Origin of the sequence: Vibrio sp. RM-41-2B (assembly GCF_024744415.1) — a bacterium.
GTDB lineage: Bacteria > Pseudomonadota > Gammaproteobacteria > Enterobacterales > Vibrionaceae > Vibrio > Vibrio diabolicus.
In genome coordinates, this window is the sequence record NZ_JAMQWD010000041.1 from 1 (window position 1) to 49,087 (window position 49,087).

Genomic DNA, 49,087 nt, shown 5'->3' on the forward strand with positions numbered 1-49,087 from the left:
TATATAGCCCTCATCGTGCTTAACGGTGACGAAATGCGACACTAGCTCAGTTGGTAGAGCGCAACCTTGCCAAGGTTGAGGTCACGAGTTCGAACCTCGTGTGTCGCTCCAATATATAGCCTTCATCGTGCTTAACGGTGACAAAAGCGACACTAGCTCAGTTGGTAGAGCGCAACCTTGCCAAGGTTGAGGTCACGAGTTCGAACCTCGTGTGTCGCTCCAGTTTCTTTTTTATAAATGAAAGCAAAGCCTTCATCATCAACAACGATGAAGCACTCGGACGCGGGGTGGAGCAGCTTGGTAGCTCGTCGGGCTCATAACCCGAAGGTCGTCGGTTCAAATCCGGCCCCCGCAACCAAATACAAGACGATAGATTGAATGTTTATTTATTAGCACAATCCTAAGTCGTCGACGGATGCGCCGCTTGATTCAATTCCTGCTTCTCGCAACCAATCACATCGCTCTTTTCATAATGCTGCGAAGCATGAATCCCCAAAAACTAAATTTTATCCGCATCATATGATGTCGGACGATTTCGTTTGTGTTTAAAACACGATATGAATCGGCTGGCGTACAAGCATGATGAGGTTCTGCATGTTTTATCTACTTTAATTAACAGAGTTATCCACATACGTCGTTCTGTGGATAAGTTAGTTGATAAAGTGTTTTTAGCTTGACTTTTTGCGATGGAGAAGAAAGATCTTTTCGCTGAAGGAAAGTCGAAATAATAACGAAATATTGATTAAGTCTTTGTTAAACAAGAGAAAAATAAGTTTTTTGTCGGATCGGATACGTTAAAATACGATCATTAACTGGTATTTTTTTGATCCTAGTCATTTCTCCAAGCTGTGTTTAACTTTTTTCTGCTAGCTTGTTTTTCTTGAATCTCAAATTTTTTTCCACATTACAAAATTGAGAACAAGGTCATGAATTGAACATGTAAAAGTGCTTTCAATCTCTTGCATATAGACTACGCACTATGCGTCTCTTGGTAGCCCCTTCTCGACTATTCTTATTAAGCGCTGCTTTTTCGTCTCTGTAGATGCTTTATTCTCAATGGGGAGTTGATTAAGTTGCTCGGCCAAAGCCCATTTGATGTGTTCATCAAGTAATTTATTTTCACCTTGTCGACTTTCTAACGCATCAATGACTCGTTGACTGTATTCTGCATTACCAAGTGCGACAGCAATATTACGCAGCCACTGTATATGACCAATGCGACGAATAGCGGAGCCTTCCATATTTTTTAGAAAAGTCGCTTCATCCCAGTTAAACATGTCTACGAGATCCGGGTTTTTGAAACTATCGCGACGATGGAAATCACTCTGCTCCGTTATGTCGGCGTAGCGATTCCATGGGCAAACCAATTGGCAGTCATCACAGCCATAAATGCGGTTACCCATTGGCTTGCGAAACTCTTCAGGGATCACGCCATCGAACTCGATGGTGAGGTAAGAGATGCAGCGTCTAGCATCAACAACTTTGTCTTCAACGATGGCTTGTGTTGGGCATGAGGTAATGCATGCTTTGCATTTACCGCACTGATCAACGCTTGGCTCGTCAACGGGAAGTGGCAAGTCGATAAGTAACTCGCCTAAAAAGAACCACGAGCCACAGTCTTGATCTAAAATCAGGGAATGTTTCCCTGTCCAGCCTAAGCCCGCTTTTTGGGCGAGTGGTCGCTCCAATATTGGTGCGGAGTCGACGAAAGGTCGGTAACCATACTGACCAACTTCTTGTTCAATAAGTTTGCCAAGTTTATTCAGTTGTTTTCTGACGAGCTTGTGATAATCACGCCCTAATGCATAGCGACTAATATAGGCATGATTTTTATTCGCTAGGTTTGAAGCGAATTGTGCTTCTGGTGGTAGGTAGTCCATCCGAACGCTGATCACACGAACGGTTCCCGGGAGTAGCTCATTGGGTCTAGCTCGCATCATACCGTGACGAGCCATCCAGTCCATTGAGCCGTGATAACCTGCATCGAGCCATTTTTGCAGTGCGGCTTCATGCTCACTCAGATCAACGTCGCAGATCCCAACTTTTTGGAAGCCGAGCTCTTTTCCCCAAATTTTGATTTGTTGTGCGAGTTGTTCGTAGTTCATGCTAACCACCGGAATAAAAGGGGGGCGGATCTTAACGGATCTCTGGCTTTGGTGCTACCCAGTTAGGGACGTTTTTGATGCTGTGAATACTACTTATTGAAGTCATTTGCATATATTCTAAATCTAGGTCGATACTAAGGTGATTAAGATACCGTTCCTTGGATACTTTTTTCGCACATATGACATTTGAAAGCTTGTCTCTCAAAACCAACACGGTTTACTATTCCTGTTCTTTTGATTTTTATATAGTCAACGATCATTAGTTAGAGAAGCATCAATGAGCACGAAACAATTCAATTTAAAAGATGAGCACGAAACGGTTGCACTAGGTACCGCTCTGGCTCACCTTTGTTCGCAACAAACCACAATTTATCTGCATGGTGATTTGGGTGCAGGTAAAACAACCTTTAGTCGTGGTTTTGTCCGTGCTCTTGGCCATCAAGGTAACGTGAAAAGCCCAACTTATACTCTAGTCGAACCGTATCAGTTGGATCAGTGGCAAGTGTACCATTTCGATCTTTATCGTCTTGCGGATCCTGAAGAGCTTGAGTTCATGGGGATTCGAGATTACTTCACAGATGATGCAATTTGCTTGGTTGAATGGCCTGAAAAAGGGCATGGTTTGTTGCCACAACCGGATCTTGATGTGAACATTCGCTACCAAGGTGAGCAACGTGTAGCCGAACTAACAGCTAATAATGATTATGGTGTGCAGTTACTCAGTCGATTGGAGCTATGTTGAGTTTTTCAAATTTTAGAGTAGTGGCGACGTTTGTCGCCACTTTTCTCCTTCTCATCCCCAATTTAGCATTTGCTAACGTCGTTAAGAGTTTTCGAGTTTGGCCTTCTCCTGATGAAACGCGTGTTGTCATCGATTTAGGCTCGGAAGCTGACTATTCCTATTTCTCTTTATCCGGACCGGATCGTCTTGTCGTGGATTTAAAAAGCACGACCATGCAGGCCAAACTGCCTGTTACTGTTACGGACAGCCCGGTTTTAAAGCTAGTTCGAAAAAGCTCTCCGCCAGAGAAGGGCACCTATCGTTTGGTGTTTGAACTGAAAAAGAGCGTTCAAGCAGAATTGTTTAAATTAAGCCCAACACCTGGCGGGCAATATGGTCACCGTTTGGTGATTGACCTGCCGCACGGTAAGAAAGCATCGACTTCAGCTTCTAAACCGAGCAAGCCAGCGGCGACCAGTAAAGACATGAGTTCAGTACAAAGAGCTCAAGAAGTCTTGATCGTTATCGACCCTGGTCACGGTGGTGAAGATCCTGGCTCTATTGGCCCTTCACGCCGTAAGTACGAGAAAGACGCGGTATTGAGTATCTCAAGAAAAATTGCTGCTCAGCTCGATGCTACGCCTGGGATTAAAACGCGTATGACACGTACCGGAGATTACTTTGTGAATCTAAACCGTCGTGTAGCCATTGCCCGTGAAAATGATGCTCACTTACTGATTTCCATTCACGCTGATGCGTTTACCTCACCGAAGCCTCGCGGAGGTTCGGTTTTCGTGCTGAATACCCGTCGTGCAAATACTGAAATTGCTCGCTGGGTTGAGAACCATGAGAAACAATCTGAAATATTAGGTGGTTCGGGTAATGCGTTCTTCACTAAGACCAAAGATCGTAACGTGAACCAAACTTTGTTGGACTTGCAGTTTAGTCATTCACAAAAAGAAGGGTATAAGCTGGCAACAGAAATCCTTGGTGAGATGGGACGTGTTGCGCACCTGCATAACACCAAACCGATTAATACTAGCCTTGCTGTTTTACGCTCTCCGCAGATTCCGTCTGTATTAGTGGAAACGGGCTTTATTTCTAACCCAACAGAAGAGCGGTTGCTGTTTCAACGAGCGCACCAAGATAAGTTAGCTCAGGCGATCACCAAGGCGGTCGTTAAGTACTTAAAAGATAATCCACCAGAGGGTACGGTATTCTCGCCTTCAGCGAAGCCAATAGTGCATACCGTAAAACGTGGCGAGTCGTTATCGGTGATTGCGAATAAATATGGGCTTAGCTCTAAAGCGCTGATGTCGGCAAACAACTTGAAGTCGACTGGGTTGGCAATTGGTCAGAAGCTCAAAATCCCTTCTGCTGGCACGATTAAAGTGCCAAGTAAACCGATTACTGTTGAGACAGAAACCATTATTCACAAGGTTAAGTCAGGTGAGTTCTTAGGTAAGATCGCGAGTCACTATAAAGTGAAGGTTTCAGATATCCGCCGTGAGAACAACTTGAAGTCAGATACCTTGTGGGTAGGACAAAAGTTGAAGATAACCGTCGCTGTCAAAGATAAGCCGATCCGTAAGCACAAAGTTTCTCGAGGTGAATACCTTGGTAAAATAGCGTCCAAATACGGAGTCAGCGTTTCGAGCATTCGTAAAGCGAACAACTTACGCTCTGATCAGCTGGCGGTTGGGCAAGTTCTTATCATTCCAAACAAGTAGGTGAGCTTTTAACTCATTATGACGATTAAAATTTTGCCAGCTAGACTTGCAAACCAAATCGCAGCAGGGGAAGTGGTCGAAAGACCCGCCTCTGTGATTAAAGAACTGGTTGAAAATAGTCTTGATTCTGGCGCAACTCGAATCGATATTGATATCGAGAAAGGAGGCGCAAAGCTGATTCGTGTTCGTGATAACGGCAAAGGTATCGCGAAAGATGAACTCGGCTTGGCGCTCAGTCGTCATGCTACATCTAAGATACATACCTTGGATGATCTTGAAGCCATCATGAGTCTAGGTTTTCGCGGTGAAGCGTTAGCCAGTATTAGCTCAGTCTCGCGTTTGACGCTCACATCGCGTCCTGCGGCACAAGAAGAAGCCTGGAGTGCCTACTCCGAAGGGCGTGATATGCAGGTGAAGCTTAAGCCTGCAGCGCACCCGATTGGTACGACTGTTGAGGTGTTGGATTTATTTTTTAATACTCCAGCGCGTCGCAAATTTCTTCGTACGGAGAAAACCGAATTTGCTCATATTGATGAGTTATTGAAACGCATTGCGTTAAGTCGCTTTGATGTCACCATCAATGTGCGTCATAACGGCAAGATCATCCGTCAATATCGCGCGGCGAAAAATCAGCTTCAAACCGAAAAACGTATTGCAGCTGTCTGCGGTAATGCGTTTGTGCGGCATATGCTCAGAATCGAGCTTGAGCATCAAGGGTTAAAGCTACATGGTTGGATTACCATTCCAGAGGGAGCAAGGCAGCAAAGCGATTTACAGTATTGCTATGTGAATGGCCGAATGATGCGTGACAAATTAATCAATCACGCGATTCGTCAAAGCTATGAAATGAGCTTAAAGCCAGATCAGTTCGCTGCCTATGTGCTCTTTATTGAGTTAGACCCGCACCAGGTAGATGTGAATGTTCACCCCGCTAAGCATGAAGTGCGCTTTCACCAAGCTCGCTTAGTGCATGATTTCATCTATCAAGCTTTGGCGGATGCACTTGCGCAAAGCGCCGTGATTGATAAACCACAGGTTAATGAATCGGCATTTCATCGTGTGGAACCGAATGAGTCCGAAGAGGTTGAGCATTCGCCTGCGCCTGAAACAGTGCAAAGACCGACCTCTTCACCAGTTCCAGAGCGTGTTTATCAAGCGATAGAAAGTGCACCGGCTTATCCTGGACGCAGTGATTATGAAGTCAAACCTCGCGATCGCAGTCCTAGGGATACATCCGTGCGAGAGGCGCGCGTAGTTGAGTCATTCAAACGTAATGATTGGGTGGAATCCAAACCCGCACCAAAGCCGAATCACAGTAAAGAGCGCTACGTAGAGCCAACGCCAACTAAACAAGAAGTACGCGCTTATCACGAGTTGTTGAAAACGCCCGAGTTTGAGTCTCAACCCGTAACGCCGATAGAGCCCCAAAAGGCAACTTCGAATGCATCACTTCCATCGATTAATGCATTAGGCAAAGCGCTAGTGATGGTCGATGAGCAATTTGTTTTGATGAGCAGTGACAGTGGGGCGGCGTTAGTCTCGTTACCTAGAGCGGAATTTTATCGTGTAAAAGGGCAGCTCACTCCAAGCGATGGCGCGCTTAAAGCACAGCCTCTACTCGTTCCTCTATCTATTAAGTTAGAGGCCGAGTTAGTGAAGCTGGCTCAAGATTATCAACAAGATTTGGCGTTACTTGGCATTCAATTGAAAGCGAGAAATGAGCAAGCCTTAATGGTGATGGGCGTTCCCGCGCCGCTACGTCAACAAAACTTACAAAATCTAGTTCCAGATCTGTTATCTTACGCGCAATCTTGTGTGAAGGAAGGTATAGCAACGGCTCAGATGCTGTCTGAGTTGATAGATTGGCTCGCATTGCAGGTCACGACAGTGAAGAGTCATTATACTTTTTCTGAAGCAATTCAAATTATTGCGGAACTTGAACAGCTAAGAGATGGTCAATTGCCATTAGAAGATACAAAATTTGTATCCGCTGTTGATTTCTCTGCCACGATAGCCAAATTAAAACCATGACAGATAAACTACCTTTGGCGCTATTTTTAATGGGGCCAACAGCATCAGGCAAAACTGAGTTGGCGATTCGTCTTCGTCAAAAGTTCCCGGTTGAGATCATCAGTGTTGATTCTGCTTTGATCTATAAAGGGATGGATATCGGTACGGCGAAACCGGATGGAAAAGAGTTAAGTTTAGCGCCTCATCGCTTGATTGATATTTTGGATCCGAGCGAATCTTACTCTGTAGCCGACTTTCGTCGTGATGCATTGAAAGCGATGGATGATATTGTTGCAGAAGGAAAAATTCCACTCTTAGTGGGTGGGACAATGCTGTATTATAAGGCGCTACTTGAAGGTTTATCCCCACTTCCTGCTGCAAATCCTGAAATTCGTCAGCAAATTGAACAAGAAGCATTGACTAAAGGTTGGTCAGTGTTGCACGATGAACTCAAAGAGGTTGATCCTGTGTCAACAGCGAGAATCCATCCCAATGATCCCCAACGTTTATCTCGGGCATTGGAAGTTTTTCGTATTTCAGGTAAAACTTTGACTGAATTGACTCAAACGAAAGGTGAAAGCCTGCCATACCGAGTCAAGCAGTTTGCAATAGCTCCCAAGGATAGGGCAGAACTTCACCGTCGAATTGAACTTCGTTTCGAAAAGATGATGGAAGCGGGCTTTGAAGAAGAAATGAAAGCGCTACATTCGCGAAAAGATCTTCACCCCGATCTTCCTTCCATACGATGCGTCGGTTACCGACAGATGTGGGAGTATTTAGATGGGGAGTGTACACGTGACGAAGCAGTATTTCGTGGCGTATGCGCGACTCGTCAATTGGCCAAGCGTCAAATCACCTGGTTACGCAGCTGGGATGACTTAACTTGGTTGGATAGCGAGAACATTGAACAGGCATTAGAAACGATGTCGGAAGCAATAGCATCTGATTGACATAGCTGTGTATAATGTGATCGTTTTTGCGTGAACGCACTCTCAAAGGATCTGTTGTTGGCGGTTTTTATACTATGCTGCTAATTACTTAGAGTGCATTTTTGATTCGTTTAGCTCAGATGCAAAAGCAGTATCTTTTGCATTGCACCACTAGCTAAATAATTACAACTACAAATTAAATAAGGAAAATAAAATGGCTAAGGGGCAATCTCTACAAGACCCATTTCTAAACGCGCTACGTCGTGAGCGTATCCCGGTATCTATCTACCTTGTGAATGGTATTAAACTACAAGGTCAGATCGAATCGTTCGATCAATTTGTGATCCTGCTGAAGAATACTGTTAACCAAATGGTGTACAAGCACGCGATCTCAACAGTTGTGCCGGCTCGTCCAGTGAGCCATCACAGCGGTGAACGTCCACAAGGTGAGCGTCCACAAGAGAAATCAGAAGATTAATTCTTCATCGAGTATTTTTAAAATAAGGAGTTGATTGCTTGTTTGACCGTTATGAATCCGGTGAGCGAGCCGTACTTGTTCATATCAACTTCACGCAAGAAGGTGAATGGGAAGATCTGGCTGAGTTCGAAATGCTGGTTTCTTCTGCTGGGGTAGAGGCGCTACAAGTGGTAACTGGTAGTCGTCAATCCCCACACCCGAAATACTATGTCGGAGAGGGTAAGGCCCAAGAGATTGCTACTGCGGTACAGTCGACAGGTGCCGAAATTGTGATTTTTAATCACGCCCTCTCTCCTGCCCAAGAACGTAACCTCGAAGCACTGTGCCAATGTCGAGTTCTCGACCGCACTGGTCTTATTCTCGATATCTTTGCTCAACGAGCTCGAACACACGAAGGTAAGCTACAGGTAGAGCTGGCTCAACTTCGTCATATCTCTACTCGTTTGATTCGTGGTTGGACGCACCTTGAAAGGCAGAAAGGGGGTATCGGTTTACGTGGCCCGGGTGAAACCCAGCTGGAAACCGACCGTCGCTTATTGCGTGACAGAATCAAAGCCATCCTGCGACGCTTAGACAAAGTAGCGAAGCAGCGTGAACAAGGGCGCCGCGCCCGAAATCGAGCTGAAATCCCAACGGTTTCACTTGTGGGTTACACCAACGCGGGTAAGTCGACACTCTTCAACCGTATTACAGAAGCTGGCGTGTATGCCGCTGATCAACTATTTGCTACTTTGGACCCGACTTTACGTAAGATAGAGTTAGCAGATGTTGGGCCTGCCATTTTGGCAGACACGGTTGGTTTTATTCGACATTTGCCTCACGACTTGGTTGCGGCCTTCAAGGCAACCTTGCAGGAAACGCAAGAAGCTGACATTTTGTTACATGTTGTTGATGCCAGTGATGAGCGTTTTCGTGAGAATATTCAAGCTGTTCATGAAGTACTAGAAGAGATCGACGCACATGAAGTGCCGACTCTGGTTGTCATGAACAAAATCGACAATCTAGATTCGCAGAAACCACGTATAGAACGAGACGAGGAAGGCGTACCTCGCGCAGTTTGGGTTTCAGCAATGGATGGGTTGGGCATTGATGTCCTGTTTGAGGCACTGACGGAACGTCTGGCGTCACAAATGGTCGAGCATCAGTTGCGAATTCCTCCACAGTATCAAGGACGATTCCGTAGTACCTTCTTCCAAATGAAGTGTATTCAACGTGAGGAATATGACCAGGATGGTAACTTGTTGATCGATATTCGAATGCAGCAAGTAGATTGGTCTAGACTTGAAAAAAGAGAAGGGGCAGTTTTGACTGGCTTTATAGTCACTTAAAGGACTGCTACAGTATAACGTCATATCAAATGATGGAGCTTTCTAATGGCGTGGAATGAGCCTGGAAATAACAACGGCAACAATGGCCGCGATAATGACCCTTGGGGTAATAATAATCGTGGTGGCCAGCGTCCTGGTGGCCGAGATCAAGGTCCGCCAGATTTAGATGAAGTGTTCAATAAACTGAGTCAAAAACTGGGTGGCAAGTTTGGTAAAAAAGGCGGCGGTGGTTCTCCAATCGGCGGCGGTGGTGGTAGTGCAATTGGCTTTGGCGTGATTGCTCTTATTGCTGTTGCAGTTTGGTTCTTCGCTGGTTTTTACACCATCGGTGAAGCAGAGCGTGGTGTTGTGCTGCGTTTAGGTAAATACGATCGTATCGTAGACCCAGGCCTTAACTGGCGCCCTCGTTTTATTGATGAATACGAAGCGGTAAACGTACAAGCGATTCGTTCACTACGTGCATCTGGTCTAATGCTGACTAAAGATGAAAACGTCGTAACAGTCGCGATGGATGTTCAGTACCGAGTGACTGACCCGTACAAATACTTGTACCGTGTAACCAATGCGGACGATAGCTTGCGTCAAGCAACGGATTCTGCACTACGTGCAGTAATTGGTGATTCATTGATGGATAGCATTCTAACCAGTGGTCGTCAGCAAATTCGTCAAACTACGCAAGAAACACTGAACCAAATCATTGATAGCTATGATATGGGTCTGGTACTTGTTGACGTAAACTTCCAGTCTGCGCGTCCACCAGAGCAAGTGAAAGATGCGTTTGATGATGCAATCGCAGCTCGTGAGGATGAAGAGCGTTTCATCCGTGAAGCAGAAGCATACAAGAACGAAATCTTGCCGAAGGCAACGGGTCGTGCTGAACGTTTGAAGAAAGAAGCGCAAGGTTACAATGAACGTGTCACTAACGAGGCTCTTGGTCAGGTAGCACAGTTCGAAAAACTACTACCAGAATACCAAGCGGCACCAGGTGTAACGCGTGACCGTCTGTACATCGACGCAATGGAAGAAGTGTACTCAAGCACTTCGAAAGTGTTGATTGACTCGGAATCAAGCGGCAATCTTCTGTACCTTCCAATCGATAAGTTGGCGGGCCAAGAAGGTCAGGCAGACACAAAACGTAAATCGAAGTCATCTTCAACCTACGATCAAATTCAACTGGAGTCTGAGCGTACACAAGAAGACACTTCGAACACGCAGTCTCGTTCAACAGGTTCACGTCAAGGGAGATACTAAGAATGCGTAAGTTAATGATCCCTGTATTGGTAATCGCACTGGCATTAATGTTGATGTCTTTGTTTGTGATTCCTGAAGGTGAGCGCGGTATCGTGGTTCGATTTGGTCGTGTTCTTAAAGACAACAACGACATCACTCGAATTTACGAGCCTGGTTTGCATTTCAAGATGCCTCTGTTTGACCGTGTGAAACAACTTGATGCACGTATCCAAACGATGGATGGCCGTGCAGACCGTTTCGTAACGTCTGAGAAAAAAGACGTTATTATTGATACCTACGTGAAGTGGCGTATTGAAGACTTTGGTCGTTACTACCTAGCGACAGGCGGTGGTAATTCGCTAACGGCGGAGGCACTACTTGAGCGTAAAGTAACGGATGTGCTTCGTTCTGAAATCGGTGCTCGTGAAATCAAACAGATTGTATCTGGTCCACGTAACGATGATGTACTACCAGAAGATGCAAGTGCAGATGTTGTCGCAACTGAAGCGGCACGTGAAGCGCTTGAGATTGATGGTGAACGTGACCTAATTATGTCTGAAGTGTTGAAAGACACGCGTGAAAGCGCGATGAAAGACTTGGGTGTTCGTGTTGTTGATTTCCGCATGAAGAAAATCAACCTGCCTGATGAAATCAGTGAGTCTATCTACCGTCGTATGCGTGCAGAGCGTGAGTCTGTAGCTCGTAAGCACCGTTCTCAAGGTCGTGAGAAAGCGGAAGTTATTCGTGCTCAAGCTGAGCTAGAAGTGGCAACCATTCTAGCTGAAGCTGATAAGACTGCTCGTGTAACACGAGGTGAGGCGGATGCTGAAGCTGCGAAGATTTATGCTGAAGCATACAACAAAGACCCTGAGTTCTTTAGTTTCCTACGCTCGCTACGTGCGTATGAGAAGTCCTTCAGCTCTAAGAGCGATATCCTGGTACTTGATCCGAAGAGTGAGTTCTTCCAATACATGAACCAGTCGAAGGGCGGCATGGAGAAATAATCTCAGCGTCAAATGAAACAAAAGGCTCCTTAGGGAGCCTTTTTTGTATCTGATGCTAAGTGCTAGCTCATCATTATGGCGATTACGGCTCCAGCAACTACTAGGCAGCCACCGATGCGTCGTAGCTGATTGTTGGGCTGTTCACTTAATTGAGCCACCATATTCCGCCAACCGTTTGGAGCAATGAGTGGTCCAATGCCTTCCACGATCAAGACTAGCCCAATCGCCAACCATATGGATTCAGACATACCGCTTTCCAGTCGAATAAAGAAAACTAAATACTATCAGTGATATGCTGATTTCAAAATGAGCAAAGCAGCAAGATGACATTCTGGTAGCAACTCTGTGAACAAAAAATGACTGCAAGAAGCGTGATTCGGTGCTAGAATCCATTTTTAACTAGCAATCAGACTTGGAAAGATGGGAAATAACGTAGTCGTTCTAGGCACCCAATGGGGTGACGAAGGTAAAGGTAAAATCGTAGACCTTTTAACTGAAGATGCAAAATACGTGGTACGCTACCAAGGCGGTCACAACGCAGGTCATACTCTCGTAATTGACGGTGAAAAAACCGTTCTTCACTTAATTCCATCAGGTATCCTTCGCGATAACGTAAAATGTGTTATCGGTAACGGTGTTGTACTATCACCTGAAGCTCTACTTAAAGAAATGAAACCTCTTGAAGAGCGCGGTATTCCAGTACGCGAGCGTCTTTTCATTTCTGAAGCATGTCCGCTAATTCTTCCTTACCACGTTGCAATGGACCAAGCTCGCGAAATCGCTCGCGGTAAAAAAGCTATTGGTACAACAGGCCGTGGTATCGGTCCAGCATACGAAGATAAAGTTGCTCGTCGCGGTCTACGCGTTGGCGACCTATTCGATATGGAATCGTTCGCTGAGAAGCTAAAAGAAGTCATGGAGTTCCATAACTTCCAACTCGTTAACTTCTACAAAGCGGAACCAGTAAGCTACGAAGCTGTGCTTGAAGAAGCAAAAGGCTACGCAGAGCTACTTACTTCAATGGTTATCGACGTAACTGACGAACTAGACGCAGCACGTAAGCGCGGCGATAAGATCATGTTCGAAGGTGCACAAGGTACGCTACTTGATATCGACCACGGTACTTACCCATACGTAACGTCTTCTAACACGACTGCTGGTGGTGTTGCTGCAGGTTCTGGTTTTGGTCCTCGTCACATCGGTTACATCTTGGGTATCGCGAAAGCGTACTGTACTCGCGTTGGTGCAGGTCCATTCCCGACAGAACTATACGATGGTCTAGATAAGCAAGATCCAATTGGTAAGCACTTAGGTGAAGTTGGCCACGAGTTCGGTGCAACAACTGGTCGTCTACGTCGTACAGGTTGGTTCGATGCTGTTGCTATGCGTCGTGCGATCCAAATCAACTCTGTATCTGGTTTCTGTCTAACTAAACTAGACGTACTAGATGGTCTAGAAGAGCTAAAAATCTGTACTGGTTACAAGATGGAAGATGGCTCTGTGCTAGAAGTTTCTCCGATGGCTGCTGAAGCATTCGAAAAAGCAACGCCAATCTACGAAACAATGCCTGGTTGGTCTGAGAACACATTCGGTGCTAAAGCGCTAGAAGATCTACCACAAGCGGCTCTTAACTACATCAAGCGTATTGAAGAGCTAACAGGTGTGCCTGTAGATATCATTTCAACAGGTCCTGACCGCAACGAAACTATCATCAAGGTTCATCCATTCGAAGCTTAATTGATAGTCGTTAAAGATTGCAAAAGCCGACCTTCTGGTCGGCTTTTTTGTATCTGAACAAAAAACGGCAGTGATTCTCATATGGCAAATTTTTGCCGCTGAGTCTAAGTCAGAGGCAAAAATTGTCTAAAGCTTAGCTGGTTTTTGCCGATAAGGTTATCAAGCAGAGGAGATCCTTCATCGATCTTTGGTTTCTTAGATACCTTAAAGAGTACGTTTATGAAGTTACGAACAGTGGCTGCTTCACTGTTATTGACCTTGGTAGCTACCACAGCGAAAGCCAATGTTGCTGATGTGGGGGCGCCAGTTCCTATCTACACCGAAGCAGAGCTGATAAAGCTTATTGAGCAAAATAAGCACTTACAACGTGTGCGCGCTGATAACTGCCAGCTGGTGGAGGATATCGTTGCTCGTGCGACTCGAATTAACTTGCCCGCTTATGAATTTCTGTACGGCGACATGTTGGCGTGGGGTGTGTGTGTCGAGCAAGATGTCGAACTGGGCCTTTACTACATCGAAAATGCAGCACATCAGGGATTACCTGCCGCGCTAGAGCAGATTGGTCGATACTATTCGCGTGGCACTTTAGTGCAGCAAGATAAAGAGCGAGCGATTCCTTACTTGCGAGAAGCCGCCTCAATGGGAAACCTAAATGCGCGTATTCATTTAGCCGAATTACTCCTGCGTGATTACGGCAGCCCACTTGACTACGAAGATGCTTATCGTTGGCTATATAACTCTGTCACAGCAGATAAGCGGCAGCATAAGCGCATCACTGTATTGAGAAACGGCCTTGAACAGCGCATGCCACAAAACGTTATTGCTCGAGCTAAACGGCGAGACACCTTTTGGTAACGCTTCAATATTGTAAACAACTTCATACAACAAAGCCCACGTCACGTGGGCTTTGTTGTTTTCCCGATAGCTGATAGCGCTTAAACCACTTTGTGTGGACCGAAGCATTCGTAATGGAATTGCTCTTCTGGTACGCCAAGTTCTAATAGCTGTTTCGCTACGTGCTGCATAAATCCTACAGGACCACAGAAGTACACCTGCACTTTATCTTGCTTTAATGCAGCTTCAATTTCATACAGATTGACAAAGCCCGTGAAGTGGAAGTCTTCACCTAGCGTGTCTTCTGCCGTTGGTTGGTTATACCAAATGAGCGCGTTCATATTTTCTTTTTCTGCAACGAGTTGGTTTACGTGTTGCTTGAAAGCATGCTGTTGGCCATTTTCGGTTGCATGAACCCAAGTTACAGGTGCTTGATGTGCAGAGAGACTTTCCAGCATGGACAGCGTTGGCGTAAGTCCTACACCTGCAGAAATTAGAACAACGGGTGTTTGTGGTTCGGCATCCATAAAGAAATCACCGGCAGGGGCGGCAAGCTGCACTTTTTCGCCAATGTTCAGGCTATCGTGCAGGAAGTTCGATACTTTTCCTCCTTCTTCACGTTTTACCGAGATACGGTAAGTGTTCTCTTGAACCGCAGAAGATAGGCTATATTGGCGAATTTCTTGGTTTTCTAACTGGTCACTGTTGATATAGATGCCAAGATATTGTCCCGGTTTATACGGTGCCACTTTTTGGCCATCGGTTGGCTTAAACACAAAGCTGCAAATGTGTTCGCTCTCGATTTGTTTATCGACTAATTCAAATTCGCGTAGACCGCGCCAGCCGCCTTCCAAAGCTTCATTTTGTTGGTAAATTTGTTCTTCGCGCTGAATAAATACATTCGCAAGTACGCCGTAAGCCTCAGCCCAAGCATCCAACACTTCTTGACCTGGATTAAAAAGCTCATCGATTGTCGCAAGTAAATGTTTACCAACGATTTGGTACTGATCTTTTGTGATCAAAAAGCTCGTATGCTTATGCGCAATTTTCTCTACTGCACCAAGTAGAGCTGGCAAATTTTCAATATTGGCAGCATAGGCGCAGATGGCGTTGAATAGCGCTTCACGCTGATCGCCGTTACGCTGGTTACTCATATTAAAAATATCTTTCAACTCTGGGTTATGAGTAAACATACGTTCGTAAAAGTGCGCGGTCAGTTTTGGTCCCGTTTCGGCGATAAGTGGTGCGGTCGCTTTGACGATCTCGATGGTTTGATTGCTGAGCATAAGGGCTTCCTACTTTAAGTTGTATTTATAATGCATGTTTAAAGTTGTATCTCAAATGTATCTTTCGATCAAGAAAAGATTTACACTTTTATCGATAGCTCAAGTTTGGCGTTTTAGTGTCACCAGCGAGTTATTGAGTCGCACTTTGGGAGAGAATATGCAGTTAACGAGCTTTACTGATTATGCGTTGAGAACCTTAATTTTCTTGGCTTCGTTGCCGGAAGATGAGTTAACTAATATCACTGAAGTGACGGATTTATTTGGTGTGTCACGTAACCATATGGTCAAAGTTATCAACCGTTTAGGGCAACTAGGTTATGTCCACACCGTGCGTGGAAAAAACGGTGGTATTCGGTTGATGAAACCTGCTTCTGAAATCACAGTAGGTGGTGTCGTGCGAGATTTAGAGCCGTTAGATTTGGTCAATTGCGGCGTAGATTTTTGCCATATTACCCCTGCCTGTCGCCTCAAAGATAAATTGGCAAAAGCAAAAAGTGCCTTTTTGGCGGAGCTGGATGATTGCACGATCGAATCCTTGCTGAGCGACAATTCTGAGTTGTTGATCTTACTGGCTCGTCCTTAACTCATTTGCACGTCTAGAGTCGATCTCGATCATTCTTTTTTTAAAGCAATTCTGTAGCTTATCGAGAGACTCAGATATACTAGCCATATACCTTCCTTGCTAGATAGGCGTGCCTATGTCAGACAATATTCCAAACGATCCTTTTGCAGATCGTGAATCCAAAAATTACGAAAATCCAATTCCAAGCCGAGAGTTTATCATCGAGTTTCTAGAGCAAGCGGGCGTTCCAATGAATCGCAACGACTTGTTTGAGGCACTAAAGCTTGAGGGCGAAGAGCAATACGAAGGGTTGCGTCGTCGGCTACGTGCGATGGAGCGAGATGGTCAACTGGTGTTTACCCGCCGTCAGTGCTACGCATTGCCTGAAAAACTTGAAATGGTGAAAGGTTACGTGATTGGTCATCGTGATGGCCACGGTTGGGTGCGTCCAGAAGGCAGCGTCGGCAAGGATGATGATATTCTGTTACCGCACCATCAAATGAAGAACATCATCCACGGTGACTTTGTTTTAGTGCAACCTACAGACAACAGCAAGCGCGGTCGTCGTGAAGGACGCTTGGTTCGAGTGTTAGAGGAGCGTAATGATCAAATCGTCGGTCGTTTCTTCCTCGAATATGGTTATTCCTATGTTGTCCCTGATGACTCGCGTATCAGCCAAGATATTCTGATCCCAAATGAGCACAAAGCGGGTGCACGCATGGGTAACGTGGTCGTGATTGAAATTACTGATCGTGGCTCACGCTCACGTGGCATGATGGGTAAAGTGGTTGAAGTCCTTGGTGAAAATATGGCACCAGGTATGGAAACGCAAATTGCGATTCGTACACACCAAATCCCTCACGAGTGGCCAGAGGCCGTCGATAAACAAATCGAAAACTTAGGCGAAGAAGTACCAGAAGAAGCCAAAGTTGGTCGTGTGGATCTACGTGAGTTACCACTTGTGACCATTGACGGCGAAGACGCACGAGACTTTGATGATGCTGTTTACTGTGAGAAGAACAAAGAAGGTGGTTGGCGTTTATGGGTAGCGATTGCTGACGTCAGTTACTACGTTCGCCCTGACTCTGCGCTGGATAAAGAAGCCATCAACCGTGGTAACTCGGTGTACTTCCCATCGCAAGTAGTGCCAATGCTACCGGAAGTGCTATCAAATGGTTTGTGTTCACTTAACCCACAAGTTGATCGCTTGTGTATGGTGTGCGAAATGACCATTTCTGATACAGGTAAGCTGTCTGGTTACAAGCATTACGAGGCGGTGATGAACTCGCACGCTCGTCTCACATATAGCAAAGTGAGCGCGATTCTAGAAGGGGATGAAGAACTACGTGAGCGCTACCAGCCGCTTGTTTCTCATCTAGAAGAGTTGCACAAGATGTACAAAGTGCTGAAAGAAGCACGAGATCAACGCGGTGCAATCGAATTTGAAACCGTTGAAACCAAATTTATTTTCAATGCGGAACGTAAAATCGAAAGCATTGAGCCAGTAATTCGTAATGACGCGCATAAGATCATCGAAGAATGTATGATTTTAGCCAACATTGCTTCGGCATCGCTGGTAGAAAAAGCGAAAGAGCCCGCGCTCTATCGTATCCACGAATCTCCAGGTGAATTACGCCTGCAAGGTTTCCGTGACTTCTTAAGTGAACTTGGTCTTGAGCTAAAAGGTGGTTTAGAGCCTTCACCAACGGACTATGCCGATCTCGCACGTCAAATCTCCGGGCGTCAAGATCAAGAGTTGATTCAGACTATGCTGCTACGCTCAATGAAGCAAGCGGTATACAACGCAGATAACGCGGGGCACTTTGGGTTGGCATTGAAACGCTATGCGCACTTTACGTCGCCAATTCGTCGTTACCCTGACTTGTTACTTCACCGTGCAATCAAGTATCTGATTGCTAAAGAAGAAGGTCGTAATCAAGATCGCTGGACACCAACAGGTGGCTATCATTACTCGTTTGACGACATGGATTTTTACGGCGAACAATGTTCGATGACAGAGCGCCGTGCTGATGATGCAACACGTGATGTTGCGGATTGGCTGAAGTGTGAATATATGCAAGACCACGTCGGTGACGAACTAGACGGTGTTATTGCTAATGTCACTAGCTTTGGCTTCTTTGTACGTTTAACGGATTTGCACATCGATGGTTTGGTACATATTTCTACCCTTGCGAACGACTACTATCAATTTGACCCGATTGGTCAACGACTTATTGGTGAAAGTTTCGGTAACATCTACCGCTTAGGCGATGCAGTAAAAGTAAAAGTACTGGCTGTTAACCTCGATGATAAGCAAATTGACTTTGAATTGGTCGAAACAAGTCGTAAGCTACGCGGCGAAGGTAAGACTGCGAAGAAACGCGCAGCGGAAGCAAAACGCAAAGCGAAAGATAAAAAACGCGCTGCGACTCGCTCTTCATCGAAAGAAGGTGGCGCGGCTCGTGCAGTTCCTGCGATAGAGCCAACTAAACGCCCAGAAGAAACGGGCGCAGTGAGTAAGCGCAATGGCCCCAAACGTGATGACGCCGAAGGCAAAAAGAAGCCTAAAGTGAAAAAAGCACGTAAAAAAAAGCCACACAGTAAGCCGAAGAAAACCAAGCGCACTAAAAAAGAAGCGTAGTAGGCTGAAGCGCCAGCTCAGTTCAAACTCAGCTGGCGCAGGCAATACGACCCGAACAACAGGTTAAACAATGAGTAACGAATTTATCTACGGCATTCACGCAGTGAAAGCGGTATTGGAGCGCGAACCAGAGCGTTTTATCGAGGCATACGTTTTAAAAGGTCGTCAAGATGATCGCCTAATGCCAATCCTAAATGATCTTCAGGTTTGTGGTGTCTCTATTCAACAAATGACGCGTAAAACACTGGATGACAAAGCGCGTGGTGCAAATCACCAAGGCATCATTGCTCGCGTAAAACCAGCAAAACAGCTGAACGAGAACGACATTGATGACATCTTAGCGCAGCATGAATCACCGCTACTGTTAGTGCTGGATGGTGTGACGGACCCGCACAACCTTGGTGCGTGTTTGCGTAACGCAGATGCGGCAGGCGCTGCGGCGATCATCGTACCGAAAGATCGTTCTGCACCAATGAATGCCACGGTAAGTAAAGTAGCATGTGGCGCTGCAGAGGTTGTGCCTTTGATTCGTGTAACCAACCTTGCACGTACAATGCGTACACTACAGGAAAAAGGGATTTGGTTTGTGGGTACGGCTGGTGAAGCTACGCACGACATTTATCAAGCTAAGCTTACTGGTCCTCTTGCTATCGTGATGGGTGCTGAAGGTGATGGTATGCGTCGTCTTACTCGCGAAACCTGCGATGATTTAATTAAGATCCCTATGGCGGGCAGTGTATCAAGCTTGAACGTATCAGTGGCTTCTGGTATCTGTTTGTTTGAAGCGGTTCGTCAGCGTTTGGCTGCCCAAAAATAAGGCGAGCACACTAAGCGTCGCTGAGTGTGACACTGAGTGACATCAAGATTAAGCACACAGGATGGGGAACCATCCTGTGTTATTTTAGCTAGGGAATTTATGACCCAACAAGATATTAAATTGATTGCTTTTGATCTGGATGGAACACTGCTTGATAGCGTGCCAGATCTTGCCGTAGCGGCCGATCAAGCAGTTCAGGCGTTAGGCTATCCTTCTATATCAGAAGAGCAGGTGCGTGATTACGTTGGTAATGGTGCTGATATATTGATTGGACGTGCATTAAGCCAAAGCATGACCATCAGCAGTGATTTGAGTGATGAGCTGCGTGCTAAAGCGCGTGAGCTGTTTGATGAATACTACAAGCAAAGCGGCCATAAGTTAAGTCACCTTTATCCAACAGTAAAAGAGACGCTTGAAGAGCTACACCAAGCTGGTTTTACGATGGCGATTGTGACGAACAAGCCCTCGAAATTCGTACCAGAAATTCTAGAGCAGCATGACATCGCCAAGTACTTCGTAGACGTATTAGGTGGTGACGCGTTTCCAGAGAAAAAACCAAACCCGGTGGCGCTGAACTGGCTAATGGAAAAGCACCAGGTAAAACCAGCAGAGATGCTGATGGTTGGGGATTCGAAAAACGATATCTTGGCGGCGAAAAATGCGGGTTGTGCTTCATTTGGTTTAACTTACGGTTATAACCATGGCGAGCCCATTTCAGCTTCGAACCCTGACGTAGTGGCGAACCGCCTCGCGGAATTACTGGAAGTCGTCGCTGTTTCTGCATAACGGCAACAAAAGATCTTCCAAAATACTTGTTAATGAGTACACTGAGTAAACCGTGCGCTAAAAGCCGCACGGTTTTTCATTTTAATTAGATTAAGAAGTCAAAGGAATCATTCTAATGAGCAAACCCATTGTATTGAGTGGTGTTCAACCGTCAGGTGAACTAAGTATCGGTAACTACTTGGGTGCTCTACGTCAATGGCAGCAGATGCAAGACGATTATGATTGCCAATACTGTGTAGTAGACCTTCATGCGATTACGGTTCGTCAGGATCCTAAAGCACTGCATGAAGCGACATTAGACGCACTGGCAATTTGTCTGGCAGTTGGTGTTGATCCGAAGAAGAGCACGTTATTTGTTCAGTCACACGTACCAGAGCATGCTCAACTTGGTTGGCTTCTTAACTGTTACACGCAAATGGGTGAGCTGAGCCGTATGACTCAGTTTAAAGACAAATCGGCACGTTACGCAAATGACGTAAACGTGGGGCTGTTTGATTACCCTGTGTTGATGGCAGCAGATATTTTGCTTTACGGCGCACACCAAGTGCCAGTTGGTAGCGACCAGAAACAGCATCTTGAGTTAGCACGTGATATCGCAACGCGTTTTAACAACATCTACTCACCAGAGAGTCCGATTTTTACCGTTCCTGAGCCGTACATTCCAACAGTCAATGCACGTGTGATGAGTCTTCAAGACGCGACGAAGAAAATGTCGAAGTCAGATGATAACCGTAAGAACGTGATTACTCTGCTTGAAGAGCCAAAGTCGATCATCAAGAAGATCAACAAGGCGCAAACAGACACCGAAACCCCACCAAGCATTCGCCATGATATCGAGAACAAAGCGGGTATCGCGAACCTAATGGGACTTTACTCTGCGGCGACAGGAATGAGCTTTGAAGATATCGAAGCCAAGTACAAAGGCGTAGAAATGTATGGTCCATTTAAGAAAGATGTTGGCGAGGCGGTTGTAGCAATGCTGGAGCCAATTCAAGCAGAATACCATCGTATTCGCGCTGATCGTGCTTACATGGATGAGGTAATGCAGCAAGGTGCAGAAAAAGCATCGGCTCGCGCTGCTGAAACGCTGAAGAAAGCATACAAAGCGGTAGGCTTTGTCGCTCGCCCATAGTCGCTAAGAATAGATTACAAAAAGCTCCACGTTGGTGGAGCTTTTTTTATGCTTTTTACTGGAATGGCGTGTCTTTCATGCAACGTTCCATATCGTAATATTCAACACGTCCTCGAGCACCTAAAAAGGCGGACTTCACCACCATGCCTCTATCAATGAAGTAACTGAGCTGCACGCATGATATATCGTAGCTAAGTTCTTTAATTCTTGCTGGGATCCAGTAGGTTCCTGGTGTTCTTAGACGCTGGGTAAAAGTAATAACACCCTCGTCACTGACCTCTAACTCTTCAATTCCATCCAGCTCATTTTTGGCTGATTCGATGATGTTTTGATTCGCGGTAGGTTGAAGTGGCTCACTGGCGGTCAATTGACATCCCGTTATCAAGCCAAGTAAGAAGAGAGCTAGCACACTGCGTTGAATTTTTTTCATTTATCGTTCCTGGGTTTACTGCTAATGAGATCTTAATGTCTCGCGCAGGTGTTATATCTTTTGTGTATGAATTTGGCTAGTGAATAAGGAGAAGTTATTGAACAAATGATGAAAATTTTGAAGTATGAGAGTCATGCGTAAGAAAAAGCCGAGCGAATAATTGGTGACTTAAGTTTAGACATGGCTATAAAAATGAAAATCAAAGCTTTCTAAATTAGTGATTAATTATATTTTCATTTATAACAAAGTGAGCTTGGTTAATAAGCCACTTCACGAGCGATGTATTTTCTACTCCTTAACATGAAGTGAAAAAATAAACTGAGTAATTAATCTAAATTTTGATTTGTTTATCAATAGCGTTCTGTATTTATTACAAAAAATGTTTGAATGGGATGTTCTGGCATATTTTCTTACATTCACATGTGATTCATTTCACGGCTTTAATTGCTCATTCTTATTTATTTCATAAATAAACCTGATAGTAGACGCAAATGGTAGGCTCTGATCAGAGCTAAGTTTGCATTTACATAAATATCAGGTATGACAATGGACACGTTAATCAAACCCTCAATACTCGCACTAACCATCGCCAGTGCACTTAGCGCAAACGCGAACGCAGAGATTATTATTTCCCAGTATGTGGAAGGCGGCGCTTATAATAAAGCGGTCGAGATCGCCAATACAGGTGATACTGCGGTGACACTCACAGGCTATGAATTAGCAAAATCTTCGAATGGTGGCGGCTCGTGGGGCAGCACTCTTGATCTTAGTGACGTAACGTTACAAGCGAAGCAAGTGTATGTGCTTGCTCATGGCGATGCGAGCGAAGCAATAAAGGCGGTTGCGGATTACACTGATAAAAATGTAGCGAACTTTAACGGCGATGATCCGTTGGCACTTCTTAAAGATGGGGAAGTGCACGATATATTAGGTGTGATGGGGGACGTGGATTTCGCTAAAGACACCACGTTAGTTCGTAACAGTGATGCGCTTACACCTTCAACTACCTACCAATCCACTCAGTGGACAGCCTTACCTAAAGATAATATTGATGGTTTAGGGGAATTAAATACAACTGAGCCACCTGCACCATTTGCTTGTGAAGTAGATGGACAAGAACCAGCCTTTACCACCATCCAAGAGATTCAAGGTGAAGGTGCTTCTTCTCCATTTATTGATGGCTACCCTTACATCACGACCGAAGATCACTTCGTAACTGGTGTGTTCAGTGCTGTAACAACAGGCTTAACTAAAGGCTTCTACCTGCAAGCACTTGAGAATGATGGCAACGACAAGACATCTGAAGGTTTGTTTATTCACACCGATGTTGCAGATACAGAGCTGAAAGCTGGTGATGTTGTTTGTGTGAAAGGGAAAGTACAAGAGTACTACAGCAACACTCAGCTTTCTTCTGATGCAAACAGTTATGTAAAAACAGGCACATCAAACGCCTCTTTGGTTACTCCGTTAACGATTAAGGAAGGGGAAACACTACGTGATGCACTAGAGCGTCATGAAGGTATGCAAGTTGAGCTCAGCTCGGCTAGCGAACTTTTCGTTACTCGTAACTTTTCTTACGATTATGACTCTCGACGCAACAACATGATGTTGTCTCATGAAGCACCGTTGTTTAAGCCGACTCAATTGCATGCAGCAGAGAGTGACGCTGCGGTTACCCTTGCCAAAGAGAATGCGGCCAACCGTATTTACTTGGAATCAGATAGCAAAGCGCCAAATGGTCAAATCCCATATTTCCCAACGTTTGCACAAGATCTTGACCAAAATGGCTCTTCAGAGCAGCACATTCGCCTAGGCTCTCGCGTCGAAGGCCTGCAAGGTGTAGTGAATTACAGCTATAACGAGTACCGCCTAATTGCGACCAATGAAGTTGATAGCAGCAACTTTGTCACGTCAGGTGATGACTTTGACGTTGCGCGTAAAGCGGCGCCAGCCATTGCAGATTCTGATTTACGAGTAGCGAGCTTCAACGTTCTTAACTACTTCACTTCGGTTGCTGACAGCGGGCACGACAACCCAACCGGGCAAAATCGTGGCGCGACAAACCTTGATGAGTTCTTGATCCAGCAAGCGAAAATCGTTTCAGCGATGAATAAGATGGACGCGGACATCATTGGCTTGATGGAAGTGGAAAACAACGGCTTTGGTGATGGCAGTGCTATCCAAAACTTGGTTGATGCTTTAAACGCTGAGATTGATGACGTGGAAGATCATTACACGTATGTCGAAATCGAAGAGCAAGACAAATACCAAGAGGAATACTTTGGCAGTGATGCGATCATGGTGGCGATTTTATATCGTGCTAACGCAGTAACGCCAAAAGACGCTGCAAAAGTGATCATCACGCCAGAGCAGCACATTGCAGAAAACACAATTACTCGTAAAGAGGGCACAGAAAGTAACCCTGCTTACGACAAATATCAACGCCATAGCTTATTACAGACCTTTACAGTGAAAGAGACTGGCGAAGATCTTTCAGTGGTCGTGAACCACTTTAAATCGAAAGGTTCTGAATGTATTGAAGAGTGGATTGCTGGTGTAGAAGACTCAGAACCCGCGGATCTGCAAGGTAACTGCAACAACTTCCGTGTTTCTGCTGCGAAAGTCGTTGGTGAAGCGCTGAAAGATATTGATGGCGATGTGCTCGTCATGGGCGATTTGAACGCTTACGGCAAAGAAGATCCGTTACTTACCCTCACTGATTACTCAAAAGAGAAATACGGCCGTGATATCTACACTGCCGCTTACACAACCATTGGTGGCGGTGAGCTTCAAGTAGAGAAAACCAAGATTGAAAAAGGCTATGGCCTACACAATTTAAACACCTTGCTGCATGGCACTGATACGTTCTCGTACACCTATTCAGGTGAGTTGGGGAACTTGGACCATGCATTGGCAAGTAGCAGTTTAGCGCAAAAAGTGGTGGCGATTGAAGATTGGCACATCAACTCCCTAGAAAGTAACTTGTTTGAATACGGCAGCAAATACACGGGTGACATGCCGAAGTACAAAGATGCGTTCTCAGCGTCTGATCATGATCCAGTGATTATTGCTATTGATTTGCCAGATGATGATATCGATTTACCGAAAGCGGGTGAAAACTTAGCTATTGATGTACGTCTACCACCAACTGCGGTTGCGGGCGATATTGTGACAGTGAACTTAACAGCATCCACACAAGCGGCCTCGACAAGCAGTGATGCAAAAGTTTACTCGGCTAGCCAAACCTTGACTCAAACTGACATTGACGCACGCAGCGTGAATATTGAGTTTGAACAAGCGCCAGAACAAGGTAATTACCAGTTAGAAGAGAAAGTGACAGACTCGACAGGCAACGTCGTTAAGTTTAGCTCTGTTCGTGATGTCTCAATGACGCAAACTGAAACGGGTGCAGAAGGTTCGAAGGATTCAGATGGTGGTTCGTTTGGTTTTGGCGCGCTACTCGCGATGCTTGGACTTGGCTTACTACGTCGCCGCAACTAAGCCTTTATCTCCTAAAATACAGCTGTAAAGACCAAAGGCCAGCCGATGCTGGCCTTTTTATTGCACAAAGACTTGCCTTTCTAGTTTGGTGTTGCAAAATACCGCCCTTAATTGTCGCAAACCAGACAATCATCTCTTAAGTCTTGCCTAAACGGATTGGAGCAGCTGACACTCTATGTTGTTGATCATCGATAACTACGATTCTTTCACTTACAACCTCTACCAATACTTTTGCGAGCTTGGTGCAGACGTAAAAGTCGTGCGTAACGATGAAATCGACATTCAAGGGGTTGAAGCGTTGAACCCAACTCACTTGGTGATCTCACCTGGACCGTGTACGCCAAACGAGGCAGGTATCTCTCTACAAGCTATAGAATACTTCGCTGGTAAGCTTCCAATATTGGGTGTTTGCCTTGGTCATCAAGCGATAGCGCAAGTGTTTGGTGGGGAAGTCGTGCGCGCTCGACAAGTAATGCATGGGAAAACGTCACCTATTCGTCACAATGGTCGCAGTGTGTTTAAAAACCTGAATAACCCACTCACCGTAACCCGTTATCACTCTCTCGTGGTGAAAAACGGTACGTTACCCGATGTGTTTGAACTGACCGCATGGACTGAGCTGCCGGATGGAAGTATGGACGAAATCATGGGTTACCAACATAAAACTCTGCCAATTGACGCAGTGCAGTTTCACCCAGAATCGATCAAAACAGAGCAAGGTCACGAGTTGCTCGCGAACTTTTTAGCACGTAAAGCGATCTGATCGCGATCACTTTTCTTAACAAATCATTCATCTTTTTGCCGAGGTGAGTGGATTGCAAAACTATGCGGTTCATTCTGGCCTCTTTGTCTATTCATGTCTTTTTAAACCTTCTATCCCCTGTATTACATAACATTTATAAAAAATCGCTTCTCTATTTTACTTTCTTGATGCATAAATAGTCATAAGCAGTGATTAATGGAAGTTGCTTTCGAGAACGAAAAGAATAAATCACTATTGAAATGGTTAATTAAATGTAAATACAATGCCGCAATAGCTTAAATGCAAAACATTATTTGCTGGCAAAGAGCGCCGGTTAAATTCGCTTATCTGCTACGCATGCGGTATCAAGAAGGAATGTGCAATGACAACGGAAATTAAAGTAGAGCGCGGTTTATTCGATGAGGTAATGGTACCTTGCTATAACCCGATGGAAATGATCCCTGTTAAAGGTGAAGGTTCACGTGTTTGGGATCAGGAAGGTAATGAATATATCGACTTTGCTGGTGGTATTGCAGTGAGCTGTCTTGGCCATTGTCATCCAGTAATGGTAAATGCATTAACAGAGCAAGCTAATAAGCTTTGGCACTTAAGTAACGTGATGACGAACGAACCAGCACTTCGTCTGGCGAAAAAGCTAACAGAAGTGAGCTTTGCTGAGCGCGTATTCTTTGCTAACTCTGGCGCAGAAGCGAACGAAGCGGCACTTAAGCTGGCACGTCGTTACGCTGCTGACGTACATGGTGCTGAGAAATCAGAAATTATTGCATTCAAACAAGGCTTCCACGGTCGTACGTTCTTTACCGTAACGGTTGGTGGTCAAGCGGCTTACTCTGACGGTTTTGGTCCTAAGCCTGGAGACGTTACCCACTTACCTTACAATGATATCGAAGCACTACAGGCACACATGTCTGATCGCACATGTGCGGTGATGATGGAGCCGCTACAAGGTGAAGGCGGTATCGTGCCACCAACGCCTGAGTTTGCTCAAGCAGTACGTGAGCTGTGTGACAAACACAACGCGCTACTGATCTTCGATGAAGTGCAAACCGGTAATGGTCGTACAGGTAACTTCTACGCTTACCAAGGTTTAGGTATTACACCTGATATTCTAAGCACCGCGAAATCACTTGGTGGCGGTTTCCCAATCGGTGCAATGCTTACTACTGCAAAATTAGCAGAGCACATGAAAGTCGGTACGCACGGTTCAACATACGGCGGTAATCCACTCGCGTGTGCTGTAGCAGAAGCAGTTGTGAACGAAGTTACTAAGCCTGAAGTGTTGGCTGGTGTGCTAGAACGCGAAGCGATGTTCCGCGAAGGTCTAGAGAAGATCAATGCTAAGTACAACATCTTCTCAGAAGTTCGTGGTCAAGGCCTATTGCTTGGCGCTGCACTAAATGAAGAATGGCAAGGCCGTGCGCGTGATGTTCTTGTCGCTGCAGGCAAACAAGGTCTCATGGTATTGGTTGCGGGTGCCAATGTCGTACGTTTCACACCATCACTCGTTATCACACAACAAGAAATTGAAGAAGGCTTGGCGAAACTGGATAAAGCGATCGCGACTTTAGTTTAAGCGCGATATCAGTTTCAACGTCAACGCAGACACCCCCGTCAAGGATCTCTGATGGGGGAATTGTTCCTACAATATAGTTAGGATCTTCTTGCATCTGGAGGGAGTATTGATGCTAGTAGTTCGCCCTATCGCGATGTCGGATTATGACGCGCTGCACACTTGTGCGGTGGAGTCTGGTCACGGATTTACATCTCTACCGGTTAACGAAGAACTGTTAACCAATCGAATCAAACACTCAGAGTACAGCTTTGGTAAGCCAGATGTGGCAGAACCAGGTGATGAAGGCTACCTGATGGTCGGCTTTGACTCTGAAACGGGTGAGGTTGCGGGTACCACCGGAATCGAAGCATCTATCGGCTGGGATGTCCCATTTTACTCGTATCACATTAGTAAAGTGGTGCACTCGTCACCAAAGCTTGGCGTCAACAATGTCGTCAAACTGCTTACTTTTGGTAATAACTACACGGGTAACAGCGAAATTTGTACCTTGTTCTTGCGTGAGAAATTCCGCCAAGGTCTGAATGGTCGTCTAATGTCGAAGTGTCGTTTCCTCATGATGGCTGAGCACCCAGAGCGTTTCTCTGAAACGATCTTTGCGGAGATGCGTGGTGTTTCAGACGACGCAGGCAACTCGCCGTTCTGGCAATGGTTACAAGAGCATTTCTTCTCCATCGATTTCACGCTTGCGGATTACCTCACAGGTATCGGCAAGAAAGGCTTTATTGCTGACTTAATGCCGAAGCTGCCTATTTACATCAACCTGTTGAGTCCAGAAGCGCAAGCCGTGATTGGTCAAGTACATGACAATACTCGCCCAGCATTAAAGCTGCTTGAGCGTGAAGGCTTCACTAACCGTGGCTACGTGGATATTTTCGATGCGGGTCCAACCGTTGAATGTGACTTACGCAATATTGAATCGGTACGTCACTCGTTCCGTGCGCAAGTGAAAATTGCACAACATAGCAGTACGCAAGACTTCTTGATGTGCAACTCATCGTTCGAAAACTTCCGCGCAGCAGTCACCAAAGCGGCGTATGACCCTGAAACACAAAGCGTCATGATCGCACCAGACGTTGCGGATGCACTTTTGGTTGAGGAAGGGGATTTTGTTCGCCTTCTTCCGCAGTAACAGACGACAGAATTTAAGGATAGAAACAATGACACATTGGATTGCAGGTGAATGGGTACAAGGTCAGGGTGAAGCATTTACGTCTCTGTCACCTTACAACCAAGAAGTGATCTGGCAAGGCAACGGTGCAACGGCAGAGCAGGTGAATCAAGCGGTATCTGCAGCGCGTGAAGCGTTTATTGACTGGAAAAAACGCCCATTTGCAGAGCGTGAAGCGATCGTGTTGGCTTTTGCTGAGAAAGTAAAAGAGAACAGCGAGAAAATCGCCGAAGTCATTGCCAAAGAAACTGGTAAGCCAATTTGGGAAACGCGCACTGAAGCAGCGGCAATGGCAGGTAAAATTGCAATCTCTATTCGTGCTTACCATGACCGCACCGGTGAAGCGAGCCGTGAAGCGGCGGGCAACCAAATTGTGTTACGTCATCGCCCACTCGGCGTGATGGCGGTATTTGGGCCATATAACTTCCCTGGTCACTTACCAAATGGTCACATTGTGCCTGCGTTACTAGCGGGTAACACCGTTGTGTTCAAGCCATCCGAGCAAACGCCTTGGACTGGCGAGCTAGCTATGAAACTTTGGGAAGAAGCAGGTCTGCCGAAAGGCGTGATCAACCTTGTCCAAGGTGCGAAAGAAACCGGCATTGCGCTTGCTGATGCGAAAGGCATTGATGGTGTACTGTTCACGGGCAGCGCGAACACGGGGCATGTATTGCACCGTCAATTTGCGGGTCAACCAGACAAGATGTTAGCACTAGAAATGGGTGGTAATAACCCGATGGTGATCTCTGATAAATACGGTGATTTGGATGCCACGGTGTACACCATCATCCAGTCAGCGTTTATCAGTGCTGGTCAACGTTGTACGTGTGCTCGTCGTTTGTACGTGCCATTGGGTGAGAAAGGTGATGCGCTCATCACGAAACTGGTTGAAGCGACGAAGAATATTCGCGTAGACCAACCATTTGCAGAGCCTGCGCCATTTATGGGGCCGCAAATCTCCGTTGCCGCAGCCAAGTTCATTCTCGATGCACAAGCGAACCTTCAATCACTTGGTGGTGAAAGCTTGATTGAAGCTAAAGCAGGAGAGGCGGCGTTTGTTTCTCCGGGCATTATTGATGTAACGAACATTGCTGAGCTACCAGATGAAGAGTACTTCGGTCCACTTCTGCAAGTGGTGCGTTACGAAGGGCTAGAAAAAGCCGTAGAACTGGCGAACGACACGCGCTTTGGTCTCTCTGCTGGTTTAGTTTCAACTGACGACCAAGAATGGGAATACTTCGTTGACCATATTCGTGCAGGGATCGTGAACCGTAACCGCCAGCTCACTGGTGCAAGTGGTGATGCGCCATTTGGTGGTCCTGGTGCGTCAGGTAACCTACGTCCAAGCGCTTATTACGCAGCAGACTACTGTGCGTACCCGATGGCATCAATGGAAGGTCAAGAGACTATCTTGCCTGCAACATTAAGCCCAGGTGTGGCGCTATAAGTTTTAATAACAGAGTCGCAACCATGTATTGCGGCTCACCTTGCCGGCGAATCATTTAGGTATGGGTTGTAGTGATCGTTGGCAGAGCACGGAAAGTGAGCAAAGACTCGGAAAAGCGTGTTGACTGACTGGCATTTACCGTCACAGGTTGATGGCTGCTCGTTCATTATTCTGGACAACTTTTCGTTGTGAACGAGCAGTCAACTTCCGCTTACCTTTTAACTCTACATCTCGTAACAAGGAGTCGTTATGACGCCCGATGTGTTATTTGAATCGCTATGGCAAGATTACATTCAACGTCTTTGCCCTTCTGCTGCGAAAGTACATCAGATGCTTCAAGAAGATGAGCCTCTGATTAATGATCATATAGCTTTACGTACCTTCAATATTGCGCCTCTTGGTATCGAAACCTTAGCTAAACCATTTGTAGCCATTGGCTATCAGGCATGTGGTGACTACGTTTTCGAAAGTAAAAAGCTGGTTGCTAAACACTATGAGCACCCTGATCCGAAGCAACCGAAAGTCTTTATTAGTGAGCTAAAAGTTGAGGAGTGTTCACCTGAGCTGCAAGAGATTGTGAAAAAGCTGGTGGCACAAGTCGATGCAGGCAAGCTGAACGATAGCGCATTCTTACATGGTGGACGCTTGTGGGATTTAAGCTTTGCTGACTACCAAACGTTGGCTAAAGAAAGTGAGTATGCATCTTGGTTGGCTGCGCATGGTTACGGCGCAAACCACTTCACGGTGAGCGTTAACCAGCTCAATGAATACGAAGAAGTGAAGCAAGTAAACGATCACTTACGTACGGCCGGATTTACCATTAATGAAAACGGCGGGGAAGTGAAGGGCACTCCTGAGGTGCTGCTAGAACAATCATCGACCATGGCGGATAAAGTGGCGGTTCGCTTTAGCGAAGGCACTGAAATTATCCCTGGTGGCTTTTACGAGTTTGCTAAGCGCTACCCGATGGAAAACGGTGAGCTGTACCCAGGTTTTGTGGCGGCTTCAGCGGACAAAATCTTTGAAAGTACGAATGGCTAACTTTTAGGGTTAACCTTTCGGCTAACCAACTTGCTCATTAGTCTTTTGTTGCTCTGAGCTTAATGTGGTTACAAGACAAATAAAAAGCCACCAATGTCGCCATTGGTGGCTTTTATAATTTTGTTCGCGTCACTCTGGTTTGAGATTAACGAGTACCGTAAACCACGATAGTTTTACCGTGCGCAGAGATTAAGTTCTGCTCTTCTAGCATCTTCAAGATACGACCTACTGTCTCACGAGAACAGCCAACGATTTGACCGATTTCTTGACGAGTGATCTTGATTTGCATGCCGTCTGGGTGAGTCATTGCGTCTGGTTGTTTTGCAAGGTTCAGAAGCGTCTGAGCGATACGACCAGTTACGTCTAGGAACGCCAGGTCACCCACTTTTTGGCTAGTTACTTGAAGACGACGAGCCATCTGCGCAGAAAGGCGCATTAGGATGTCTGGGTTTACTTGGATAAGCTGACGGAATTTCTTGAAAGAAATTTCAGCAACTTCACAAGGAGATTTAGCACGAACCCAAGCTGTGCGCTCTTGGTCTTCCTCGAATAGACCAAGTTCACCAATAAAGTCTCCTTGGTTTAGGTAAGAAAGGATCATCTCCTTACCTTCTTCGTCTTTGATAAGAACCGCAACAGAACCTTTAACGATGTAGTACAAAGTTTCTGCCTTTTCGCCCGCGTGAATTAGCGTGCTCTTTGAAGGGTACTTATGAATATGACAGTGTGAAAGAAACCACTCTAATGTTGGGTCGGTTTGAGGTTTACCTAGAACCATAATATCTCACTTCCTCTGCAGGGTACGCTTGCGCTATCCATATTTTAGCTAAGCCTGAATTAGGCCTACTAGAATAAGAGCACTTTTTATATGCTGCAAGCTCTCTTGTGTTTCGGTAAGAAATAGTATCCTTTTTCGAAAACGATTTCTTGATTTTAATCGTGCCATGATTGAGATTTTGTAAGCAAAACTGTGCACATGATCACGGTATGAAAAGTAAACATCTTCGCAGGCAGGTTTTTAGCCAATTTTCCCTGTTTCGATGAGCTGTTGTAGGATAGGCCGAACTATGAGCTCCATTGCAAAGCTCATCTTACCGCCTGGCACGACAATCGTGTTGTGGCGTGACATGAATGAGCCATCAATCATAGCCAGGAGATATGGGAAGTCGACTTTCTTTATCCCACGCAAGCGAATTACGACAAAGCTCTCATCCAGGCTTGGGATACCTTTCGCGTTAAGTGGGTTAGAGGTATCGACCGTTGGGACGCGCTGAAAGTTAATATGAGTGCGAGAAAATTGCGGAGTGATGTAGTTAAGATAATCGTCCATCGAGCGCACGATAGAATCCATTACTGCTTCTCGTGAATGACCGCGGTCACGAGTATCACGCACAAACTTTTGGATCCACTCTAAGTTTACGATTGGTACCATACCAATCAAGAAATCCACATGCTGCGCGACATTAACATCGCCATCCACAACACCGCCGTGCAAGCCTTCATAGAAGAGAACGTCACTGTTCTCCGGTAAGTCCTGCCACGGTGTGAAGGTACCAGGCATTTGATTATAAGGTACGGCCTCGTCAAAGGTGTGTAGGTAGCGACGTACGCTGCCTGCGCCATCGTGACCATATTTACGGAAAAACTCTTCCAATCCTGGAAAGTCATTAGCTTGAGGGCCAAAGTAGCTAATGTGTCGACCTTGCTCGCGCGCTTTACGGATTTCTATATCCATTTCAGGGCGAGTAAAGCGATGGAAGCTGTCGCCTTCAACCCATGCGGGTTTAACGTTCATCATATTGAACATCTTACGGAAGGCTTCAGATGTAGTGGTCGTGCCGGCACCGGATGAACCAGTAACCGCAATAATTGGGTGTTTAGCTGACATGACAAACCTTGTCGAAAATTACTTACCTGTAATGTGCAGTAGGCTGCTACTGCACGGTCGATAACCCACTATAGCACGTAACAATGCCTTGTCATTGAGTGGGGTACGGTAAAATGTGAAGGGTCTAAAATTTTGTTTTTACCTGAATATCGACGGTTTCGTGCAGTTCAGAGAACACGATAACCGCTTCGCCTTTTTCTAATTGAGTTTTTACTTGATCCACTTTGTCTTGCAAAGAAACCTCGACGGTTCCGTAATCCGTGCCTTCGCGTAAGACGAACTCACGAATTAAGTTTTCCAATGTTTCTGGCGCAATGTCTTGCCATGGAATGATCATAAATACCTCGAACTTTTATGATGAGCGGCTAGTTTACTGCTTTCGCTGCTTGGATACAGCAGAAAGGTAATCTGCGGCAATACTTTCGTAATACGCTGGCAGCGCTTCTTCCAACCAAAATTTCGGCTTGAGCGCTGAACCTGTCAGGAAACCAACATGCCCACCGTGCTCAAAGAGACGGTAATCAATATTATCTGGCAGAACAAATTTCGGGATCACATCGTCGGTCATGAATGGATCGTCTTTGGCGTGAATGATCAGTGTCGGTAGCGTGATCTGTTGTAATTTACTTAAGCCAGAACATTGATCGTAATAATCTTGTGCGTCTTTAAAACCGTGCAGTGGTGCCGTGATCAAATCATCGAATTCATACAATCGTGTGACACGTTTTATTGAGTTGTAGGACAAAGCGAGCTCGCCATGCAACAAGTGATGTTTTTGCAATGCGTTGCGTTTGAGCGAAGAGAGCAGGTAACGGCGATATACTTTCGAAAAGCCTTGTTCAATACGGTTCGCACACGCTGCTAGGTCCAAAGGCGCTGAGATAATGGTCGCCGCGTTCAAAATGGGGTGGTCTTTGTATTGGGCTAAATAATTCGCCAACATGTTACCGCCAAGAGAAATACCAACCGCAACTTTGGGGTTATCAGGAAAGCGTTGCTCAAGGTGCTCTAAGAAGTGGCGAGCGTCAGTCACTTCACCAGAATGATAGGCGCGAGCTTTCTTGTTTGGCTTACCGCTACAACCGCGGAAATGCATCATCACCGACAGCCATCCGGATTTAGCAAATGCATTCATTAGGCCATTGGCGTAAGGGCTATAGAAGCAGCCTTCTAGTCCATGAAATAAAACAAAAATCGGCTTTTTTTGCGCAGGTTCTTGGGTTGGGTCCTCGCTCCATGCGAGATCGAGAAAGTCGCCATCGGATGTATCGAGGGTTTGCCAAATCGGCGTAAACAACGCTTTTTTGCGAATAAAACGCGGTAAAAGCGTTTGAAGATGCGGGTTTTTGATCCCGGCGGCTGCGAAAAATTGTGTCATACCTAACTGCTCTTATGCGGTTCTTCGGTGTCAGTTGAAGAACTTATTAATATAATCCTTTATAAAGATTATAGGTATTCTACAGATTTATGGGCGTTTTGGTGGGTGAATGTTTGGCACCGGAATAGCAAAGGCCTGTTGCAAATGCTCACCACCAAGTTGACGACAGTATCTCAGCGTGAGTGGGGCGCCATCATTTTTGACCAGCGTGAGCGAGTTAATGCAGTTCACCAAATCCGCTTGTTGCTGCTTTTCTAGTTGCAGCTCAAACTGCAAGGTTTCACGATATAAAGCGTCATTGACTTGAGACTTAAGATGGCGACGTAAGTCGCGAAAAGAGTGCAGTAAGGTTTCGCTTCGGCCCAGACAGCTTTGTACCAGAGGCCAGTCTTTTTCTTGGAAAATGAGTTGCTGCTCATCGAGCCATCTGAGCAGCAGGAGTAGGTTCACGTTGCCGTGATAATTGTTCTGTAATGATAAACACGCTTCTTTCACTTCTCGCACACCATAAAATTGCAGACTGAACTGCCAAAGGTGTTCTAGGGTGAGTGTGTATTCAGCGTGTTGATTACTCATTGATTAAACTCTAGCTCCATCTGCTCCAGTTCTTCCTGAGCAGACATCCATTCCATTTCAATTTCTTCGAGCTCTGCCTTACTAGAAGCTTGAAGAGCCAGCACTTGGTTAAGTTTAGCTTTATTTTCGGCTTCATACAGTGAGTTATCTGCCAATTGTTCTTCAGCTTCGGCCAGTGCAGCACCTAACTTATCCATTTTATTTTCTAATTGTGTCAGCGTTTTGCGAATTGGCGCCGTCTGCTTACGAAATTCTGCATCGCGACGTTTCTGCTCTTTTTTCGCTGCGGCGCTGTTGGCGCTATCTTTGGCTGGCTGTGCTGCTTGTGCTTCTTTGCGTTCCGCTCTTTGTTGCTCAGTTAACCATTTGTAGTAGTCGTTTAAGTCACCATCGAACGGCGCAACTTGACGATCATGCACCAAGTACAAGTCATCGGTTGTAGCACGCAGTAAGTAGCGATCGTGCGAAACAATCACCATTGCACCTTCGAACGTTTGCAGTGCCATCGTCAATGCCTGACGCATGTCCAAATCCAAGTGGTTGGTTGGTTCATCAAGTAGCAACAGGTTTGGCTTTTGCCACACAATTAAGGCCAGCACTAAACGGGCTTTTTCACCACCCGAAAACGGTGCGACTTTCTCCAGTGCTTTGTCGCCTTGGAAGCCAAAGCTGCCTAGGTAATCACGTAGCTGTTGTTCGGTTTGATCCGGCGCGATCTGCATCATGTGTTGCAGCGGCGTTTCCTCTGGGTGCAGCGTTTCTAATTGATGCTGAGCAAAGTAACCTATTTTCACGCCTTGTGAGTAAGTCAGATCGCCACCTTGCGCGTTAAGCTCACCAGAGAGCAATTTGATCAAGGTCGATTTACCCGCGCCATTACGGCCGAGTAGACCAATGCGACTGCCAGGAACCAAGTTCAAGCGGATCTTCTCTAAGATCAGGTTGTCACCGTAGCCTGCCGATACTTCATCCATCATCATGATTGGGTTTGGCAGCGCCGCGGGCTCACGGAATTGGAAGCTAAATGGGTTATCGAATTGAGCGGGTAACACTTTCTCCATGCGCTCCAAAGCTTTAATACGGCTTTGAGCCTGGCGTGCTTTAGAGGCTTTATAACGGAAGCGGTCGATGTAGCTTTGCATGTGCGACATCTGTTTCTGTTGCTTCTCGAACATCGCTTGCTGCAGCACCACTTTTTGCGCTCGTTGGTTTTCGAACGACGAATAGTTACCCGTGTATTCGTTCAATTGTTGGTTTTCGATGTGAATAATACGGCCAACAATTGGGTCAAGGAAGTCACGGTCGTGCGAGATCAGGATCAGTGTGCCTGGGTAGTTTTGTAGCCAACGTTCAAGCCACATCACCGCGTCTAAGTCCAAGTGGTTGGTTGGCTCATCGAGTAGCAATAAGTCAGAACGGCACAATAGCGCTTGGGCTAAGTTAAGGCGCATACGCCAACCACCTGAGAATTGAGTCAAACTCCAACTCATTTGCTCTTGGCTGAAACCTAAACCGTCGAGCAATTCTGCCGCGCGAGCGCGAATGCTATAACCGCCGATGGTTTCAATTTTACCGTGGATCTCGGCAACCAAGGTGCCGTTGTCTTGTGCTTCCGCTTCAGCCAACTTCTTTTCGAGCGCTCGGTACTCGCGATCACCATCAATGACGTATTCCAGTGCAGTGCGCTCTAGCGCAGGCGTTTCCTGTGCGACCCAGGCCAACTCCCAATGTTGAGGTTGGCTAAATGAGCCTGCATCAATCGACAGTTCATCTTTCAGCAATGCAAATAGCGTTGATTTACCGCAGCCGTTTTTGCCCACAAGACCGACTTTATCGCCAGGATGGATAGTCGCTGAAGCTTGATCTAAAAGAGGTTTACCGCCACGCAGTAACTGAATATCAGAGAAGGTAATCATAAAGTTTTCATTCACTTTGCGCAGTGCGCGTTGCTTGGTTACATAGCGAAGTGGTTTCAATCGTTTTTAAAGCCACTTGGGTATATATCTAGCGGTGAATAGTAGGGGTATTGGCCGGAAAAGTCGATTGATTCGCTTTAATTGCATTATGCTGTACAAAAAAGTATAACAATTTGATAACGGATAAAAATAACCACAAGGACGCCCATTTGGCTGTTGCACCGTCTATTCTCCCAAGAGTTCTGGTCATTTATGCTCATCCAGAGCCACATAACTCGATTGCTAATCAAGTGATGATTAAAAAAGCTCAGTCGCTTGAACACGTCACTGTGCACGATCTTTACGGTGTTTACCCTGACTTCTTTATTGATGTGAATTACGAACATGAGTTGTTGCTCACGCATGATGTGATCGTGTTTCATCACCCGCTTTATATGTATTCATGCCCAGCCCTGTTAAAAGAGTGGTTGGACCGAGTGCTGGGCAAAGGTTTTGCTTTTGGCGGAGGTTCGGCGCTAGAGGGAAAATACTGGCGCAGTGTGATTACAACGGGGGGGAAAGAAGAGGCCTTTAGCGCGAAGGGGTACAACAAATATCCATTAGAGCAAATCTTACAACCGTTTGAACTGACGGCCGCCTTGTGTCAAATGCACTGGATTGAACCTTTGGTGTTGTATTGGTCGCGTAATGTCTCGGATATTGAGCGGTATGAGCACGCCGAGTTGTATCGTCGGTGGTTGAACAACCCACTTGAAAACTGGGAAGCAACAGACCAAGGAGGTCAGTATGGCGATAACCAGTGAGTTTCTTCAAAGTAGCGTGGTCTTTCTCTCAGCCGCGGTTATTGCGGTACCGATTGCTCAGCGTCTCGGACTTGGCTCGGTTTTAGGTTATTTACTTGCCGGTGTGTTGATTGGCCCTTGGGGCCTTGGCTTAATCAGTGATGTTGATGCTATTTTGCACTTTGCTGAACTTGGGGTCGTGTTGTTACTGTTCTTGATCGGCCTTGAACTAAATCCTAAAAAACTGTGGCAAATGCGAGGACCGATTCTAGGCTTAGGCGGCGCGCAGGTGGTGGTTACGACCGCCGTGCTGGGCAGTGTCGTCAGTATGTTCGGCGTAAGCATGCAAGTGAGTTTGGTGATTGGGATGGGATTGGCACTGTCCTCGACGGCAATTGCTCTAAAAGTGATTGAAGAGCAAGGGCTCAATGGCACCGAAACGGGTCAATCTGGTTTTGCTGTATTGCTCTTTCAAGATATTGCCGTGATCCCAATGTTGGCAATGTTGCCCTTGCTTGCTGGCGGGCAGAGTGGCGGTAGTTGGTTGGATGTCTTCACGGTATTAGGCAGTGTAGTGGCCCTGTTGATTGGTGGCCATTTCTTATTGCGTCCACTATTTCGCTTTGTTGTGATGAGCGGCGTTCGTGAGCTCTTTACCGTCGCCGCATTGTTGGTTGTGCTTGGGATTTCTGTCGTGATGCAAAAGCTCGGGCTTTCTATGGCTCTAGGGACTTTCTTAGCCGGCGTTCTGCTGGCTGAGAGTGAGTATCGACATGAATTGGAAATCGCTATCGAGCCGTTTAAAGGTTTGTTGTTGGGGTTGTTCTTCATCGCGGTTGGCATGGCGGTAAATTTGGGGTTATTGGCATTACACCCTTTAGAGATTCTGGGCGCGGTGGTGGCTTTGGTCGTGGTTAAGGGCTTGGTTTTGTATGCATTGGCGAGAGCTGCCCGTGTCGGAGCCAAAGCGAGAAGCCGTATGGCCGCGATTTTAAGCCAAGGTGGTGAGTTTGCCTTTGTCATATTTACCGCAGCGAGCCAAGAGGGCATTTTATCCAAAGAGCAAGTAGCGTTTTTGTTGGTGGTGGTTAGTTTATCCATGGTGACGACACCACTTTTGCTGATGGGACAAAAAAAATGGTTTGCTCATACCCTGAATCAAGAAGAAGAGGGCATGACCACGAAAGTAGTGGATCGTCGTCCACGTGTGATCATTGCAGGCTTTGGACGTTTCGGTCAGATCGTTGGACGTTTAATGTATGCCAATAAAATCAAAGTGACGGTATTAGAAAGTGATGCCAGCCAAATCCACCTACTGCGCAAGTATGGTTACAAAGTGTTTTATGGCGATGCTACCCAAATTGATCTTTTGCGGGCTGCTGGCGCAGATAAAGCAGAAGCATTGGTCATTTGTACCGATTCACCTGATGAGGTGATGGCCATCGTTGATATCTGCCGCGTGCACTTCCCGAAACTTAAGTTGCTAGCCCGAGCAAGAAGCCGTGTCGAGGCGTATCAGTTAATGAGCCACGGTGTCGAGAATTACTCTCGTGAAACATTTTTAGGGGCATTAGATCTCGGTCGCCAAGCGCTCGTAGAACTTGGTATGCACCCTTATCAAGCAAAGCGGGCAGAAGCACATTTTCGTAAGTTAGATAATGCTATGCTTAAGGACTTATTGCCTCAGCACAATGAAGATAAGAAATTGGCTCAGAGAGCGAAAGAGGCACGCAAAGAGCTAGAAGAAATATTTGGTCGTGAGATGGAGAGCGACCATCAGTCACCTAATCATTGGAAGTAGTACTTGAGCCAAGACTCAAGCTAAGGAAATAGCGTGAAAATCAAGAAACGTTTTATTGCCGGCGCTAGCTGCCCAAATTGCAGCCAGCAAGATACCCTGCGCTGGTGGATTGAAAATAATATCGAGTTAGTTGAGTGTGTCGAGTGTGAGTTTACTGAGCAGCGTAAACCGCAATCTGTAGAGAAAAATAAACACTCAGATCAGGAAATGATCGGAATTTTTAAGCCGGAATAATTGAACTTCGATAATTGATCCCCATAATACACCCAGATATCTCAGTACTTAACCCCATTCAGGTTAAGTCAATTAATCTCCCTGGAGTTAGTATGAAAATTGAAAAGAACGTTGTTGCAAGCCTTGCATACAAAGTAATGTTGGAAGACGGTGTGGTTGTTGATCAATCAACAGCAGAAGCGCCTCTAGATTACCTTCACGGTCACAACAACCTAATCACTGGTCTTGAAAAAGAGCTTGAAGGTAAAGTGGCTGGCGACAAGTTCTCAGTAACGGTAGCTCCTGAAGAAGCTTACGGCGAGCATAACGATGCGCTAGTACAACGCGTTCCTGCGGATGTATTCCAAGGCGTTGATCAAATCGAAGTGGGCATGCGCTTCCTAGCTGACACTGACCAAGGTCCAATCCCTGTAGAAGTAACAGAAGTTGACGGCAACGAAGTGGTTGTTGACGGTAACCATATGCTAGCTGGTCAAACACTAACTTTCGAAGTAGAAGTTATGTCTACACGTGAAGCAACAGCAGAAGAGATCGAACACGGTCATATCCATCAAGCTGGTGGTTGTGGTCATGACCATGATCACGACGATGAAGGTTGCTGTGGCGGCGGTAGCTGTGGTTCTCACTAATCACAAGCTCCTTCACTAGATAATCTTATCTAGTGAAGCTTTGAAAAGCGCAAGTTGAGGTTTCAACTTGCGCTTTTTGTTTATCTAAGGTGTAGTGCATAGAAGAAAAGAACAACTCATGGAAAAAGCGATGACAAAACCTTTCTCGATTGCGATTCATGGTGGCGCAGGCACCATTTTACGTGAACAGATGAGCAATGAACTTCAGCAATCCATCTTGGCTGATTTGGAAGCGTCGGTAAAAGCCGGCCATCAAATTCTTGAGGAAGGCGGCGACGCTTTGGATGCAGTTGTTTCTGCAGTAAAAGTGTTGGAAGACTCGCCTAACTTTAATGCGGGTAAAGGCTCGGTGCTGACCAACAACGAAATGGTAGAAATGGACGCCTCTGTCATGGATGGTCGAAACCAAGCCGCAGGCGCGGTCGCTGGTGTTCGTCATATCAAGAATCCAATTGAGCTCGCTCGTGACGTGATGCGAAACAGCAATCACGTGTTGTTGGTGGGTGAGGGCGCAGAGAAGTTTGCTTTTGAACAAGGCCATGAGTATACCGAGCAAGATTACTTCTTTACTGATCGCCGTTATGAGCAGTTGCTGTCTATGCGTGAGAAAGGGCTGTTTGCTTTGTCGGAATCTCGTTACCCGGATGATCGTAAACATGGCACCGTCGGAGCAGTAGCGTTGGACCAACAAGGTAACTTAGCCGCTGCCACCAGCACGGGTGGCGTAACGAATAAGCAATATAATCGAGTTGGGGATTCGGCTTTGATAGGCTGTGGCACGGTGGCCGAAAATGGCGTTGTCGCGGTTTCAACTACGGGTGTCGGTGAGTTTTTTATCCGTAAACGTGTCGCAGAAGACGTCGCCGCGCGGATGCGTTACTTACAAGAAGATATTCACACTGCTTGTGAGCATATTATTCAGGGGGAACTGAAAGAGATGGGCGGCGAAGGCGGTTTAATCGCAATTGACGCGCAAGGTGAACTGCACTTTGCGATGAACAGCTCTGGCATGTACCGAGCTGGCATTAATACGCAAGGCGAGTTGAGCGTCAAAATCTACGCTGACGAATAGCTTCCTCTTGAGCAACATTCTTAAGTAATCAATACAACAAAGCCCAGAACACGTTCTGGGCTTTATGCTATTTGAGCCTGCATTTTAATAATGCGGTGGTGGGGTTTCTTCTGACGGATCGGCTAAATTTGACGAGTCAATATTTTTTACTTTACCTACCACATATTTCATCTGATCGAGCATCTTAGTAATTTGCAGTTGCTGCTGCGATAAGGCGCCGTTCAGATCTTCAATAGTCTGTTCTTGGAACGCAAGCTGACATTCTAAGTCATTAATGCGTGCTTCCAATTGCTGAATGATTTTTTCTGTCATGATCCGTTCTCTAACTGCCAAGCTTGGGCAATACCTGCTGAAGTAGCAGTAATTACGCGTTGTTTTGAATCAAAGGCTGCATCATACACGACCGCACGGGGAGGGCGAGTGTCTTTTTTTGGCTCCACTTCAAATCCGCCAATCCGTTTTCCGGTTTGAGTATCCCATATTGAAACGCGGCCAGAAGGCGTTCCTGTCACTAACTGAGTTCCGTCATCAGAAAACCGCGCAGTAGAGAAGATCAATTGGCGTGACCAACTGCTCAACCGTGTGACCTCTTGTCCAGTTTTTAAATCCCAAACAATCGCTTGGTTTCCGCCATCGGATGTCATTGCTAACTTGCCATCTCGTTGCAGGGCAACACGAACAACCCGTTGTTCATGTTCGAAGGTCCGCAGCACTTGTCCGGTTTCGGTGTTCCACAAATACGCTTTGTAGTCATTACCACCAGTTAGGGCGAAGCGCCCATTAGGAGAAATGGCGACGGAATTGACTTTTTCACGATGCGCAAGGAACTCCAAGCGACGTCCGGTGACTAAGTTGACGTAAATTGCTTTACCGTTGGATAACCCGAGCAGAACTTGCTCACCGTTACTGGTGATATCAACGTCGCGAATGAGCGCATCAGAAATAGACCAAAGGCCTTCGGATTGCGTCCAACCTAAGTCCCAAACTGCGAAGTTCATTTGGCTCGCTGTGACTGCATAGCGACCATTGTCTGAGATACGAATATGGGATACCACGTTGGCATCGGCATCGAGCTCACCCAGGTTGGCTAGTTGTTCATTTTGCTCTAGGTCCCACAACATCAAATGGTGTTGCTGAGAATAGAGCAGAGCAAATCGTCCATCTCTGCTAAGTGCGAAGCTCGTCGCACCCTGAGGCTCTATCGGCCAACGGTGCACTTCACGCTCGGCGAAAAAGCAACCATTTAACGTGGTGATGACAATTAAATATAGGAATAAATGAGAAATTCTTTGCATCACATCTAATAATCCGGTTTGTGTCTTAAGACATATAGCTAGTATATTGGTATAACGATTGTCTTCACTAGTCTCATAGAAGATTTGTGCACAACAACCAATGGCAAAGCCATTATTGGGAGAATTTAATGAAATCAGTTTTAAAAGTGTCGCTACTTGCTGCAACAGTTATGCTAGCGGTAGGTTGTCAGAAAGAAGAAACTAAAACAGAAGCCGCACCTCAAGCAGAACAAGTTCAAGCAGAAACCGGTAAAGCGGTTCACTTTAAAACCGACGACGATAAAGCGGCATACGCAATCGGTGTTTCATTTGCTAACTACCTAAGCACAAGCATCGACAAGCCAAGCGAAATCGGCATTAATCTTAACAAAGACTTGGTACTAAAAGGTATCGAAGACGTCTTCAAAGGCAATGCTGAATTGAATGAAGAAGAAACACGTGCAGCACTAGAATCTCTAGATAAGCGTGTTGCTGAAAAGATGCAAGCACAAGCTGCTGAGAAAGCAGCTGAAGCAAAAAAAGCTGGCGATGATTTCCGTGCTGAGTTCGAGAAGCAAGAAGGCGTAGTGAAGACAGATACAGGTCTTCTATACCAAGTTATTACTCCTGCTGAAGGTGAGAAGCCAAAAGACACTGATACGGTTCAAGTACACTACAAAGGTACGCTAATCGATGGTACGCAATTTGATAGCTCTTACGATCGTGGTGAACCTGCAACCTTCCCACTTAACCGTGTAATCCCAGGTTGGACAGAAGGTGTTCAGCTAATGCCTGTGGGTTCTAAATTCAAATTCGTTATCCCGCCAGAGCTAGCATACGGTGATCAAGACACACCAAGCATTCCTGCTAACTCAACGCTAGTATTTGAAGTTGAGCTGCTAAAAGTTGAGAACGACAACGCAGAGCAATAACAATAAGCCGCGATAAGTTATTGAAAAAGGTCCGTTTAACGGGCCTTTTTTGTTCTAGGTCACTAGTTGGTGAGTTTGCTAGGTTGATTTTCAAATTTTCTGATAAACTTACACCAATTTGTTGATTTTTCGCTCGAAGGCTTATGACAACTACAGAAACAATAAACGCGGAGATGTTGCTCGAAATGGAATCCGTTAACGTGATGCCGTTTACCGAGCACGACAAAATCATTTTAAGATCTTATGAGGCGGTCGTTGATGGTATCGCCAGCCTGATAGGTCCCTTTTGTGAAATCGTTCTTCACTCGCTAGAAGACTTAAATACCTCTGCAATTAAAATCGCTAACGGTGAAAACACGGGTCGCCAAGTCGGCTCACCGATCACTGATTTAGCGCTTAAAATGCTAAAAGACATCGAAGGCTCGGAGCGCAACTTCTCACGTTCGTATTTTACCCGTGCAAAAGGTGGCGTGTTGATGAAGTCGATCACTGTTGCCATTCGTAATGGTGAAAATCGCGTGATTGGTTTGTTGTGTATCAACGTCAACTTGGACGCGCCCTTCTCGCAAGTCCTTCAATCTTTCATGCCAACGCAAGAAGCAAAAGAAGCGGCTTCCTCGGTTAACTTTGCTAGTGACGTAGAAGAGCTGGTGGACCAAACTGTTGAACGCACCATCGAAGAGATCAATGCGGATAAATCCGTATCGAACAACACCAAGAATCGCCAAATCGTGATGGAATTGTACGACAAAGGCATCTTCGATATTAAAGATGCCATCAACCGCGTTGCAGATCGTCTTAACATTTCAAAACACACCGTCTACTTATACATTCGTCAACGTAAAACCGAGGACGATGAAAAGTGAGTAAACTGACTTACACGTTGGTGGTGAACGGTCCTGTTTACGGTAGCCAGTCAGCGCGCAGTGCTTATCAGTTCGCCAAGGCGGTGATTGAGCAAGGCCATCAGTTAGTGAGCGTTTTCTTTTATCAAGAGGGCGTGACCAATGGTACTGCTTTGAGTGTGCCAGCCAACGACGAATTTGATCTCAATAAGGCATGGCAATCTTTGGCAAAAGAGCATGGTGTTCGTCTAGAAACTTGTGTTGCTGCGGCTTTGCGTCGTGGGATCGTAAGTGAAGAAGAAGCGAATCAACATGGTTTGGTCCAGAGCAATCTAGCGGAAGGTTTTGAGCAAGCCGGCTTAGGTAGCTTAGCCGAAGCGATGTTAACCCAAGACAGAGTGGTACAGTTTTGAGTCAGCTAACTTATCTATTTCGTAGCGCACCGCATGGCAGTGCGGCTGGCCGTGAAGGTGTGGATGCACTATTAGCCGCGTCGGCTTACTGTGAAGATATCAGCGTCATTTTCATGGGAGATGGGGTTTACCAGCTTCTACTGGGACAAGAACCGAGTAAGATCTTGAGCAAAGATTATGCGCCGATGCTGAAGCTTTTCGATTTATATGATATTGAACAAGTCTTTGTGTGCTCAGAGTCATTAGCTCAGCGAGGTTTGGCTCAAGCGGACTTAGTCATTGAAGCTCAAGCGTTAAGCTCAGAGCAGCTCAAAGATAAGTTGCAACACGCTGGCAAGCTACTGTCTTTTTGAGGAAGTTATGTTACACATCATAAAAACGGTCTCCGCTCTAGAAGACGCCATGCCCTTATGTAGTTGTAGTGCACAGGATGACATCTTACTTATAGAAGATGCCGTGTACGCTGCTAACTCGCAGCATAAAGCGTTTTCCCACCTAAAAAACCGCAGTGTATTTGTGCTAGAGAGCGATATTAACGCTCGCGGTATTGCGAATCGTATCAGTCCATCACTGACGATCGTGAATTACTCAGGCTTCGTTGAGCTCACAGTTAAACAGGATAAATCGCTTACTTGGGATTGAACGTGATTTACTGTCGCTAAAGCTTTACGGATGAATTGTCCTAATTGAACAAAAAAGATCCGTATATTTCTTGACACACCTCTCACTGCTGCATAGAATTTTGCGTCCCTAACTGCAATGGTGGTTGGGGATAGATTTTTCACAAAGCTTACTTTCAAGTAAATCAGGAGCTAGTTAATGGCAACTATTAACCAGTTGGTACGTAAGCCTCGTGCAAAGCAAGTTGTTAAAAGCAACGTGCCTGCACTAGAAGCGTGCCCACAAAAACGTGGTGTATGTACTCGTGTTTACACTACTACACCTAAAAAACCTAACTCAGCACTTCGTAAAGTTTGTCGTGTACGTCTGACAAACGGCTTCGAAGTTACATCGTACATCGGCGGTGAAGGTCACAACCTTCAAGAGCACAGTGTTGTACTAATCCGTGGCGGTCGTGTAAAAGACCTTCCGGGTGTACGTTACCACACTGTTCGCGGTGCACTTGACTGTGCTGGCGTTAACGACCGTAAACAAGGTCGTTCTAAGTACGGTGTGAAGCGTCCTAAGTCTTAATGGATTCCGTTAAGTAAGGCCAAACACTAAATTATTTTTAATTTTTTGAAAAAACTGAAAAGTTTTGGATAAAACCTGAAGAAGACAACGGAGATAAATCCATGCCACGTCGTCGCGTCATTGGTCAGCGTAAGATCCTTCCAGATCCAAAATTCAAATCTGAATTGCTGGCAAAATTCGTTAACATCCTAATGGTTGACGGTAAAAAATCTACTGCAGAGAAAATCGTTTACACTGCACTAGATGCTATGGCTGAAAAGTCTGGTAAAGACCACTTAGCTATTTTTGAAGAAGCTCTTGAAAACGTACGCCCAGCGGTAGAGGTTAAATCTCGCCGTGTTGGTGGTTCAACTTACCAAGTACCTGTAGAAGTACGTCCGGTTCGCCGTAACGCACTTGCTATGCGTTGGTTGGTTGAAGCTGCGCGCAAGCGTGGTGAAAAATCTATGGCTCAACGCCTAGCAGCTGAAATGCTAGACGCGTCTGAGAACAAAGGTACTGCGGTTAAGAAACGTGAAGACGTTCACCGCATGGCTGACGCAAACAAAGCGTTCGCTCATTACCGCTGGTAATACCTTCTGTGCTGCGAGGTTCTCTCGCAGCACTTTTCTATACTCTAAGGTACACCTTAGTAAGAGGATACAATCGTGGCTCGTAAAACTCCTATTGAGCGCTACCGTAATATCGGTATCTGTGCTCACGTAGATGCAGGAAAAACAACCACAACTGAGCGTATTCTGTTCTACACTGGCCTTTCTCACAAAATCGGCGAAGTTCACGATGGTGCTGCAACCATGGACTGGATGGAGCAGGAGCAGGAACGTGGTATCACAATCACATCCGCTGCGACTACTACATTCTGGCGTGGTATGGAAGCACAGTTCCCTGAGCATCGCGTAAACATCATTGATACCCCTGGACACGTTGACTTTACTATCGAAGTAGAGCGTTCTCTTCGTGTACTTGATGGTGCTGTGGTTGTGTTCTGTGGCTCATCTGGTGTTGAACCTCAGTCTGAAACTGTATGGCGTCAAGCAGACAAATACCACGTTCCACGTTTGGTATTTGTAAACAAGATGGACCGTGCGGGCGCAGACTTCCTACGCGTTGTGGACCAAATTAAAAATCGTCTTGGTGCGAACCCTGTTCCAATCCAACTGAATGTTGGTGCAGAAGATGAGTTCAGAGGTGTCATCGACCTTATCAAGATGAAGATGATCAACTGGAATGAAGCCGATCAAGGCACTTCGTTTACTTACGAAGACATCCCAGCTGACATGATCGAACTTGCTGAAGAGTGGCGCAACCACATGGTTGAATCCGCTGCTGAAGCTAGCGAAGAGCTGATGGACAAGTACCTTGAAGAAGGTGAATTGACTGAAGCTGAGCTCAAACAAGCTCTACGTACTCGTACACTAAACAACGAAATCGTACTGGCCACTTGTGGTAGTGCGTTTAAGAATAAAGGTGTTCAAGCGGTACTAGATGCAGTGATCGAGTTCTTGCCATCGCCGGTTGACGTACCTGCAATTAAAGGTGTTGACGAAAGAGAAAATGAAGTTGAGCGTCACGCTGACGACAACGAACCATTCTCTGCGCTAGCATTTAAGATCGCGACTGACCCATTCGTGGGTACGCTAACGTTCATGCGTGTTTACTCTGGTGTAGTAAACTCCGGCGACGCTGTTTACAACTCTGTAAAAGAGAAGAAAGAGCGTTTCGGTCGTATCGTTCAGATGCATGCGAATAAGCGTGAAGAAGTAAAAGAAGTTCGCGCTGGTGATATCGCTGCTGCTATCGGTCTGAAAGACGTAACAACAGGTGACACACTGTGTGATCAGAACCACAAAGTGATTCTAGAGCGCATGGAGTTCCCTGAACCAGTTATTCAGATTGCTGTAGAACCTCGTTCTAAGGCAGACCAAGAGAAAATGGCTATCGCGCTAGGTAAACTGGCTGCGGAAGATCCATCATTCCGCGTGGAAACGGACGACGAATCAGGTCAGACTCTGATCTCAGGTATGGGTGAACTTCACCTAGACATTATCGTTGATCGTATGAAGCGTGAATTCAGCGTTGATTGTAACGTTGGTAAACCTCAGGTTGCTTACCGTGAAACCATTCGTGGTAAAGCGGAAGTTGAAGGTAAGTTTGTTCGTCAATCAGGTGGTCGTGGTCAATACGGTCATGTGTGGGTCAAACTTGAGCCTTCTGAACCTGGCGAAGGTTTCGTATTCGTAGACGAAATCGTGGGTGGTGTGATTCCTAAGGAATACATCAGTTCGGTATCGAAAGGTATCGAGGAACAAATGAATAGTGGTGTTCTAGCGGGTTACCCTGTACTAGATATTAAAGCTACACTATTTGATGGTTCTTACCACGATGTAGACTCAAGCGAGATGGCGTTTAAGATCGCTGGCTCGATGGCATTCAAGAAAGGTGCACTAGAAGCACAACCTGTGATTCTAGAACCAATGATGAATGTCGAAGTAACCACTCCGGAAGACTGGATGGGTGACGTTGTTGGTGACCTAAACCGTCGTCGCGGTATCATTGAAGGCATGGACGAAGGTGTGGCTGGTCTTAAGATCATCCGTGCTCAAGTACCACTATCTGAAATGTTCGGTTACGCAACTGATCTACGTTCTGCAACTCAAGGCCGTGCGTCTTACTCTATGGAGTTTCACGAGTACGCTGAAGTGCCGAAAAACTTCGCAGATAAAATTATTGCAGAGCGTGGTTACTAATTGACGATTGAACTACAAAAAGTTTACGACTTTTTGCGAGATCAGGGCGTCCAAATATTGCGCTAACGGGCGTTGGCGCATAAAATAACAATTTCTGGCGCGTCGTCGATCAATAATGATCACGACGAATCATAACTAGGAAGGAACACGATC

46 protein-coding genes and 3 tRNA genes are annotated in these 49,087 nt (G+C 45.9%); 37 read left to right on the forward strand and 12 right to left on the reverse strand.

Features of this window, described 5'->3' with window-relative positions:
• Positions 1-35: 35 nt before the first annotated feature.
• From NB463_RS18350 to NB463_RS18360, 3 genes are all read left to right on the forward strand, one after another.
• Positions 36-111: transfer RNA gene (locus NB463_RS18350), tRNA-Gly, on the forward strand.
• Between the two features lie 35 nt (positions 112-146).
• Positions 147-222: transfer RNA gene (locus tag NB463_RS18355), tRNA-Gly, on the forward strand.
• 59 nt (positions 223-281) lie between these two features.
• Positions 282-358, forward strand: a tRNA-Met gene (locus NB463_RS18360).
• Positions 359-977: 619 nt separating this feature from the next.
• Here NB463_RS18360 and queG read toward each other — a convergent pair.
• Entirely contained in the window at positions 978-2,105 is a 1,128-nt protein-coding gene (queG, locus tag NB463_RS18365) for a tRNA epoxyqueuosine(34) reductase QueG (protein ID WP_005395385.1), read from the reverse strand.
• Between the two features lie 277 nt (positions 2,106-2,382).
• Between queG and tsaE the strand changes: the two genes are divergently transcribed.
• From tsaE to hflC, 8 genes are all read left to right on the forward strand, one after another.
• A complete protein-coding gene (gene tsaE, locus NB463_RS18370; protein WP_005395381.1) occupies positions 2,383-2,847 on the forward strand; it encodes a tRNA (adenosine(37)-N6)-threonylcarbamoyltransferase complex ATPase subunit type 1 TsaE in 465 nt (154 codons plus the stop codon).
• On the forward strand, positions 2,841-4,556 hold the full coding sequence (locus NB463_RS18375; protein WP_005395379.1) for a LysM peptidoglycan-binding domain-containing protein: 1,716 nt from the start codon (positions 2,841-2,843) through the stop codon (positions 4,554-4,556). Before tsaE ends, NB463_RS18375 begins: the two co-directional genes overlap by 7 nt.
• A gap of 18 nt (positions 4,557-4,574) precedes the next feature.
• Positions 4,575-6,587: a DNA mismatch repair endonuclease MutL gene (gene mutL, locus NB463_RS18380; RefSeq protein ID WP_258430857.1), complete on the forward strand. Its 2,013-nt coding sequence runs from the start codon at positions 4,575-4,577 to the stop codon at positions 6,585-6,587.
• Entirely contained in the window at positions 6,584-7,516 is a 933-nt protein-coding gene (gene miaA / locus NB463_RS18385; RefSeq protein ID WP_258430858.1) for a tRNA (adenosine(37)-N6)-dimethylallyltransferase MiaA, read from the forward strand. Before mutL ends, miaA begins: the two co-directional genes overlap by 4 nt.
• Positions 7,517-7,709: 193 nt before the next feature.
• Positions 7,710-7,973: an RNA chaperone Hfq gene (gene hfq, locus NB463_RS18390; RefSeq protein ID WP_005381379.1), complete on the forward strand. Its 264-nt coding sequence runs from the start codon at positions 7,710-7,712 to the stop codon at positions 7,971-7,973.
• 38 nt (positions 7,974-8,011) lie between these two features.
• A complete protein-coding gene (gene hflX, locus NB463_RS18395) occupies positions 8,012-9,301 on the forward strand; it encodes a ribosome rescue GTPase HflX (protein WP_005381380.1) in 1,290 nt (429 codons plus the stop codon).
• Positions 9,302-9,346: 45 nt separating this feature from the next.
• Positions 9,347-10,552, forward strand: a complete 1,206-nt coding sequence (gene hflK, locus NB463_RS18400; protein WP_005395374.1) for an FtsH protease activity modulator HflK — start codon at positions 9,347-9,349, stop codon at positions 10,550-10,552.
• A gap of 2 nt (positions 10,553-10,554) precedes the next feature.
• Entirely contained in the window at positions 10,555-11,535 is a 981-nt protein-coding gene (hflC, locus tag NB463_RS18405) for a protease modulator HflC (protein ID WP_005395373.1), read from the forward strand.
• Positions 11,536-11,597: 62 nt separating this feature from the next.
• On the opposite strand, the gene NB463_RS18410 is transcribed toward hflC, so the two are convergent.
• Positions 11,598-11,783 (reverse strand): DUF2065 domain-containing protein, encoded by a 186-nt coding sequence (locus NB463_RS18410; protein ID WP_005381383.1) that lies wholly within the window; start codon positions 11,781-11,783, stop codon positions 11,598-11,600.
• Between the two features lie 172 nt (positions 11,784-11,955).
• On the opposite strand from NB463_RS18410, the gene NB463_RS18415 reads away from it, so the two are divergent.
• A complete protein-coding gene (locus NB463_RS18415) occupies positions 11,956-13,272 on the forward strand; it encodes an adenylosuccinate synthase (protein ID WP_005395372.1) in 1,317 nt (438 codons plus the stop codon).
• 219 nt (positions 13,273-13,491) lie between these two features.
• A complete protein-coding gene (motX, locus tag NB463_RS18420; protein ID WP_005387944.1) occupies positions 13,492-14,127 on the forward strand; it encodes a flagellar protein MotX in 636 nt (211 codons plus the stop codon).
• 80 nt (positions 14,128-14,207) lie between these two features.
• On the opposite strand, the gene hmpA is transcribed toward motX, so the two are convergent.
• Positions 14,208-15,392 carry an NO-inducible flavohemoprotein gene (gene hmpA, locus NB463_RS18425; RefSeq protein WP_258430859.1) on the reverse strand — a complete coding sequence of 395 codons (1,185 nt, stop codon included), beginning with the start codon at positions 15,390-15,392 and terminating at the stop codon, positions 14,208-14,210.
• A 157-nt stretch (positions 15,393-15,549) separates the two neighbouring features.
• Between hmpA and nsrR the strand changes: the two genes are divergently transcribed.
• The 5 genes from nsrR to trpS all read left to right on the forward strand — a co-directional run bounded on the left by nsrR (position 15,550) and on the right by trpS (position 21,330).
• On the forward strand, positions 15,550-15,975 hold the full coding sequence (gene nsrR / locus NB463_RS18430) for a nitric oxide-sensing transcriptional repressor NsrR (protein ID WP_005387939.1): 426 nt from the start codon (positions 15,550-15,552) through the stop codon (positions 15,973-15,975).
• A 115-nt stretch (positions 15,976-16,090) separates the two neighbouring features.
• Positions 16,091-18,595, forward strand: coding sequence for a ribonuclease R (gene rnr / locus NB463_RS18435; RefSeq protein WP_258430860.1), 2,505 nt, complete (start codon positions 16,091-16,093; stop codon positions 18,593-18,595).
• A gap of 70 nt (positions 18,596-18,665) precedes the next feature.
• Positions 18,666-19,412, forward strand: a complete 747-nt coding sequence (gene rlmB / locus NB463_RS18440; protein ID WP_005395369.1) for a 23S rRNA (guanosine(2251)-2'-O)-methyltransferase RlmB — start codon at positions 18,666-18,668, stop codon at positions 19,410-19,412.
• Between the two features lie 99 nt (positions 19,413-19,511).
• A complete protein-coding gene (locus NB463_RS18445; protein WP_085344613.1) occupies positions 19,512-20,198 on the forward strand; it encodes a phosphoglycolate phosphatase in 687 nt (228 codons plus the stop codon).
• A 115-nt stretch (positions 20,199-20,313) separates the two neighbouring features.
• Positions 20,314-21,330 (forward strand): tryptophan--tRNA ligase, encoded by a 1,017-nt coding sequence (gene trpS, locus NB463_RS18450; RefSeq protein WP_005395367.1) that lies wholly within the window; start codon positions 20,314-20,316, stop codon positions 21,328-21,330.
• A gap of 55 nt (positions 21,331-21,385) precedes the next feature.
• Here the strand turns inward: trpS and NB463_RS18455 are convergent, their stop codons facing one another.
• Complete coding sequence (locus tag NB463_RS18455) at positions 21,386-21,760, reverse strand: hypothetical protein (RefSeq protein ID WP_005395366.1); 375 nt, start codon at positions 21,758-21,760, stop codon at positions 21,386-21,388.
• Positions 21,761-22,306: 546 nt separating this feature from the next.
• Between NB463_RS18455 and NB463_RS18460 the strand changes: the two genes are divergently transcribed.
• From NB463_RS18460 to NB463_RS18485, 6 genes are all read left to right on the forward strand, one after another.
• On the forward strand, positions 22,307-25,261 hold the full coding sequence (locus NB463_RS18460) for an ExeM/NucH family extracellular endonuclease (RefSeq protein ID WP_258430861.1): 2,955 nt from the start codon (positions 22,307-22,309) through the stop codon (positions 25,259-25,261).
• A 175-nt stretch (positions 25,262-25,436) separates the two neighbouring features.
• Positions 25,437-26,024 carry an aminodeoxychorismate/anthranilate synthase component II gene (locus tag NB463_RS18465; RefSeq protein WP_239911983.1) on the forward strand — a complete coding sequence of 196 codons (588 nt, stop codon included), beginning with the start codon at positions 25,437-25,439 and terminating at the stop codon, positions 26,022-26,024.
• 361 nt (positions 26,025-26,385) lie between these two features.
• Positions 26,386-27,597 (forward strand): aspartate aminotransferase family protein, encoded by a 1,212-nt coding sequence (locus NB463_RS18470; RefSeq protein ID WP_005397689.1) that lies wholly within the window; start codon positions 26,386-26,388, stop codon positions 27,595-27,597.
• Between the two features lie 109 nt (positions 27,598-27,706).
• A complete protein-coding gene (gene astA, locus NB463_RS18475) occupies positions 27,707-28,726 on the forward strand; it encodes an arginine N-succinyltransferase (RefSeq protein WP_124009053.1) in 1,020 nt (339 codons plus the stop codon).
• Positions 28,727-28,754: 28 nt separating this feature from the next.
• Positions 28,755-30,212: a succinylglutamate-semialdehyde dehydrogenase gene (gene astD, locus NB463_RS18480; RefSeq protein ID WP_048626695.1), complete on the forward strand. Its 1,458-nt coding sequence runs from the start codon at positions 28,755-28,757 to the stop codon at positions 30,210-30,212.
• Positions 30,213-30,461: 249 nt separating this feature from the next.
• Positions 30,462-31,253 carry a DUF1338 domain-containing protein gene (locus tag NB463_RS18485; RefSeq protein WP_258430862.1) on the forward strand — a complete coding sequence of 264 codons (792 nt, stop codon included), beginning with the start codon at positions 30,462-30,464 and terminating at the stop codon, positions 31,251-31,253.
• A 145-nt stretch (positions 31,254-31,398) separates the two neighbouring features.
• On the opposite strand, the gene crp is transcribed toward NB463_RS18485, so the two are convergent.
• From crp to NB463_RS18515, 6 genes are all read right to left on the reverse strand, one after another.
• The gene (gene crp / locus NB463_RS18490) at positions 31,399-32,031 is read right to left on the reverse strand and encodes a cAMP-activated global transcriptional regulator CRP (RefSeq protein WP_005381432.1); all 633 of its coding nucleotides are present in this window, start codon (positions 32,029-32,031) and stop codon (positions 31,399-31,401) included.
• Between the two features lie 240 nt (positions 32,032-32,271).
• Complete coding sequence (locus NB463_RS18495; protein WP_005397679.1) at positions 32,272-33,141, reverse strand: phosphoribulokinase; 870 nt, start codon at positions 33,139-33,141, stop codon at positions 32,272-32,274.
• A gap of 124 nt (positions 33,142-33,265) precedes the next feature.
• The gene (locus NB463_RS18500) at positions 33,266-33,478 is read right to left on the reverse strand and encodes a YheU family protein (protein ID WP_005397677.1); all 213 of its coding nucleotides are present in this window, start codon (positions 33,476-33,478) and stop codon (positions 33,266-33,268) included.
• Between the two features lie 33 nt (positions 33,479-33,511).
• Entirely contained in the window at positions 33,512-34,519 is a 1,008-nt protein-coding gene (locus NB463_RS18505) for a hydrolase (RefSeq protein WP_053807774.1), read from the reverse strand.
• Between the two features lie 87 nt (positions 34,520-34,606).
• Positions 34,607-35,095 carry a TIGR02444 family protein gene (locus NB463_RS18510; protein ID WP_005397673.1) on the reverse strand — a complete coding sequence of 163 codons (489 nt, stop codon included), beginning with the start codon at positions 35,093-35,095 and terminating at the stop codon, positions 34,607-34,609.
• Positions 35,092-37,011 (reverse strand): ABC transporter ATP-binding protein, encoded by a 1,920-nt coding sequence (locus NB463_RS18515; RefSeq protein WP_258430864.1) that lies wholly within the window; start codon positions 37,009-37,011, stop codon positions 35,092-35,094. The genes NB463_RS18510 and NB463_RS18515 overlap by 4 nt, the downstream gene beginning before the upstream one ends.
• Before the next feature lie 209 nt (positions 37,012-37,220).
• On the opposite strand from NB463_RS18515, the gene kefG reads away from it, so the two are divergent.
• The 5 genes from kefG (at position 37,221) to NB463_RS18540 (ending at position 41,529) form a co-directional block, all read left to right on the forward strand.
• Complete coding sequence (gene kefG, locus NB463_RS18520) at positions 37,221-37,814, forward strand: glutathione-regulated potassium-efflux system ancillary protein KefG (protein ID WP_005397668.1); 594 nt, start codon at positions 37,221-37,223, stop codon at positions 37,812-37,814.
• Entirely contained in the window at positions 37,798-39,594 is a 1,797-nt protein-coding gene (gene kefB / locus NB463_RS18525) for a glutathione-regulated potassium-efflux system protein KefB (protein ID WP_046874533.1), read from the forward strand. The genes kefG and kefB overlap by 17 nt, the downstream gene beginning before the upstream one ends.
• A gap of 33 nt (positions 39,595-39,627) precedes the next feature.
• On the forward strand, positions 39,628-39,828 hold the full coding sequence (locus NB463_RS18530) for a YheV family putative zinc ribbon protein (protein WP_005381449.1): 201 nt from the start codon (positions 39,628-39,630) through the stop codon (positions 39,826-39,828).
• A gap of 92 nt (positions 39,829-39,920) precedes the next feature.
• Positions 39,921-40,457 carry a peptidylprolyl isomerase gene (gene slyD / locus NB463_RS18535; RefSeq protein ID WP_047010415.1) on the forward strand — a complete coding sequence of 179 codons (537 nt, stop codon included), beginning with the start codon at positions 39,921-39,923 and terminating at the stop codon, positions 40,455-40,457.
• A 130-nt stretch (positions 40,458-40,587) separates the two neighbouring features.
• On the forward strand, positions 40,588-41,529 hold the full coding sequence (locus NB463_RS18540) for an isoaspartyl peptidase/L-asparaginase family protein (protein WP_258430863.1): 942 nt from the start codon (positions 40,588-40,590) through the stop codon (positions 41,527-41,529).
• Between the two features lie 84 nt (positions 41,530-41,613).
• On the opposite strand, the gene NB463_RS18545 is transcribed toward NB463_RS18540, so the two are convergent.
• The gene (locus NB463_RS18545) at positions 41,614-41,841 is read right to left on the reverse strand and encodes a SlyX family protein (RefSeq protein WP_053807777.1); all 228 of its coding nucleotides are present in this window, start codon (positions 41,839-41,841) and stop codon (positions 41,614-41,616) included.
• On the reverse strand, positions 41,838-42,824 hold the full coding sequence (locus NB463_RS18550) for a WD40 repeat domain-containing protein (protein WP_053807778.1): 987 nt from the start codon (positions 42,822-42,824) through the stop codon (positions 41,838-41,840). The genes NB463_RS18545 and NB463_RS18550 overlap by 4 nt, the downstream gene beginning before the upstream one ends.
• Before the next feature lie 128 nt (positions 42,825-42,952).
• Between NB463_RS18550 and fkpA the strand changes: the two genes are divergently transcribed.
• The 8 genes from fkpA (at position 42,953) to fusA (ending at position 48,934) form a co-directional block, all read left to right on the forward strand.
• Positions 42,953-43,735, forward strand: coding sequence for an FKBP-type peptidyl-prolyl cis-trans isomerase (gene fkpA / locus NB463_RS18555; protein WP_005397659.1), 783 nt, complete (start codon positions 42,953-42,955; stop codon positions 43,733-43,735).
• 143 nt (positions 43,736-43,878) lie between these two features.
• A complete protein-coding gene (locus tag NB463_RS18560; RefSeq protein ID WP_031780643.1) occupies positions 43,879-44,601 on the forward strand; it encodes a helix-turn-helix transcriptional regulator in 723 nt (240 codons plus the stop codon).
• On the forward strand, positions 44,598-44,993 hold the full coding sequence (gene tusD / locus NB463_RS18565; protein ID WP_046874531.1) for a sulfurtransferase complex subunit TusD: 396 nt from the start codon (positions 44,598-44,600) through the stop codon (positions 44,991-44,993). The genes NB463_RS18560 and tusD overlap by 4 nt, the downstream gene beginning before the upstream one ends.
• Positions 44,990-45,346: a sulfurtransferase complex subunit TusC gene (tusC, locus tag NB463_RS18570; protein WP_005397648.1), complete on the forward strand. Its 357-nt coding sequence runs from the start codon at positions 44,990-44,992 to the stop codon at positions 45,344-45,346. The genes tusD and tusC overlap by 4 nt, the downstream gene beginning before the upstream one ends.
• Positions 45,347-45,353: 7 nt before the next feature.
• Positions 45,354-45,635: a sulfurtransferase complex subunit TusB gene (gene tusB / locus NB463_RS18575; protein WP_053807779.1), complete on the forward strand. Its 282-nt coding sequence runs from the start codon at positions 45,354-45,356 to the stop codon at positions 45,633-45,635.
• 177 nt (positions 45,636-45,812) lie between these two features.
• Positions 45,813-46,187, forward strand: a complete 375-nt coding sequence (rpsL, locus tag NB463_RS18580) for a 30S ribosomal protein S12 (RefSeq protein WP_004399892.1) — start codon at positions 45,813-45,815, stop codon at positions 46,185-46,187.
• Between the two features lie 101 nt (positions 46,188-46,288).
• Positions 46,289-46,759 carry a 30S ribosomal protein S7 gene (gene rpsG, locus NB463_RS18585; protein ID WP_005382796.1) on the forward strand — a complete coding sequence of 157 codons (471 nt, stop codon included), beginning with the start codon at positions 46,289-46,291 and terminating at the stop codon, positions 46,757-46,759.
• A 75-nt stretch (positions 46,760-46,834) separates the two neighbouring features.
• Positions 46,835-48,934, forward strand: coding sequence for an elongation factor G (gene fusA / locus NB463_RS18590; RefSeq protein ID WP_005397643.1), 2,100 nt, complete (start codon positions 46,835-46,837; stop codon positions 48,932-48,934).
• Positions 48,935-49,087 lie beyond the last annotated feature (153 nt).

Excerpts from the sequence above, each read along its gene's own strand:
- tsaE (WP_005395381.1), top strand. The coding sequence starts at position 2,383 with ATGAGCACGAAACAATTCAATTTAAAAGATGAGCACGAAACGGTTGCA.
- hflC (WP_005395373.1), top strand. The coding sequence starts at position 10,555 with ATGCGTAAGTTAATGATCCCTGTATTGGTAATCGCACTGGCATTAATG.
- NB463_RS18560 (WP_031780643.1), top strand. The coding sequence starts at position 43,879 with ATGACAACTACAGAAACAATAAACGCGGAGATGTTGCTCGAAATGGAA.
- astD (WP_048626695.1), top strand. The coding sequence starts at position 28,755 with ATGACACATTGGATTGCAGGTGAATGGGTACAAGGTCAGGGTGAAGCA.
- NB463_RS18505 (WP_053807774.1), bottom strand. The coding sequence starts at position 34,519 with ATGACACAATTTTTCGCAGCCGCCGGGATCAAAAACCCGCATCTTCAA.
- nsrR (WP_005387939.1), top strand. The coding sequence starts at position 15,550 with ATGCAGTTAACGAGCTTTACTGATTATGCGTTGAGAACCTTAATTTTC.
- NB463_RS18455 (WP_005395366.1), bottom strand. The coding sequence starts at position 21,760 with ATGAAAAAAATTCAACGCAGTGTGCTAGCTCTCTTCTTACTTGGCTTG.
- NB463_RS18470 (WP_005397689.1), top strand. The coding sequence starts at position 26,386 with ATGACAACGGAAATTAAAGTAGAGCGCGGTTTATTCGATGAGGTAATG.
- NB463_RS18550 (WP_053807778.1), bottom strand. The coding sequence starts at position 42,824 with ATGCAAAGAATTTCTCATTTATTCCTATATTTAATTGTCATCACCACG.
- NB463_RS18500 (WP_005397677.1), bottom strand. The coding sequence starts at position 33,478 with ATGATCATTCCATGGCAAGACATTGCGCCAGAAACATTGGAAAACTTA.
- NB463_RS18540 (WP_258430863.1), top strand. The coding sequence starts at position 40,588 with ATGACAAAACCTTTCTCGATTGCGATTCATGGTGGCGCAGGCACCATT.
- mutL (WP_258430857.1), top strand. The coding sequence starts at position 4,575 with ATGACGATTAAAATTTTGCCAGCTAGACTTGCAAACCAAATCGCAGCA.
- fkpA (WP_005397659.1), top strand. The coding sequence starts at position 42,953 with ATGAAATCAGTTTTAAAAGTGTCGCTACTTGCTGCAACAGTTATGCTA.
- NB463_RS18465 (WP_239911983.1), top strand. The coding sequence starts at position 25,437 with ATGTTGTTGATCATCGATAACTACGATTCTTTCACTTACAACCTCTAC.
- rpsG (WP_005382796.1), top strand. The coding sequence starts at position 46,289 with ATGCCACGTCGTCGCGTCATTGGTCAGCGTAAGATCCTTCCAGATCCA.
- tusB (WP_053807779.1), top strand. The coding sequence starts at position 45,354 with ATGTTACACATCATAAAAACGGTCTCCGCTCTAGAAGACGCCATGCCC.
- NB463_RS18545 (WP_053807777.1), bottom strand. The coding sequence starts at position 41,841 with ATGACAGAAAAAATCATTCAGCAATTGGAAGCACGCATTAATGACTTA.
- crp (WP_005381432.1), bottom strand. The coding sequence starts at position 32,031 with ATGGTTCTAGGTAAACCTCAAACCGACCCAACATTAGAGTGGTTTCTT.
- NB463_RS18375 (WP_005395379.1), top strand. The coding sequence starts at position 2,841 with ATGTTGAGTTTTTCAAATTTTAGAGTAGTGGCGACGTTTGTCGCCACT.
- NB463_RS18410 (WP_005381383.1), bottom strand. The coding sequence starts at position 11,783 with ATGTCTGAATCCATATGGTTGGCGATTGGGCTAGTCTTGATCGTGGAA.
- hfq (WP_005381379.1), top strand. The coding sequence starts at position 7,710 with ATGGCTAAGGGGCAATCTCTACAAGACCCATTTCTAAACGCGCTACGT.
- NB463_RS18510 (WP_005397673.1), bottom strand. The coding sequence starts at position 35,095 with ATGAGTAATCAACACGCTGAATACACACTCACCCTAGAACACCTTTGG.
- miaA (WP_258430858.1), top strand. The coding sequence starts at position 6,584 with ATGACAGATAAACTACCTTTGGCGCTATTTTTAATGGGGCCAACAGCA.
- NB463_RS18485 (WP_258430862.1), top strand. The coding sequence starts at position 30,462 with ATGACGCCCGATGTGTTATTTGAATCGCTATGGCAAGATTACATTCAA.
- trpS (WP_005395367.1), top strand. The coding sequence starts at position 20,314 with ATGAGCAAACCCATTGTATTGAGTGGTGTTCAACCGTCAGGTGAACTA.
- rnr (WP_258430860.1), top strand. The coding sequence starts at position 16,091 with ATGTCAGACAATATTCCAAACGATCCTTTTGCAGATCGTGAATCCAAA.
- kefB (WP_046874533.1), top strand. The coding sequence starts at position 37,798 with ATGGCGATAACCAGTGAGTTTCTTCAAAGTAGCGTGGTCTTTCTCTCA.
- hmpA (WP_258430859.1), bottom strand. The coding sequence starts at position 15,392 with ATGCTCAGCAATCAAACCATCGAGATCGTCAAAGCGACCGCACCACTT.
- rpsL (WP_004399892.1), top strand. The coding sequence starts at position 45,813 with ATGGCAACTATTAACCAGTTGGTACGTAAGCCTCGTGCAAAGCAAGTT.
- NB463_RS18445 (WP_085344613.1), top strand. The coding sequence starts at position 19,512 with ATGACCCAACAAGATATTAAATTGATTGCTTTTGATCTGGATGGAACA.
- motX (WP_005387944.1), top strand. The coding sequence starts at position 13,492 with ATGAAGTTACGAACAGTGGCTGCTTCACTGTTATTGACCTTGGTAGCT.
- hflK (WP_005395374.1), top strand. The coding sequence starts at position 9,347 with ATGGCGTGGAATGAGCCTGGAAATAACAACGGCAACAATGGCCGCGAT.
- NB463_RS18495 (WP_005397679.1), bottom strand. The coding sequence starts at position 33,141 with ATGTCAGCTAAACACCCAATTATTGCGGTTACTGGTTCATCCGGTGCC.
- queG (WP_005395385.1), bottom strand. The coding sequence starts at position 2,105 with ATGAACTACGAACAACTCGCACAACAAATCAAAATTTGGGGAAAAGAG.
- rlmB (WP_005395369.1), top strand. The coding sequence starts at position 18,666 with ATGAGTAACGAATTTATCTACGGCATTCACGCAGTGAAAGCGGTATTG.
- NB463_RS18515 (WP_258430864.1), bottom strand. The coding sequence starts at position 37,011 with ATGATTACCTTCTCTGATATTCAGTTACTGCGTGGCGGTAAACCTCTT.
- NB463_RS18460 (WP_258430861.1), top strand. The coding sequence starts at position 22,307 with ATGGACACGTTAATCAAACCCTCAATACTCGCACTAACCATCGCCAGT.
- astA (WP_124009053.1), top strand. The coding sequence starts at position 27,707 with ATGCTAGTAGTTCGCCCTATCGCGATGTCGGATTATGACGCGCTGCAC.
- NB463_RS18415 (WP_005395372.1), top strand. The coding sequence starts at position 11,956 with ATGGGAAATAACGTAGTCGTTCTAGGCACCCAATGGGGTGACGAAGGT.
- slyD (WP_047010415.1), top strand. The coding sequence starts at position 39,921 with ATGAAAATTGAAAAGAACGTTGTTGCAAGCCTTGCATACAAAGTAATG.